This is a genomic window from Gracilibacillus salinarum, from assembly GCF_022919575.1.
Lineage (GTDB): Bacteria > Bacillota > Bacilli > Bacillales > Amphibacillaceae > Gracilibacillus > Gracilibacillus salinarum.
Genome location: NZ_CP095071.1, coordinates 4728442 through 4786112, shown reverse-complemented (window position 1 = coordinate 4786112; position 57671 = coordinate 4728442). Strand labels below are relative to the sequence as shown.

Here is a 57671-nt window from a genome sequence, read left to right as displayed (position 1 = left end):
CGTTCGTCGGAGTAACGGTCCTCGCGGTATTTCCAGCGAGACACGATTGTTTCTTCCATTTGCTCATCACTTATACCGCTCCGCAAAAGATCTTTTAAATTAAACCCTTCCCCTGCAAATAAACAAGTATAGAAGTTGCCGTCTGCTGCAATTCTTGCCCGTGTACAGGAGGAACAAAAAGATTCGGAAACAGATGTGATAAAACCCACTTCTGTGTTAGTACCTTGATAACGATACCTTTTGGCTACTTCGCCAAAATAAGATGGGTTCACTGGTTCTAGTGAATAATGATCACGGAGCATGTCGAATATTTCTTTCTTAGTAAGTACATGCTTAAAATCCCAACCGTTCGTCTGCCCTACATCCATGAATTCGATATATCGCAGGGTAACACCCAAATCTTTAAAAAAAGCAGCCATCGGGATAACCTGGTGATCATTCATCCCTTTTTTGACAACCATGTTGACTTTCACTTCTAATCCGGCTTCTTTCGCTTTGATAATACTATCAATAACTGGCTGGGTCCGGTAATTACTATCATTAATCTGCTTAAATGTTTCATCTTCAATCGCATCCAGACTGACATTGACTCGTTTTAACCCTGCTGCTTTCAGATCCTCAGCCATTTTGCCTAGCAGTACAGCATTTGTCGTTAAACCGATGTCCTGAAGACCATCTAATGCTGCTAATCGTTCAACTAACGAAACAATGCCCTTTCTTAATAACGGTTCTCCACCTGTTAGCCGGATTTTTCGAACACCTAATTTAAGAAAAATTTTTGCTAGACGTTCAATTTCCTCAAAGCTCAACAAATGCTCTTTCGGAAGAAATACAAAGTCTTTGCCAAAGATTTCTCGAGGCATACAATAGCGACAGCGAAAATTGCAACGATCTGTCACTGAGATTCGCAAGTCCTGCAGGGCTCGACCAAATTTATCCGTTATGACTGATTGTTGCATATAGCATCGCTCCATTCCTTTATTTTTCTGCTCGAATGCTTATTTGTGATACATATCACATTTCGGATTAAACGTAAGCATTCTTATCAGAAGAATGCTTACTGCCATTTAATTAATATTGGTAAATGTATTAGCAATCCCCATTTCACTGGCCAAATAGCTGCGAATATGTGTGGTAAATTGCAGTAATACTGGAAGGTTCTCCGTTAACAGTGTGTGAATTTCCTGATGGTCCATTTTTTTATAATCCTGCACCAATTTCTTACGAATGCTTACTATATCTTCATACGCCTTAATATCTTCTTCCGGCAATACATTCTCATCAGCTAGAATATGGACAATATCAAGATAACTTCCTGGATCTCTCATTATAAAACCGTCAATCATCATATTACCTGTATCAATAATCGCTTCGATTAATACATGTGTGATCCGTTCCAAAGCAAAATACTCCAATGAAGTTGAAAATTGCTGTTCTTTTACTATCGTTAACGTTTCATCAAAAAAATTAAGTGTTTCATTCATTTGTCTCATATCAACAAAATACACGATGACTCCCCCTCGTTGACAACTTATTTACATGATACCATATATAATTAGTTGACGTTAAGGATATCTTATGTTTATTTAAGGGTAGTCTAATTATCATACAATTCTGAATCAAGTAAAAAGGAGTGACTAATTATGCCAAACGATCGTCTTTCATTTATTAAGAACGAACAAGAAAACAGTAATCTTCGTTTTGTTAGCTTTAAAGGTGGACTAGATCGCTTTGACCTTGCTATTATTTCTTCTAAAGGCTTGGGTGATGAGTTAATCATCGTAGATTTGAATACCAATAAGTATTCTAAGTTAAACGAATCGAAGCTTGAAAGTACGGAGTTTGTTGAGCATGCTTTTCAGTACAGTCAATTGGAAGCGGACGATTTCCGCACTTATTTAAAGAAGATATTACAGGAAAACTAACACAATAACGGTGTTAGTTTTCCATTTGCTTCACGATAAAGAAACGGCAGCCAAAATTACAGTATTCATATAAATAATCTTCACATGTACTGATTTTTGTATCAAAAGTGGCCTTCGGGTTCTGGTCATCATAAAAACCTTTCAGACGTAACTGCTCATAACCCCAGTCTCCAACAATAAAGTCGTATTTAGTTAAAATATCGGTATATCTGTCCTTAAAGGCTTTCTCTTCAAAGCCATTTCGATAATCTTTAATAATTTGATAGCGGTGACCTTGTACCTCAACCAATCTATTTCACACCTTTTTTTTCATCAAGTTAGTCAAATTAACAAATGTTGCTAGCATGAAATCAATTTTTATAACCAAACTAACGATATGATTGCAATAACAGAAGGAGGTTATTTTTATTGATTCAGCGCTATACAGTTTGTATATTCCTTAGTTTTTTTCTTCTCTCTACTATAGCACATGCAGAAGAAAATGTGGATATCGAACAGCAAAAAATCACATTATATAAGCAAATCGAAGCAATTACACTTATCCCTTGGCATTATTTAGCAGCCATGAACCGATATGAAGCAAATATCGCGGAAGATCCTGCAGAAGATGCGCTGATCCATATGAATATCCCAAAAGAAAAATGGTATGGTGCAGCTCCTGTTGAAGAACCTGCAGATGAGGAAACCCTTTTATTATTTGGCGGAATCGGGAAAGATGGCGACGGAGATGGAATTGCAGATCGAAATAATCAGTATGATGTACTATATACAATCGCCAACTACTTACAACAATATGGAAACACTCCTCAAGATATACGCACTGGACTTTGGAATTATTACAAACGCGAACTAACTGTTTTATCTATTATGAACTATGCCCGATTATTCGAAACATATCAGAAGATTGACCTCGACGAAACAGCGTTCCCCATCCCAAAAGGCTATAATTACAGCTACCGGAATACTTGGGGAGATGCTCGTGGATTCGGTGGTCGTCGTATTCATGAAGGAACCGATATCTTTGCCAATTATGGAACACCAGTAAGAGCAACTACCTATGGGATCATTGAACTTAAAGGCTGGAATAAGTACGGCGGATGGCGCATCGGTATTCGAGATATTTACAATCGATACCATTATTATGCACACTTAAACGGATTTGCTGACGGATTAGAGATTGGTGATATCGTCGAAGCCGGACAAACAATCGGCTCCGTTGGGGCATCAGGCTACGGGCCTCCAGGTACTTCAGGCAAATTCCCGCCTCACTTACATTACGGTTTGTATAAAGACAATGGCAAAACAGAATGGTCCTTTGATCCTTTCCCAAATTTGAAAAGATGGGAAAGAAAAGATCCGTAAAGAGGGCATCCTCTTTACGGATCTTTTATCATTAATTATTGGAAGCATTTTTCGCGTTTAATATACTTACAATTAAACCGCCCCAAATAATAACGCCTCCGATAATCGCCATTACAATTGCACTTCCTGTCATGAAGTAAACCTCCTTTGATTCTTTCATTTAAGCCTCATGATCTTTCTCAGGCCATTTTTTGATCGTCAGTAATGCACCGAAGAACATAGCACCAATCGCCACGACCCAGCCGTACGTGAATAGGTAATCAATCGGATAACCTTCATAAGCTTCTGATAGTTCATTTTTTAAATTCAAAAGCATCATACAGCCAAGAATTACTGGTGTTATAATACTTAAACTAAGTCTCCACCATACCCCTAGTTTGATATCGGATACCGAATCCGCATGAGATTGTAAATTCTTTAGCTCACGGGCAAACCATGCAATGGCTACTACTTCAAATAAACCAGCTAAAGCAACGCCATAATTATTGATAAAGTGATCGACTGTATCTAACAGGTTTAAGCCACCTTGGTTGGCATAAAATAACGATACAATAAACGCTAGTCCTCCACCTATCAGAACGGCAGATCTACGGGAAATAGAGAATTTCTCTTGAATACCTGCAATATACGTTTCCGAAATGGATATCATGGAAGATAGTCCTGCTAAGAATAAAGAAGCAAAGAACAAAAATCCGAAGAAGGCAGACCCTGGCATTTGACTGATAATCTCAGGAAAAACCATAAATGCTAGTCCAACCCCACCCTGTACTACTTCTGAAACGCTGACGCCAGATTGTTGTGCCATAAAACCTAAAGCTGCAAACACCCCAATACCAGCTAACAACTCAAAAGAAGAATTGGCAAAACCGGTAATAAATGCATTATTCGTAATATCCGATTTTTTTGGTAAATAAGATGAATAAGTTATCATAATGGCAAATGCAATCGACAAGCTGAAAAAGATTTGACCATATGCTGCTACCCAGACAGACCCATTCAAGATGCTGCTCCAATCTGGCTCAAAGAAAGCATTTAAACCTTCGACAGCTCCTGGTAAAGTAATGGCACGGATAACAATAATAAAGAAAACAATAAATAATGTCGGAATAAAAATTCTATTTGCAAATTCAATTCCTTTCTTCACTCCTCGTCCTAAAAAGAAGAAAACGAGAATCCAAACGGCAATCAATGGTAATAATACGGAAGGAACAAAAGATCCGAATGTTCCTGCATCAGCAAGGTTTAGATAGTCGCCAACGAAGAAGCCGGTTGGATCGTCTCCCCATTTTGTTCCAAATGAGAAATATGCATACATTAAGGACCAGGCGATAATAATCGGATAATAAGTGGAAATAACAAATGAAATAAATACTTGCCACCATCCTATCCATTCCATCCCTTTACTTATTTTAGCAAAACTTCGTGGTGAAGAACTGCGATATTTGTGACCAATTGTATACTCCATAATCAGCAATGGAATTCCTGCTGTTAATAAGGCAAATAAATATGGTACAAAGAATGCACCTCCGCCGTTTTCAAATGCTGTTGCCGGGAATCGCCAAATGTTTCCTAATCCTACAGCAGAGCCAATTGCTGCAAGCAGGAACCCCATCCGTGTTCCCCATTGTGATCTATTTTCCATCACATAAACCCCTTTCTTCTTTTGACAAATGATTAAAATAATTCTGAAAATTATATATTGCTAATCTTTGAAATTATAACGAACTTTCAAATATTCTGTCAAAGGTAAAATAAGGTATTTATTCCTACTCGATTAAATCCGGCTCAATCGGTACAGAGAGATTAGAAGAACCTTCTCCATCATGATAGTAATCTGGTACATCACCAGGATGAAAAACCTTTGAAACTGGTATGTCTTGTTCGAGTTTAGTAGGTGCAGAAGCAAATGGAATCACTACCCTCATTTCAACTGTAATGTGCACATTAATATCAATCCACGCACCATTAATTCCTGTTTGGGCTAATTCACTCGTTATTTCTGTACCAACTGTACCGATAACTTCTAAGTTAATGGGGATTTTCGGGCCTAAATTAGCTAATATTGGAATACCTAAAGCTTGACCTAAAGGAACTTCTACCAGTAAACCCTTTTCTCTTATTTCATCTAACAACTCTTGTTCTGTAGGATCAAGATCCTTTTCCAATTCTAATGGTACACCCGTTTCTGGCCTTTCCCCTTCTTCTAACAGCTTCAGAAAATTTTCGACTCGATATTGAATGTTTCGCTGCACCCTATTTTCTACTACTGCATTAAACGTATAACTTTCGACTCTGCCTTGTTCATCGACTTGCGTTTGAATTAATTCTTCCGCATCTAAATCTTCTGATATTTTTTTACTAACAGCAATTCCCATCGCCTGATTAGCAATTGCTGTTACCCTAGTTTCCGCATAATCGAGCAAAACCGGTTTAATTCCTGCATTCACCACATATAGACTTGCAATCATTGCCAGTATAAAAAAGAAAAAGGAAATAAACACAACCTGGCTTGGAGGTGTTGCTGCTTTTCTTTTTTTAACCCATCTTTTCTTTGGCATATAAAAACCCCCCAATTCATTCATATGATTGGGGGATTTATTTAGAGATAAATCTATAAAATTTTTATTTATAAGATTGCACCTAGCCACTCACATTAACAAGTGCAAAAATGTAAAACAGAAGATTGGCTGCTTATAATACGGATTATGTCTAGCTTAGTGGTAACTATGAAATTGTTATAAAGACCCCATTTGCATAATCCGTTATATAAATAGCTGCATATCTCGAATTTAGTCAGGACCAAGCTGCGTTCTAACCAGCTATTATTTAACAGGACTGAGTTTGTTTGTGTGAATAATCATAACGTTAAGCACCTTGGCCAGATTCAGATCATAAGGACTGACCTTAACACCGTTCTCTTTCAATATTCGTACGACAGGTCTTTCTAACAGTTGATAATTTTGGCGTGCAACGACCCCTTCGCTGCCATCACTCAATTGAACTGTCATACCATTTGGATAGAGTGCAATGGTTTTCTTAAATGTTTCAACTAATGATTTATCAAAAAGTGTACCAGCACCACTATAAAGTATTTCCAGTCCCTCATGGGGCAACATCGCTTCACGATACACTCGATTACTTGTTACCGCATCAAACACATCTGCAACACCAATCATTCTGGCAAAGGGATGAATCACAGCTTCTGTAATCCCCCTTGGATAACCGGATCCGTCCAATCGTTCATGATGTTGAAAAGCACAATGGGCAACAAGTAATGGAATTCCAGGCACCTTCCTTAACATCTCAAAGCCATAATCGGTATGGGATTGTACTATTTGAAATTCCGCATCTGACAATTTTCCAGGTTTGTTTAATATTTCATCGGGCAGAATTATTTTTCCTATATCATGCAAGATTGCCCCTAATCCAAGCTGTTCTAATTCCGTTCTTTTCATATTCTTCTCTTGTGCCAGTGCCAGAGTATACAAACTAACATTTAAGGAATGAGAAAAAACATAATCATCAATAATCAACAGATCAGATAAATAATGAATCACATCTTCGTTTTTTCCCAATTCCGCTGCGATTTCCGTAACCAGATAATTTAATTTATTTGCAGCTTTTTCTAATAAATAGTTACGCTGATTAGAGATACCCTGCACCTCAACAGATTTGAAAGTCTCTTTGATTTGCTGAATCGCTTCCATTCTTTGCTGGTCTGGAATTGGTGGATGAACATAAATATCCTCCGTATCCTTCTCACGAATGAAAACATACGTTACGCCTAAATTCTGCAATCGATGGACCATAGATTGGGTTAACCTTACTTCTTTTTGAACAAGAATCCTTCCACGCTCATCATAAATAGGCTTCGCTAATTCAAAACCGGGACGGATATTTTTAGTTGGAATTAATTTCATCGACATACACCTATTTTATCATTTTGGTAAAATTTTATCAGATTATGTCTGTTTAATCTAGTATTATTGTCATTAAATTGTGTAATTTTCACATTTTTCCTAGACAAATTTCACACAATCTTCAATAAGGCTTCCTCTATTGGCATCCCTTCGTACCATCCGAATTGCTTGGAATGATTTGTCACTTTGTCTAACGTTGCTTTCTGTAAATCTTCTATTGTTTTTACTCCAACTGCACGGCCAGCAATAATAGGCCGATCTGTCAGCCGGTCATTTAATAAATCTACATCCAATGCACCACACATCACATAGCCTTTTTCGTTCGTAATTACTAATAAATTGGTATATGGTAAGCGAACCGTTACAGCAGTAAATGCATGGCCCCTAATTTCAATTGGTTTCATTTCCATCATAATAAAAACACCCCTCTCCATATAAAATATGAAGATTGGGTGTATGTGTGTATTCAATCCGATAATCTATTTTGCAGAGCCTCCCGCAATAAATCTCTGAGAAATTCTGGTAAATAAAACTGTTTTGTCTTCGATCGGGCAATCTCCGGAAACATCTTGCCAAAGGTAAACATGTCCGCTGTAGCAAAGGTGTATACCCGCTCATGCTCTAATTCCTTATTGTGCAGTAATACTTTCTGAACATGCTCCACACCATCTTCATCAAAAGTCGTTTGCACTTCAATACCACTAAAGACAAAAGCGCCAAGAATCTTACCTCTAAAGCCAAACCCCATCAGTTCTAATTCCACTAACCGCTGATTGTATGCACCACGGACAACCTCCAAAATTTCAATTCCTCTTAGTTCTACCGTACAGGGATTGATCGGGTGAGGACAAATACGGTGTACATCGCCATACGTGACATAGCCAGGTTCGATACTTTCCAGCAGAAGGCCGGCATTTAACATACTGATCTCAGCGTTGGTCCACTTCTTCAATTCATCTGTTAATAATTGAATAACTGGTGTCCGTTTATACCAATCTACTTCTAGCTGGTGCTGTAAATAAGTAACTGGCTGGTTCAACTGGTCTGCTGCCTGTTCACTTTTTAATTGAAGTGAGCGAAGAGTATGTTGGTCTTGCTGCATATGTTCCGTTTCCACAGCAAATGCTTGTTTATCAACGATCTCACCTGACGTTCGATCCCAGTCAATGTGAATTTCGCCAACATATTTGCCATGCTTCCCTGCAGCTGTTAGTAGGGTTTGGTTCACCACTTCCCCATTTTTCAATAAGTGATGTGTATGTCCACCGATAATAATATCAATCTGAGGAAATTTCTCGGCAATCATTTGATCTTCTGAGTAGCCGAGATGGGATAAAAGAATCAAGATATCCGCATCTTCTTTTAACTTATTTATTTCACGTGACAAATAACCAAGCGGAGTTTCTACTTGCCAGCCTAACGGGTTATAGAACGGGTTAAATGGTGCCGTTAAACCAAGGATTTTGACGCGAGTGTTTTCGTTTGTGGTAAATGCAATACTTTTTTTTAACCAAGCTGGCTGCTTGCCATCGATCGACCGCAAATTGGCACAGGTAACTTGGAAATCTGCCTGATCATACAAATGATACAGGTCATTATATTCGAGCGTGATGCCTTCATTATTTCCAAGCGTTGCAAAATCAAAGCCAGCCTCATTTAACAGTTCGACATTTGCCTTCCCTTTGTATGCTTCTGCAATAGGGTGAGATCTGTCGACATGATCTCCAATATCAATCAACCAGGATTCCTGATTATGTCTTTGGTGCTGTATTTTTTTCTGTTTAAAATAATGAACAATCTGTGGCCATTGTTCGAAGTGACTATGTAAATCATTACAATAATAGAAATGAATATGTTCCATCATGACGTGACCCTCCTCTAACTGAACAAACCTTGCCAAATTAAACGAATACCAATAATAAGCAGGATAATTCGCAGCAGGTATTCGACTGCTTTACTCGACATCTTTTGATTTAACTTTGCCCCAAGAACGCCTCCAAGCCATGCGCCAGGGATAAATGCCCAGACATAGTTCCATTCAATATGCCCCAAAGCAATGTGAGTTACAGAACTGACCATACTTAAGGCCAATATCATAAACATCGAAGTTGCCGTCGCTATATGCGGTGGAAAATGAAAAAATAAAATCATAGCAGGCACCATTAGTGAGCCTCCACCAATGCCAAAGAAACCAGATAAGTTTCCAACTAAAAAGGCAATCCCGCAGGCAAACAATGGTGAAAAGGAGTAATAATAACTTCGGGAACCTATTTGCACTTCACGGATCACCTTGCGTGAATGGTGCATCTTTTCAGTAGCAACAGGTGACGGCTCTGATTTTTTGAATAAAAAAATCAGAAATATCAATAACATAAATATCCCTAAATAGACGGAAAACAAATCTGTTTGCACAAATTGGTTCATCCATGATCCAAGGATACCACCAGGAACACTACCCGCGATAAAATAAATTCCACTCGTATAATCAATTCGATGACTTTTGGCATAGGCATATGTAGATGACATTGCCGTAAAAATCATAACAATTAGCGATATACCAACGATTGTACTTGCATCCGCCCACTGAAACAGTTGTGTCGTTGTATGAAGGATGAGTAGCGCTGGTACTAATATTACACCGCCACCTAATCCGACGATACTCCCTATCATTGCCGATAACAGGCCGATAACCAGGCAAATTATGATAACCACTATTATCCCTACTATCTTATGTAAAGTTTTATGTTGAAGGTACTCACTCTATTATATAGGTTAACGATTTATTTATCCAATCAAGCAAATTTGCAAAAAGGCAGTCAGTTCTTTTAAAAATGTAAAATTAGCTGTTATTCTTTATATACTGAGAACAAAGGCGCAAGCGCCCGTTTAGAGACGTAGCGAGTGGAGCGAATCAACTGAGATAAAGGAATCACGGTGAGCTTGCGAATCGATGATGACTTATCGTAGAGCGATTTCGCGAAGTCGCCTAGTCTCTGCGCGCTGGAGCCGGACGTGGACGTTTCTGTCAGCGAACATCATATAGCCCAAAATTTATACTTTCTTGACGTACAAGAAAACCGGGCATAATCCGCCCGGTCCTAGTTGATTTAACTTTTATATAACTACCTATAATATGGATTATGTTAACTAAGCTACTAGCCAAGTATCCATATTGAGATTTTTTATGTAATAGAATACCGCTCCGTCCAACCACTTCGCGTCCTGCGGGGCACGGCTAAAGCTAGGCTACTACCCGAAATACTTCTTTGCTGCCTTGCACCGAGGAAGCCTACTTCGAAGCTTTACTAGAAGACACAGGTGCAGACGTTGTGGATCTTCAGCGCCTGCATAATCCCGCGGGAGTCTCCGTGGTTGGCCTACGCTAGAATTGGGACTCTACAATTTTTGTAAGAGCTAGCATAGTGATCGTATGCATATATAATAGCTATTGAAAAATGTCTAGATCCACTGCTTTTAGCTGTTCCATATGATGTAGCACTTCCCTAAAGCGTAGGAAATAGGCGAAGACTCCTCATGCCTCAGCGCGAGCTGAAGATCCACTTAGTTTGTGCCTGCGTCTGAAAGTATCGCTTCGAAGTGAGCTTCCTCGGCACAAGGCAGCAAGGAAGTAATTCAAGTAGTAGCCTAGGTCAAGCCGTGCCCCACAGGACGCGGAGCCTATTTCCGGAGCTTTGCTAAGCAGATTTTAACTATCAAAATTACTATTTAACAATACAGCCTTACCCTAACATAATCCATCTTATAAGGATTCAGCTTCATGTTCATTTGATTAATGCTGTGACTGCACTTTCTTTCTTGACTGATTAGAAAGGACCAGCGTAAAAGCTGCTCCCTTACGATTTATTATTCTTTTTTCTCTTTCCGATGATCACAACAGTTATTAATACAATAAGTAATAGAAAAAAACCTTCAGCCATGTAATCCCTCCACAACTTTACTGTATTTTTATAACAACTATATTGAAATTTTTATCTCTCATTATTTACGAATAAAATAATAATTGGTTTCAATTTTGGAACATGAAGGCAATTATCTTAAAAGAGCATTCATTTTGTTCTAGCTGACAAGTGTCTCTTGTTTGTTATAATTTTTATCTACCGTTTGTAAATAATGTATTTGTTCATTCTTAGTGTTATAGTATACATGTTAGGAGGAATAATGTTGAAAAGAATCTTTACATCTGTAATTGCCCCATGTATTCTTTATGTTTCTTTTTTAGTATCTGATATCATAACCGGTTCAAGCTATACTTACTTAACAGGAACACCATTTCTCATTACATTCTTAATAATTTATTCGTATTCATTCCCTTTTTTCTTACTTCTTGGAGTACCTGCATCAATACTAATTGATAAAATCGATAAAGGAGTGCGACTGGTCAATTATGTAATTGCCGGTTTTATCGTTGGTTTAATCATGAAAATTATAAATGTAATGGAAGGTAATCCACTTTTATATGACTTAGGTATTTTAATTTTCTGTACAATCGCAAGTATGATTTTTTATTTCACACTAAAAAGTTTGGAATTTATTTTTACAAAAGCGTTCGGCAAGCATGTATCTAAAACTATTTATTAGTTACTACTTTGCAGAAATTAAAAAACCAGACATAACCCACTTTAAAGAATTCCACTTCATGTTCATATGTTTACTGCTGTGACTGCACTTATATGCTTTCTTAAATGATCAAAAAAACCTTGCCACAGGTGGGCAAGGTTTTTTCTGTATTAACCGATGGAACCTTCCATTTCGAACTTAATAAGACGGTTCATTTCGACTGCATATTCCATTGGAAGTTCTTTTGTAAATGGCTCGATGAAGCCCATTACGATCATTTCTGTAGCCTCTTCTTCTGAAATACCACGGCTCATTAAATAGAATAATTGTTCTTCTGATACTTTAGATACTTTTGCTTCGTGCTCTAACGAAATGTTTTCATTTAAAATTTCGTTATACGGAATAGTATCTGAAGTTGATTTATTATCCATAATTAACGTATCGCACTCAATATTGGAACGAGCATTATCTGCTTTACGGCCAAAATGTACCATACCAAGGTATGTTACTTTACCGCCTTGCTTCGAAATCGATTTTGATACGATTGTTGAAGAAGTATTTGGTGCCAAGTGATGCATTTTTGCACCAGCGTGCTGGTGCTGCCCTTTACCTGCAAGCGCGATAGAAAGCGTGTTACCACGTGCACCTTCTCCTTTAAGGATGATCGCTGGGTACTTCATGGTAAGTTTGGAACCAATATTACCATCGATCCACTCCATTGTTGCATTCGCATCACATGTTGCACGTTTCGTAACAAGGTTATATACATTGTTCGCCCAGTTCTGAATGGTTGTATAACGGCAATACGCATCTTTTTTAACAAAAATTTCTACAACTGCACTGTGTAGGGAGTTCGTTGTATACGTTGGTGCTGTACAACCCTCTACATAGTGTACAGATGCACCTTCATCGACAATGATCAATGTACGTTCAAATTGTCCCATGTTTTCAGAGTTAATACGGAAATACGCTTGTAAAGGTGTTTCTGCTTTTACTCCTTTAGGGACATAGATAAACGATCCACCAGACCATACAGCCGAGTTTAGCGCAGCAAATTTATTATCTGAAGATGGAATTACTTTACCAAAGTATTCTTTGAATAATTCCTCATTTTCTTTCAATGCAGTATCAGTATCTTTAAATACGATACCTAAATTCTCCAGATCTTCTTTCAGGTTATGATACACAACTTCTGATTCATATTGTGCAGATACACCAGCAAGATATTTTTGTTCTGCTTCTGGAATTCCTAACTTATCAAAAGTTTGTTTGATTTCATCAGGTACTTCATCCCAAGAACGCTCAGAACGCTCTGATGGTTTTACGTAATACGTAATTTCATCAAAATCTAATTCAGACAGATCTCCGCCCCACTGTGGCATCGGTTTTTTATAGAATTGTTCCAATGCTTTCAAGCGATACTCTAACATCCATTCTGGTTCTTCTTTCATACGAGAAATTTCTTCTACAACTGCACGTGTAAGACCTTTTTCAGTACGAAAAATGGAAACGTCTCTGTCATGAAAGCCATATTTATATTCGCCTATTTCAGGTGCTTTTTTAGCCATTTTATTACCTCCTATTTTAGGATTTCTAACTTATTGTTGTTCATCAGCGTCAACTGCTTTTTCCATTGCCTTCCACGCCAACGTCGCACATTTGATTCTTGCTGGGAATTTAGTAACACCCTGAAGTGCTGCAATATCCCCTAAATCGAAATCCACTTCTTCTACATCTTCACCTAACATCATTTTCGAGAAAATGGAAGACATCTGTAATGCGTCTTCCTTCTTTTTCCCTTTGATCGCTTGTGTCATCATGGAAGCAGATGACATGCTGATGGAACATCCTTCTCCTTCAAATTTAGCATCTGTAACAATGTCATTTTCTATTTGAAGATGCAGTTCTATTCGATCACCGCATGTAGGATTGTTCATGTCTATTGTAACAGATTCCTGCTCCAAAGTTCCACGGTTACGAGGATTTTTATAATGATCCATAATCACTTGTCTGTACAATGTATCCAAATTATCAAAAGACATCGCCGAAATACTCCTTCGCTCGCTGAATTCCTTCTGCTAACCGGTCAATATCACTTTCATCATTATATAAATAGAAGCTTGCTCTTGCGGTTGCTGTCGCATTTAACCATTTCATTAATGGTTGTGCACAGTGGTGACCAGCTCGAACGGCAATTCCTTCCGCATCCAGTACAGTAGCTGTATCATGTGGGTGAACGCCTTCTATATTAAATGTTACCAAGCCTGCCCGGTGCTCTGGTCCGTAGATGTTTATGCCTTCAATTTGGGACAATTTGTCCTGAGCATAGCTGGCAATTTGCTGCTCATGCTCAATGATGTTGTTCATACCAACTTCACTTAGGAAATCGATAGCTGCTCCTAGACCGATCGCACCAGCAATTATAGGTGTACCACCTTCGAATTTCCAAGGTAACTCTTTCCACGTTGAATCATATAAATCAACGAAATCAATCATTTCTCCACCAAATTCAACTGGTTCCATCTTCTCCAATAATGCTTTCTTACCGTATAGAACACCGATTCCGGTCGGTGCACACATTTTATGACCGGAAAAGGCATAGAAATCACAATCGAGTTCCTGCATATCTACCTGCATGTGCGGAACGCTCTGGGCACCATCCACAACGATAATCGCACCCTTTTCGTGAGCAATTTGTGCAATTTCTTTAATAGGGTTGATTGTGCCAAGTACATTTGATACATGTGTCACAGCTACCATTTTGGTTTTGTCTGTCACAGTTGCGCGAACAGCGTCTAACGTGATGGTTCCATCTTCTTCCATCGGAATATATTTAAGCTTAGCACCAGTATACTTAGCTGCCTGTTGCCATGGAATAATATTACTATGATGTTCCATTTGCGTTAAGACAATCTCATCATTTTCTTTAAGAAAATGACGAGCATATCCGTAAGCAACCATGTTTAATGATGTAGTGGTACCACGAGTGAAGATAACTTCCTGTGTGGAGCTTGCATTGATAAAGTTTTTGACCTTTTCTCTTGCTCCTTCGTATTGATCTGTCGCTCTCGTACCTAGCGTGTGTACGCCGCGATGCACATTAGAGTTATGTTGACGATAATATGCCTCTAACGACTGAATCACGGGTAACGGCTTCTGTGAAGTAGCGGCAGAATCTAAATACACTAGTGGGTGACCATTTACTTCTTGATTTAAAATTGGAAACTGCTCACGAATAGCTTGAACATTCATTAATATACTTTCCTTTCGATTACCTCTGTTAATTGCTCACGTACTGCTGTAATCGGAATTTCTTTAACAACTGGTGCTAAGAAACCATGAATAATTAAACGCTCTGCTTCTTGTTGTGAAATACCACGGCTCATTAAATAATACAATTGAACCGGGTCAACACGTCCTACAGATGCCGCGTGACCTGCTGTTACATCATCTTCATCAATTAAAAGAATTGGGTTTGCATCTCCACGCGCATCTTTACTTAACATTAATACTCTTGATTCCTGTTCAGCATTAGCTTTAGTAGCACCATATTCAATTTTGCCAATTCCATTGAAGATGGTAGAAGCTTTTTCCTTCATTACACCGTGCTGTAAAATTAAGCCTTCACTTTGCTTACCGAAGTTTACAATTTTAGCAGTGTAATTTTGCGCTTGAGTGCCACGTCCAACCGAAACTGTCTTGGCATACGAATAGGAATTATCTCCAATCAGATGTGTAATATTTTCTGATACTGTATTACCATCATTCATTTGTCCAAGATTCCATTCTATTTTCGCATCGCGGTAAGCAATACCACGACGATTGACGTAAACCGTGGTGCCAGCTGCAAAATTATCAACGGAACCAAAGTTAATATTTGCATTATCATGTGCAATAACTTCCGTTACGATATTTGCTACTGCATGCTCTTCTTTATTTTGTGAAATATAATTCTCCACATATGTTAAAGAACTGTTTGCCTCTGCAACAACGATAACATGGTTAAACGTTGCGGCATTTAGATCTTCTTGCCAGAAAATGGCTTGCAGCGGTTCTTCAACTTGTACGTTCTTCGGTACGTAGACAAACAAGCCGCCATTCATTAAAGCAGTATGCAATGCTGTCAGCTTATGTTCATCAATTTGTACCGCGTCTTTCATATAGTAACGTTGTACAAGATCGCTGTGCTCTTTCAATGCAGTTTGAATATCCGTTAAAATGACACCTTTTTCTTCAAGATCAGCTGTTAACGTTTTGAAAGCAACGGATTGATTACGCTGAATCACCAAATTTTGGTTTTGGTTTTCCATATCAAGAAATACTTGAATGTCTTCAGGTAATTCATTAAGTGATGAAATGGCGTCCCCATCTACATCATGTTTATAATCTTCGAAGTTCCAGCGCTTAATACTTGTTTTATCAGGCTTAGGCATTTCTAAACCTTCTGCTAATTCAAGTGCCTGTAAACGCAAGTTTTTCATCCATTCTGGTTCATTTCTATTTTCTGAGAATGACCGGACATAGTCCTGATCATATGGCAGTTTAGTTTCCACAGTCATACGATACCTCCTACTTACGCTTTTTGTCCTACAGTTTCATCTTCGATACCTAATTCTTGCTTAATCCAGTCATAACCTTCCGCTTCTAAGCGTTGAGCTAGTTCAGGTCCTCCAGATTTCACAACACGTCCTTGCATCATTACGTGAACTTTATCTGGAGTAATGTAGTCTAATAGACGTTGATAGTGAGTAATAATTAAGCAACCGAAGTCTTCACCTCGCAATTTGTTAATTCCTTTTGATACAACTTTCAATGCATCGATATCAAGACCAGAGTCAATCTCGTCTAAGATAGCAATTTGTGGTTGAATCATCATTAACTGAAGAATTTCGTTACGTTTTTTCTCACCGCCAGAGAAACCTTCATTTAAATAACGTTGTGCCATGTTTTTGTCCATTTCAAGATAATCCATTGCTTCGTCCATTTCTTTAATGAATTTCATTAAAGGAATTTCATCGCCTTCTTCACGTTGTGCATTGATAGAAGAACGTAAGAAATCAGATGTAGTAACACCGCTAATTTCACTTGGGTACTGCATTGCTAAGAATAGACCTGCTTTTGCACGCTCATCTACTTCCATTTCCAGAACATCTTCTCCATCAAGAAGAATCTGCCCTTGTGTTACTTCATATTTTGGGTGGCCCATGATAGCAGAAGCTAGAGTAGATTTACCTGTACCATTTGGACCCATTACTGCGTGGAATTCTCCACCAGTGATTGTAAGATTAACACCTTTTAATATTTCCTGACCTTCAATTTCAACATGAAGATCCTTAATTTCTAGAGTAGAACTTGCCATAACTACATACCTCCAAAACTTATAAATGTAATTGATATGAAGTGGAATTAAATTCATTCTCACTTTATTCTCATTATAATCTTATACTATTTCGAATCTATAATCAACCATTTCACTACATCTAAAAATGACTGACCTATTCCCTACCGTCTGTTATTATACCACATATCAGCGGATATTATCGATTCATGTATTTTTTTAGAAAAAGGAAAGCTATATTGCTTAAATTTAACAAACTTAAAATATTAATAACATTCATATTAAATTTTATAATCATACAAAAAAAGATCTCCTTTGATTGTGATGATTATACTACTACCTATAACACAGATTATGTCAACATTGCTACCATTTTGGTATATTGTATGTGCTGGGAAACCACTTCGCTCAACCATTTTGCGTCTGCAGGACGCGAAGTGGTTGGCCGGAGCGATCTCCCAACACAAGAATCATTTCAAAATAAACACTGCGCTGCTAGAAGTCAAGCTACTTCAGTTGCAAAATGTTATAATTTCCAAACGCATAAGAAAAAACAGCTGCGCGCATGCAGCTGTTTTTTTATGTCTATTTTCATTTATTCATCTTTGCCTCTAACTTCAGCTATTACTTATCTGTGCACTTGTCGTTCAATATCTTTTACAACATTCAAGCTTTTCTTGTAACTGTTTTCTCTTCGCTTTTCTACATTGAGTATTTTTGAAAGCTTACGACCGTATTCTGCATAGCCAACGCCATGAGATTGGTGCATTGCCTTCTCCATTTCTGGTGTATACTGTAGATTTGCAAGTTGGTCACTAATAATGAACCCATCCTTTCTTTATTTGGACAGTTTATATTGTAACATTTTCTCACAGTGTAACCAACAAGCAAATAACGCTATTTACTTTTACACAGCAGCTCGTGCTTTTATTTCTCACAAACAGGTTACCAATGATATTCTTTTTGTCGTTTTTACTAACTTATATTAAGAAATGCTCTGTTTTTGCTTCCAGTCCTCCATTACACCATGTAATTTAGTAACAGATTCGAAAGCATACAACTGATCGATAACTTGACCATCACGGATCAATAACAAAGCAGGAACACTATGAATTTTATTAAACTCCATAAATGTCGGAAAAAAAGAAGCGTTCAAACGGTAATATGCAATGCTAGGATCTGTCTGTTCCATTACTGTGATCATTTTTTCAGCTAACTGACATGTTGCACAAAAAGGTGTATGCACAAACATAACGAAGGTCTTTTTTTCTTGCAAGATTTCAGCAAAGTTTTCGGTTGTCATTTCCATCATGGCGATCACCTTCTATAAAAAATTGGGATTAATCCGAATATGTGAAGAAACAAGCGCAACAGCCAGCTCCGATTCAGGAGTTGCTGCTACTTCGCGATAAGATTTATCAATATTAATATGGATAGCATGTGGCAATTCTTTCGATAATTGCTTTCTTAATTTTTTGCCTGCGTTATCCTCGTCCACTAAAATAAACACATCTCGATGGTCCATATCAAACATTTCGATTAAATCTTCTAACCGTTCTACATTTATCGTTCCATTTGTGCAGACGATTTCTACGTCTTCATTCACAACTTTCAATACCTTTTCTTTATCTGTTCTACCCTCCACAATGATTACTTTTACGTTTTGTCTTGTCAAATGGCTCACCTACTTCATCAAAGTTCAAATACACATGACACCCTTGTTAACTTATTTTATGGATATATGCTAATATCTTATGACAAACTAGCGAATCTTGCGCAGATAAAATTTGGTTTTATTTAACATGAACAAAAAATAAGACTGTATTAATACATAATGTAAGTGAATCATCGTGAATTATTCCATTTTTTTATCACTGCAACTCTTTTTCATTTAATTCCGGCTAAAAAGATAGCATTCGCTCATCGCGAATGCTACTTCTTACGCTTCATTTATCAACTGGTGATAATCCTCATCAGTTAATAATTGTTCTAAATCAGCAGAATCAGCTGGTTCAACGACGATCATCCAAGCTTTCTCATATGGTGACTCATTTACTAATTCCGGACTATCTTCTAAATTATCATTTACTTCCACTACTTTACCAGAAACAGGGGCATATAGTTCAGAAACTGTCTTAACTGATTCTGCACTGCCAAACGGCTGATCTAATTTAATCTCATCGCCTACTTCCGGAAGTTCTATAAAGACAATATCCCCCAATTCATCTTGAGCATGATCGGTAATGCCGATGCGTACATTATTTCCTTCTTTCTTAACCCACTCGTGCTCTTTTGAATATAAATAGTCTTTTGGTAATGTCATATCTAATTCCTCCTATTTAATGTATGATTATTTCCATGTATTTTCAAACATATCTTCCTTAAATCCTACCGTTGCCTGGTTACCATCGTATGTAAGTGGCCGTTTAATTAACATACCGTCGGAGGCTAGATAGGCAAGCATGTCCTCTTCTGTTGCATCTTTTAGTTTATCTTTTAAGCCCAATTCACGATACTTCTTTCCACTGGTATTAAAGAATTTCTTATATGGCAATCCACTTGCTTCAATTATTTCCTTCAATTCTGACTCAGTCGGTGGCTGATCGACAATGTGTATGGCTTCATAATTGATCTCATGATTGTCCAGCCATTTTTTCGCTTTTTGGCAAGTGCCACATTTAGGATACCAGTAAAATTTCAACGTCATGTTAATTCCTCCCATTATTCGTTGCTATTATTTTAACGAAAACGTGTATTAAAAACAAATGATCTAATTTCAGCATGAATTTCCTAGTATTACATCATAATAGGTTAGAAACAAACATTTTACAAAACGTAATCATTACGATATAATAAATGAAGATTTTTGAGCGAAGGTGATAATTATGAACAAGACAATTGTTGAGATGCAAGATGTCAGTTTCTACTATGGGGATCGACAAGCGCTGTCTCACATCAACTTTTCCATTGAACAAGGTGATTTCATTGGATTGGTAGGACCAAATGGCGGTGGAAAAACTACTTTGATCAAACTATTGTTAGGTCTAGTGAAACCTACAAATGGTATGATTGAATTATTTGATCAGCCCATACGGAAATTTAAAGATAAAAATAAAATTGGTTATGTATCGCAAAAAGCGAACAGCTTCAACAGAGGTTTCCCTGCAACAGTTGAAGAGGTTGTTACTGCAGGGTTGACGTCAAAACTCGGATATTTCAAACGGCCAAATGCTAAAGATAGGGAAAAGGTGTACCAAGCAGTTGATAAAGTTGGTATGTCGAGCTATTTCAAAGAAAACATCGGCAACCTGTCAGGCGGTCAACAACAGCGCATCTTTATCGCACGTGCCCTTGTCAGTGACCCGCAGCTATTAATATTAGATGAACCAACTGTCGGTGTTGATGCCGAAAATGTAGACAAATTCTTTGACTTATTACATGAATTAAATCAACAGCAAATTTCATTACTACTTGTTACTCATGATATTGGAACGATGACGCATCATGCCTCTAAGGTAGCCTGTTTAAATAAGTCATTGCATTTCCACGGAAATCCGAAAGAATTCAATGACATGTCTAAAGATCAACTATCTGATTTCTATGGACACCCACTACATTTAGTTACACACGAGCATTAATGGAGGAAATGGTATGCTAGCGAATTTATTAGAATATGAGTTTTTAAGAAATACATTCCTGACGGGAATTATCATAGGTATTATTGCGCCATTACTAGGTGCCTTTATTGTCGTCAGGAGATTATCCCTGATCGCAGATGCCTTGTCCCATGTGACACTAGCCGGCATTGCATTTGGATTATTTTTAGAAAAAAAGACAGGCGCTATGCTGATAACACCTTTTTATTCAGGATTAGGTTTTTCAGTGCTAGGATCGATAATTGTAGAACGGCTTCGCCGAGTGTACACAGCATTTCAGGAATTAGCGATTCCGATTATTCTCTCGGGCGGTGTCGGTTTGAGCGTCATTTTTATCTCACTAGCTAATGGTTTTAACACGGATTTGTATAATTATTTATTTGGATCGGTATCGGCCGTGAGCAGGCAAGATCTATTTATGATTATAGGGATAGCTATCATTGTCTGTTCCGTGATTTTTCTATTATATAAAGAGCTGTTTCTTCTGTCATTTGATGAGGAGCAAGCAGTTGTCACAGGCATACATGCCAAGCGAATTCATTTCATCTTTATTGTGTTAACAGCATTGGTCATCGCGGCCTCGATTCGAATCGTAGGTGTTTTGCTCGTTTCTTCTCTTATGACACTACCTGTTGCATCCAGTATCCGAATTGCAAAAGGATTTAAACAAACGATCATTTATGCGATAATATATGGAGAAGCTGCGGTTATTGTTGGTTTAATAGCCGGTTATTACTTAGAAATACCACCTGGCGGAACAATTGTCATGTTGCTTATTCTGTTATTAATTGCAACGATGCTGATAAAAAATGTGGTATCTAAAGTGAGGAGCCGCAAGTATCGGATCAAGAACGGGGTGATCGAATGAATACTAATGAAGCTTTAACTATTTTGAAAGAGAAAGGTTACAAATATACCGATAAGCGAAAACATATGATTGATTTTTTCGAGAAAGAGAACCGCTATCGGACTGCAAAAGATTTACTGGAAAACATGGAGCCAAATTACGAAGGAATCAGTTTCGATACGATATACCGAAATCTCCATCTGTTTGATCAATTAGAAATTTTAGAATCAACCGAGCTTAATGGAGAAAAGCATTTCCGGTTAAAATGTGATCATCATCACCACCACCACTTTATTTGCAAAAAGTGTGGTGTCACTAAAGAAATTCATCAATGCCCAATGGATCAATTATCCGAAGAATTAAAGCAATATATGATCGACGATCACAAATTTGAAATTTACGGATTTTGTCCAACTTGTCAATAAAGATATAGTTAAAGCAACTTATTGATTAACAAACTGCCTATAATCTAGTTTATGTAAACAAAAACAGTATTGCAAAATGATCATTTTGATATCAATTATCTGCTTAGCAAAGGATCGGGAGTTCATCCGGTCCTTTGTTTGTATGTACACGTTATTCTTCTAAATCTTTCCTCCTGTGGGTCTGCTCCCAAATCTATCCCGACACTACAATTCCCGTGTGTAATTTTTTATTTACAAATATTTTACATATACCTGTTGTTCTTTACATGTTTTCGACATATGTTTGTAGTAAGTAAAAGATTTAAGGGGGGAAACAATTTGAAAATTGCGATCTTTACAGATACTTTTCTACCTGATGTGAATGGTGTGGCCAAAACATTAGGTCGACTGACCAAGTATCTAGATAAAAGTCACCATTCGTACATTGTTATTTCGCCTAAACTTACCAAAAACGAAATGAATGCGGGGCAAATTTACCGACAATCGAGCTTTCCTTTTCCACTTTATAAGGATTGTCGTATATCAGTGCCAAATACCCTTCATCTGAAAGAAATTATCAAAAAGTTTCAACCAGATATTATTCATGTAGCAACACCCTTCTCAATCGGATTGGCTGGACTACGCCTCGCCAAAAAATATGGCATACCAGTTGTTGGCTCTTATCACACTGATTTTGATCACTATTTAAAATATTACCACCTCACACTTTTATCAAAAGCATTATGGCGTTATATGGAATGGTTCCACCAACCATTACTGCGAATTTTTGTACCTTCAATGGTTACAAGAGACCAATTGCACAAAAAAGGATTTCAGCGATTGCAAATATGGCAGCGTGGCGTTGATATGAATGTATTTCACCCTGATTATGACTACTCTGTTATCCGTCAAAAATATCAAATTAAACAAAAATACATCCTCAGCTATGTGGGGAGATTGGCGCCCGAGAAAAACGTCGATTTGTTACCTGAAATTGCTAAACAACTGCCGCCCGAATGGAGAAACAACATTCATTGGTTAATTGTTGGTGATGGACCTTCAAAAGCTGATTTAACGAATAACTGGCAAGATAAAGTAACCTTTACAGGCTTTTTACCCCAAAAAGAAGTTGCGCATATTGTCGCTGCGAGTGATTTATTTATTTTTCCTTCCGAAACAGAAACGTTTGGAAATGTTGTACTAGAAGCATTAGCAACAGGTACTCCTGTAGTAGCAGCGAACGCTGGTGGTGTGAAAAATATTATCCAGGAAGGTTTTACCGGGAAATTATGCAATAGCAATCATATTGATTCTTATACTAACTCAATTCAAACAATTTTAGAAGACGCTGAATGGCGAAAACAATTGAAGCAGAACGCCATTCGCTATGCTCAAAAACAAAAATGGGAAGAACGCTTTGAGGAACTATTATACAGTTATCACCAGGTTATAGAAGAAATAAAAACAAAACAAAAGCATGCTTAAGGGCATGCTTTTGTTCTAAGAAAATGCGTTTTTCGCAAGTAATGAGAGAACCATATCATCCATTGGCGGATTATGGAGCCCGGCTCTTACATCCCGATAATACTGCTCAAATGGCATGTTCTTTGATAGACCACGACCTCCTGCGATCCGCATTACCAGATCGACAATTTCGTTTGCGTTGTTTGTTGCTACTAACTTTACAGCTCCCAACTCTTTGATAAGCTGAGCTCTCTTGTCCGGATAATGGTCCCATTTCTCGGCGACACTGTACATAAAGTAACGAGCTTGTAACAACTTCAAGTCAATCTCCCCTACTTTATTTCTGACATGCTCTACCTCTGAAATTGGGGTATTGAGACTGTTTGGCTGAAAATTTTTCGCAAACTCTATAATATCATTTCGTGCTGCGATAGCTATACCTAAATAACATGCAGGAATATGCAGAAGCCAACCTTTAGGACCTGGTTTTTTCGGTTTGTCGTTCAATTCTACCAAATTTGCTTTCGGCACACGAACATTTTTCAGAATTAAATCGTGACTGCCAGTACCTCTCATCCCTAATGTATTCCATGTATGTTCTATGTGGATACCTTCCGTTCCCTTAGGTATTAATAGTGAACCGACTGCGTCCTTTTCTTTCACATGTGCGGTGACAATGTAATAATCTAATACTTCCGCCATAGTTGTAAAGCTTTTCCGTCCATCGATCACGTATTCATTGCCATCTAACACAGCTTTTGTCTCTGGTATACCACCACGTGTCGGGCTTCCTGTCGCTGGCTCCGTTGCACATCGATTAATCAATGTTTGCTTTTCCGCTATCTCTTTTGCGATATGTGTAAACATGGACGGCTCCCAAAGATTTTCTTCACTTAATTCTTTGACTACTCCTAAGTGCCAGCCTACAGATAACGCTGTTGCGCCGTCCCCTTCCGCTAATTTCTCTTGAACTAATAACATTTCATATAATGAAAGGGCTTCTCCCCCATATTGTTCTGGTAATGTTAAAGATAAATATTTCTCTTTTCGCAATGCATCAAGATTTTCAACAGGTAGACTTGCCTGCTGATCAGCTTGTTGTCTTCTATCCTTTAATTTTTCTGCCAAACGAGCAGCTTTCTGGTACAACTGTTCCTGTCTGTCAGTTTGAATAAAGTTATTGGATACGTTCATATAATACCTCCTTCTACGACTATTTACTATTGATCATAGCGAACTAACACTAAGATTTCCAACAATCTACTCATTTGAAAGTGGATTTATAATATGTATATTTCATGTTCACAACCACATACTAACATTAATTATTCGCATGAAAGGAAGTTTCTAATGATTCGCAAAAGATTAAACTCATCCGCAAAGAGATCACAATCATCAGAAGAAACTAAAACCTTTCATCAATTAATGCAAGTCATGCACGAAAGTGATGATTTTTTTGAATTTCATTTAGGAAACATGAAAAATATATCGATTTACTATTTTGAATCTTTAACGAATACAGAAAAAATTGAAGCAAATTTGTTGGATACGTTAAAAGATGCTGAGATTCAGGATATTGATGTCTTAAAAAATATAGTGCCATTTACACAATCTTACGTAACCTCTGATATACGACAAATTGAAGAGAAACTTCTAGTAGGATTTATTGCACTTTGTTTAAATGATAATACACAAGAGATTTTACTAATTCCATCCAAATTTAATACAGACCGGCAGATATCTCAACCAGAAATTGAGTTTAGTGTAATTGGTCCAAAGCTAGCTTTTATTGAGGACATGCAAACGAATATTAGTTTAATAAGAAAAAGAGTTAGTCTGCCCCAGCTTCACGTAAAAAAATTAAACGCTGGAAAGATTACGAAGACAGATGTTGCAATCATATATATAGACGGAATTGCTAATCAGACGAATATCGATACAATTATTCAGCGCATTACCGACATTGAATATGATCAAATTATTGACAGCTCATTTATCAGTCAAATGATTTCTGATAATTCTCAATCACCTTTTCCACAATTTATGGATACGGAACGACCAGATCGTGTGAGCAGCGCATTGGTCGAAGGAAAAATTGCTATTGTTTGTGAAGGATCTCCTCATGTGCTGATTGCTCCTACCACTTTAGTAGAATTTTTTGCTGCTTATGAGGATTATTTCTTATCGTGGCATATTGCTACTGCATTTCGACTTATTCGCATTTTTGCCGTTATTTTCTCAGTGCTTGTAACACCAATGTACGTGGCAGTCTTAACCTATCACTATCACATTATACCTGGTGATTTACTAGGGACACTAATTTCGTCTAGAAAAGACATTCCTTTTCCACCAATTATTGAAGTTTTAATTTTAGAATTAACTATTGAGCTTTTAAGAGAAGCAGGGGCAAGACTCCCTACAAAGATTGGTCAAACAATTGGTATTGTTGGTGGTATCGTTATTGGAACAGCAGCTGTTGAAGCAGGACTAACGAGTAATGTACTTCTCATTGTTGTTGCGTTAGCCGCACTTGCTTCCTTTACTACTCCTATTTATCGTATTGGTAATACCATTCGTTTAATTCGTTTCCCCTTTATCTTCTTTGCACAGCTTTGGGGAATGATAGGTGTTGTAATTGGTATTATGTTTTTCGTTACCCATCTTCTAAGATTAACCTCTCTTGGAAGACCATTTCTTGAACCCATCTATCCATTCAGGTGGAAGGATTTTAAAGACACGATTATTCGTTTACCTTTTGATGTGCAAGGAAAAAGACCTCTTTTAAGTGGAGCAAAAGACAAAAATCGGATTAATACATCACGCACCTTGAAGAAGCATGATAAACGAAAGTAGGGAAAGTATGAAAGACTTTAAACCTGACATTACTCAAATGGTATCACCTTTTCTGCTCGTATTTATTATTCATGCTACCCAATTAGGAGAAGGGATATTAAGTTTTGAACGACAGATAGCAGAGGTAGCAGGCTATGATAGCTGGATGAGTATTCCTATTACTGCTGTGTTAACTTCTATTGTAATTGTGATGATATGGAAAATAATTGGTGATGAGTCTGTTGATTTGATCGATATACATCAAACAACATTCGGAAAAATAATAGGAAATATTCTTTCGTTTATTTTTTGTGTTTACTTTCTTGCTATTTCTATTATCGTTATCCGCTCATATATTGAGATTATTCAAATTTGGTTCTTTCCAGATATTTCAATCACTTTATTCTTAATAGTGCTGTTTTTATTATTCCTTTACATTTGTTTAGGCGGGTTTCGTATTGTAGTAGGATTTGCTTTTTTTAGTATATTTGTAACAGCTTTTTTAGCGATATTTAAATATCAAGCTTTCGTTGATGGACATTTCACGAACCTATTACCTGTATTTATCCATCCATTAACAGATATATTAAAAGCTGTAGAGCCAATGTCTCTTAGTTTTTTGGGAATTGAGCTTATTTTAATCTACGCACCATTTATCCATCGTTTTCAATCCGGGTTGAAATGGGCATTATCGGGTAACCTGCTAACTTCGTCTGTTTATCTTTTCTCTGCGATAGCAATATTTATGTATTATAATGAATTACAGATCCAATATGTGTCCTGGCCAACTCTTCAATTGTGGAAGGTGATCAGCATTGCGTTTATCGAACGATTTGAGTTCATTGGGATCAGCTTACACTTTATCGCGATTATTGCTACTTGTGCTATTTATTTTTGGGCAGGGGTTCAATGTTTTCACCGGCTAACTAATCTGTCATTTAGCGGTATTGGCATTGCAGCTACGATTTTGGGTATTTCAAGCGTCTTTTATATTAAAAATTTTCTCATCATTGAAAAAGCAACCACAATTATCACAAAAGTAGGCGTATATTTAATGTTTGTTTATATTCCCTTGTTATTTATCATCCAAAAGATAGTGGCAGGAGTGAGAAAAAAATATGCTAATAACTAAAAAAGCAATCATTCTGTTCTTTTGTTGCATGTTAATGACCGGCTGTGTGAAGACCAAAGTCATTGATGATGTAGAATTAATTATGACGATGGGCTATGATTGGAATTCAACAACACAAAATTATAAAGGCACTGCCGTTGCTCCTTTGTACGGAAGCAGTGAACAAGCGAATATGCGTGATAATATACGATATACAGGCAGTGCCGATACATTTCAGGATATTAATGCGATGATTCAGACAAAAGCACCTTTCCAAGTGGAGGTTGGAAACTTATTAAGCGTAATTTTTGGAGAAGAACTTGCAAAGAAAGGAATTCAGGATATTGTGATGGGAATAAGTGAGGATCCAGCTATCGGGAGAAACTTGTATCTTGCCATTGCTGATGGTACTGCAGAGGAGATGTTAAATCAGGAATATAAATTGGAGCATACATTACCGAGATTTCTAGAGCAATTAATCGATACAAATACACAATCGATGATACCCAAGATGAACCTTCATCAATTTAATTACCGCCTAATTGGCGAAGGTATGGATCCCTTTCTGCCCATTTTAAAAGCAAGCACACCCTCGATTGATATTGTTGGTATTGGATTTTTAAAAGGGGATAAATTAGTACACCGAATTAATTATGATCAGTTTTTTATATTTCATATGTTATACAAGGATACCAAAGGCAGCGCCTATGAATTTGACCAAGAGACTACAGAAGATTCAATTGCTATAAAATCCATCCGTTCCAACAGAAAGGTAACCTGGAAATCCAAAGATCATGTAGAGATTAGTGAGGATATTATCGGTACTCTAGTAGAATCTGATAAAATGGGTGTCAAAACGTTTGAAGAAAAAAGAAAATTAGAAAAAAATATATCTGATCATTTGGAAAAACAAGGAGATAAATTAGCGGCAACATTTCAAAAGTTAGAAATTGATCCACTGATGATCGGAGCATCTGCAAGATCACAGTTTAGAAATTGGAATCTTGAAGAATGGAAAAAAAGTTACCCTGACATAAAAATCACAACAAAAGTGAAATTCAACTTAGAAATTAATAATATTTCGAGATAATATTTCCTTCTATCTTGTTTTCTGTTATAGTGAATGATGCTAGGAGGAAGGATTTATGCTACAAGTTGTACGTTCTTTTTTTATTTATCTTTTAGGTATAACGGTATTAACATTAGGTATATCCTTAACTATTCAATCTCATTTAGGAACTTCACCATTTGATGCTTTACTCGTTGGATTGTTTCGAACATTTGGGTTATCCGTCGGCAGCTGGGAAATTGTTTTAGGCTTTACCTTTGTACTTATAAACGCGATCACACTTAAAACAAAGCCAGAATTCTCTGCTCTTCTAACCTCATTCATAACAGGAATTGGCATTGATTCATGGTTAATGATTCAGAACTCTTGGTTATCTCCTGATGGCGCAGCTGGACAATGGATATGTCTTTTATCAGGAATAGTATGTACTGGTGTTGGAGTAGCTATCTATCTAGAATCAAGCTTTGCACCTAACCCAATGGACCGCACAATGGTTATCCTTACAGATAAAACCGGGTGGTCATTTACACGTTCTCGTGCGTTGATCAGCATTATATTAGTAATCGTTGCTTTTTTCTTTAATGGGGCCATTGGTATTGGTACATTGCTAAATGCCTTATTTTCAGGACTGATTATTCAATCTGTAAAATCTGTTATTGTGGTCTCCGGACAAAAAAAATTAGCGGCTACAGTAAAAGCAGGGTAACACAGCGGAAGGGAAACTGTAGCTCTTTTATAAGAAAAGTGATCATATTTATTCAAAATAAGATCACTTTTAATGTAGTATTACAATAACTTTTCTAACGTCTCTTTCACTCTATCTTCTGTAAATGGTTTAACGATAAAATCCGAAGCTCCTGCTTTTATCGCATCTAAAACCATTTGCTGCTGTCCCATTGCAGAACACATGATAATTTTAGCATTTGCATCCTTGGCTTTTATTATTTTCGTCGCTTCTACACCGTTCATTTCCGGCATTGTAATATCCATGGAAACAATTTCTGGTTTTAATTCTTCATATAACTGTGCAGCTTCTTGTCCATTTGCTGCTTCCCCTATCACTTCATGACCTAAGTTCGTGAAAATATTTTTCAATTGCATGCGCATAAACGCAGCATCATCTACAATCAATACTTGAGCCAACTTAATTCCCTCCGTTATCTGACCGAAAATTTATTCTGCTGCTACATGTTGAACTTCTTCTAATTCATGTAAACTCAACACATGGTTCAAATCTAATAACAACAACATACCTCTATCCTCTAGTTTTGCAACACCTTTCATATATTGATAATCTACACTTTTGACAAGCTCAGGTGCGTCTTCAATATTATCAGGCTGAATGTCGATAACATCAGTAGCTTCATCAACAATGAGACCTACTCGTAAATCACGGACATTCGCAATTAAAATTCTGGTTTGTTCCGTTGGCCCAGCTTCTACTAAACCTAATCTTGTTCTTAGATCGACAATTGGAATGACGCTTCCACGCAAATTAATGATTCCTTTGATAAAATCAGAGGTTTGTGGCAAAGGTACGATTTCTTCTAACCTCTCAATTGAAATAATCTGCTCAATATTCGCCCCATATTCCTGGTTGTTTAATTTAAAAATAATTGTCTTCGTCATAGTTTGTACCACGATTCAATCACCAACCTGTTTATTGATTTAATAACAGCGACATTTTCATATCACCGATACTCTTATAATGAATGGCTACTTCTAATACTCGCTTAAATCCTGTTAATCTTGCTTCGCCACTGATAATGGTGGGATGAGTTATATCTGTATCGATACCTGCGTCGGCTAAATGAGTAGATAGACCACCAGCAAGCATGTTACCTAATTCACCTGAGAATGAATCAAGCATTTCTTCTGATAATTGCATACCATACAGCGCTTCGCCAATTGAACTAAATACCGAGTGACTTGCCTGGATTAATAAATCACCTTTGAAGGTGCCACTATATCCAATAAGAACACCATACTCCACATTTAATGGATTTGTTGACATTTTAGGAGATTCGAATTCATGCTCAACAGGTACAACACTTTTAATCGACTTCACCGATCCATTATACAATTCCTTTATTATTTCGTTTACATTCACTTCCGTTGATGATGCCATTTTCATGTCTCCTATTCATAACTAGTAAAATATAATTAGTTCTTACTTCTCATAATACCTAATTATATGTCAAGTTACAACATCATCTTGTTGGTTTACTTTATAATTGTGACTTTATGGTATAATTGTAACACAAAAACAGGAAAAATAATAAGCATTTATACCTTCGTAAAAGATAACTTTTCTCAAGGTATAAATGCTTACCTGTTAAATGAATCGAATAATTTACAATATTGACCGCATCTATTGAACCTATCCTATCAACAATAGTGGTGAGTGATCAATATGTTATCTCTTACAAAGGTTGTATAGTACCAATCCTAGCGTAGGACAACCACGTAGGCTTCCTCGGTGCAAGGCAGCAAAGAAGTAACGCAAGTAGTAGTCTAACTTCAGCCGTGCCCCGCAGGACGCGAAGTGGTTGGTAGAAGGTATTCTACCACACATAATATTTCAAAATGACCACTAAGCTGCTAATTTACATAATCCCTATTATAGGAACTCAGCTTACATTCTTGACAGATAAAAACCTACTGAAAATCAGTGTTTACTGACTTTCGGTAGGTTTGATTTGATTTACTCTAACTCCGCAACGATCTCTTCAATTTTTGCAAGTTCTGACTGTAAACCGCCGCCACTCAAGTACCAAAGTGGTCCATCTAAATAAATAATACGATCATTTTTGTACGCTGACGTTTGTTTAACAATATCATTTTCCATATCAGCCTCAATATTGGAATCCCCACCAATTGCTGCAGTACGGTCAATTACAAACAATACTTCCGGGTCAAATTCTAGAATTGCTTCAAATCCAAAATTCGAACCATGTGATGATGATTCAATGTCTTCTGTTACTGGTTGGAAACCGTACACGTCATAAACGTAACCAAAACGAGAATTAGTAGCGAAACCAGATAAACTTCCTTCATTATACATCGTTACTAAGCTTGTCTCAAAATTACCAGCTAGCGAACTAACCTCTTCTAAAGCTGTTTCATATTTTGCAAGGTATTCTTCAGCTTCTGCTTCTTTACCAAAAATTTGTGTTGCGATGTCAACTGATGCCATGAATGTATTCCAGTAGTCTTCTTGTTGCGTACCAACAAAGACAACATTAGGTGTAATTTCTTTTAATTGGTCATAGAATGCAGATTGACGACCTGAGATGAAAATGGCATCCGGCTCTAAAGCTGCAATATCTTCAAGTAATGGCTCTTTAAGTGTACCAATATTCGTATACGCATCACCTGAGTATTCTTCTAGATGTTCTGGTAAAGTTGAACCTTTTGCAACGCCGACAATGCCTTCAACTCCAAGTGAATCTAAAGTATCCAAGAAACCATAATCAAATACAACAATTTTTTCTGGCATTGACTCAAACGTTACGTCTTCAAAATTATATGTGGAACTTCCATCTCTGCTTTCAGATGTAGAAACTGTAGATGAAACCGTCATTGGATATGTAGAACTAGCTTCGTCACTTGATTCTTCCGTAGACTCTTCTGAACCTTCGCTGTTCCCTTCTTCTGTTGTTTGTCCTTCTTGATCAGCAGTCTCTTCTCCACTTGCGGAATTATCTGCTCCTCCGCATGCTGCTAGAACAAAAATTAATGATACTAGAATAAAACACAAAATTTTCCATTTTTTCATCGTGTAACTCCCCCTATTTTATTGTATGCGCCTCGACGATAATGATAATCGTTATCAATGAGAACAGTTATCATTATATGCAAATACTTGACCGATGTCAATTAAAATATGCAAAGTTTTTGAAACATTATTGTAAATATAATTAATCTTAATCGTATCAATGCAAGGATCTTATAAATAATTTATGATAAATTGGAATTCAAATTCGAAAACAAATTGTAACTTCTTTGCAAATTATTAAATGCCTTAATAATTTCGATTAAGGCATTTATTTCTTGCGCGATTAGAAGAACTAATATTTTAAGCAAGGAAGCTGACTGACATTTGATAGATCACAGCATAGGAAGTACTACGGCACACTAAGGACGAGGCTATTGTCAATTTCAAAAAAATTTACGATTGCGCATTAAAATATACACATATACGACAACCATTCTGCTCTTGAACCGGAATATCCATATCATAGATGTCCCGGAGAGCTTCAGAGTTAATAATGTCGTTTGTCGGACCATTTTTCACCAGTTTCCCATCCTTTAAAGCGACAATACGATCCGAATAAACCGATGCGAAGTTAATATCGTGTAATACAATCACAACTGTTTTACCCAATTCATTGACAAGCCTCCGTAAAATTTTCATGATTTGTACAGAATGTTTCATATCCAAATTATTTAAAGGTTCATCCAATAAAATATAATCTGTATCTTGAGCAATTACCATTGCTATAAAGGCACGCTGTCTTTGCCCACCAGACAGCTCATCAATAAATTGATCTTGCAAAGCATGTAAATTCATATAATCCATCGCTTGCTCTACGTATTCTTGGTCATTTTCCGTTAAGCGGCCTTTTGAATATGGATAACGACCAAATGAGATCAGTTCCCGGACGGTTAAACGGACGTTTGTATGGTTCGATTGTTTCAGAATCGATACACGCTTGGCAAACTCATTTGACTTCCATTTTTGTACATTACCTTGATCCAGTAATACTTCTCCAGAATCTGCTTCCAATAATCGACTTACCATTGACAGTAATGTTGATTTACCTGCACCGTTCGGGCCGATAAATGATGTAATAGTACCTGGTTCAATCGTTACCGAAACGTCTTCTACAACATTTTTCTTACCGTAGCGCTTCGTTAATTCCTTTATTTTTATCATCATGCAGCCCTGCTTTCTTTTAATAATAAGTAAATAAAGTAAATTCCACCAATAAAGTTAATAATGACACTTAATGTAGTGCGCAGTTCAAAAATATGCTCTACAAGAAATTGTCCTCCCACTAATGCAATGATACTAATTAAACTTGCCCCTAAAATTAAGATAGAATGCTTATAGGTGACCAAATACTGATACGCTAAGTTTGCAACAATTAATCCTAGAAATGTAATAGGCCCAACTAATGCAGTCGATGTCGCAATCAATACGGATGATAAGATTAAAATATTCATCACCATCCGATCATAGTTAATACCTAGATTCATCGCGTTCTCACGTCCCAGCGACATAACATCAAGTTTATCCATAATACGGTAGCCATAAATAAACGAAACAATTAAAATCCCGATAGCAATGTATAACAATTCGGCTTTCACCTTTGTAAAACTTGCAAATAACATCGTTTGTAAGCTTAAATATTCAACAGGATCTATCAGCACCTGCAAAAATGTAACAAAGCTACCTAACAGTGTCCCTATTATCATTCCAATTAATAATAATAGATAAATAGGGTGCTTATCCGAACGGAATAGAAAACGATATAAAATCAACGCAAATAAAACCATCGCTAAAATTGCGGCTCCAAAATTTAAATATCGATTGACTACCCAGACCGACATTGAACCCGCAAAGAAATAGATTAACGTCTGAACTACCTCATACATGGAACCCATTCCCATTATCGAAGGGGTCAAAATTCGGTTATGGGTTATGGTCTGGAACACGACGGTAGCATAAGAGATTGCTACTCCTGTTACAATCATCGCTAAAATTTTAACGACACGTTTGGGAAAGGCATAATCAAAGCCACCTTTAATATCATAAAATCCATATAAAAGCACAGAAATGATTACCAGTATGACTAAAAAGACTAACTTCGTACTATTTTTTCGCATATGCTCTCCCCCTAAGTAACATAATTAAGAAGATCGCACTTCCGATTACCGCAACCGTTACGTTTACTGGTATCTCATATGGATGAATAATGATACGACCCAAAATGTCACAGATTAATAGAAATACAACCCCAAGAACCATTGTATGTGGAATGGTTTTTCGTAAGTTATCACCAAGATAAAGAGAGACAATATTTGGCACAATCAGTCCTAAGAAAGGTATCATACCAACAGTTAGAACGACGGAAGTAGAGATGATTGCAACTAGAACCAGCCCAATGTTAAGTACGAACTTATAGCTTAATCCAATATTCTTGGCAAAATCCTCCCCCATTCCAGCTACGGTGAACTTGTTTGCATAAAGGTATGCCAATATAACAGCTGGTATACTGACATATAACAATTCATAACGGCCAGCAATAATTAATGTGAAGCTGCCCATCAGCCAAGATGAAATGTTTTGCAGAATGTCTGCTTCATATCCGAAGAACGTTGTGATAGATGATAGGATATTTCCATACATAATCCCGATTAATGGTACAAAAATAACATCTTTAAATTTTATTCGATCTAAAATTTGCATAAAAATAAATGTTCCTGCTAAAGCAAATGCAAAACTAAATATAACTTGCTGTGTATATGTAACGTTCGTTAGAAACAGCATGGAAATCATGATTCCTAATTTAGCTGCATCCAATGTTCCTGCCGTTGTAGGAGAAACAAATTTATTGCGACTCAAACTTTGCATAATTAAGCCTGCAATACTCATTCCGGCCCCTGCCAAAATAATCGCCAGTAATCGAGGTACTCTACTAACTAAGAAGATTTGAAACTTATCAGAATGAAAGTCGAGCAAATCACTTATCTTAATATCTATCGCACCTACAAAAAGCGATATAAATGACAGTATAATGGCAATAATTAATAGCATCCATAATCTCATTTGTAATCCTCATATTCTGTATATTTTTAATTGATAATGATCATCATTATCGTTTTAACAAATTTAATTATAGCTGTATTGTCAAATAATATCAAGTTCATCATTTACTGCCACAGCTCTCATTAAACAGGCGCTTATGAGAAGAAATATGATTAAAAATTAACATTTTGTTCGTAACGAAGGGGCTTATCGGCTATAATAACTAATGGTATATTGATACAGAAAGGAAGAAACCTTTGATTGTCATTATCGATAATTATGATTCATTTACATACAACCTCGCTCAGTACTACAGACAACTAACTAAAACGGTACGAGTTGTTCGAGTCAATGAAACCACGATCGAACAACTCGAAGAGTTGCAACCTAACTTGATTGTTATTTCACCTGGTCCTGGTGCACCCCAACACCAAATAGAATGCCTTAAAATATTAGAACATTTCTATGCTACCGTTCCGATCTTTGGTGTATGTTTAGGTATGCAGATAATCGCACATTATTTCGGTGGTTCTGTGAGCAGAGCAAATGCACCCATGCATGGCAAAACTTCTATGATAAACCATACCGGTACAGGCGTTTTCAAAGGAATTCCTGACCAGATCAACGTGACGAGGTATCATTCATTGGTTACCCATCAGATTCCTGAACAGTTTGCCATAACTGCGCATACAACTACGAATGAAATAATGGGTATCAAACATCGTCAGTTTAAAGTAGAAGGTATTCAATTTCACCCTGAAGCCATTTTAACGGAATTTGGTTTTGACATAATCCGGAATAGTTACATTCAAGCAATGGAGAGATCTAAATGACACTGCCCTTTTTACAATTTAATTTTAATCAAGATATCCAGCAATTTATTGACCCTGTCCAAGTTTGGAAAACAGATAACATCAAGCAGGTACATCGGATTTTTCAAGAGATAGAAGACTATTTAAATAACGGCTATTATATTGCAGGATTTGTCTCGTACGAAGCAGCCCCCGCTTTTGATCCTGCTTATGAAGTGAATACTAATCAGCAACTGCCACTTATCTGGTTTGGAGCGTATGAAAAGATAGTCAACAAGCAAACAGATACCGAACAATCATTGCAGCAGTTGTCAAATTGGCATATTACAACGGATTACCAGCAATATCACAAACATATCCATCATATTAAAAACGCGATAGCTGAGGGTAACACCTATCAGGTCAATTACACAACAAGACTCGAAGCAAACTTCAATGGATCTGCTTATCACTATTATCAGCAGTTGCTCGCTAATCAGCATGCTTCCTACTGTGCCTATTTAGACATAGGTACACAGCAGATTTTATCTGTTTCCCCAGAATTATTTTTTTCTGTGGAAAATAACAGGATTACAACGAAGCCTATGAAAGGGACAATCAAAAGAGGAAAAACGTTCGAGGAAGACGAGCAATTGAAAAAGCGATTAAAACATTCAACGAAAGATCAAGCAGAAAATGTAATGATTGTGGATTTACTTCGAAATGATCTCGGAAGAATAGCCAAGCCAGGATCAGTTCGAGTGAAAAGCTTATTTGATATAGAATCATATCCAACTGTTCACCAAATGACTTCTACTATTACAGCAGAGTTGGAAACAAATACAATTTACGAATGGTTTAGAGCGTTATTTCCTTGTGGTTCCATAACAGGTGCGCCTAAAGTGGAAACAATGAAATATATTGCGACATTAGAGAATACGCCTCGTGAAATATATTGTGGAGCCATTGGCTTTATTAGCCCTGATCGCTCAGCTACATTTAATGTCCCGATTCGAACTGTCCTTATCAACGGAAACAAAGCAACTTACGGAACCGGTGGTGGCATTACATGGGACTCTTCAAGTGAAGGGGAATACCAAGAACTTCAGCAAAAAGCAGAGATCTTGAAACAACAGCATAAAGAAATTTCTTTAATTGAATCACTGCTATTAAAGGATGGCGAATACCCTTTATTAGAGGAACATTTATCGAGATTAGCCAATTCAGCTCAGTATTTTGGCTTTTCTTTTTCAGAACATCCTATTCGTTCTAAATTGCTGTCTTTAGCAGCAAGATCTACATCTGGTTCCTACAAAGTAAAGCTTATTTATCATCGTGATGGTGAAATGGAATTAAATAGTGAAATGGTAACCTCTATAACGCAACCAATCTCTGCGATTATTGCACCGTTTGCGGTTAATAAAGAAGAGATTTATTTATATCATAAGACTACAAACCGATCAACTTATAACAAAATTTCAGAACACCAGCCCGAAGAGGTATTTACCTCATTACTTTGGAATAAAAATCGTTACGTAACAGAATTTACGATTGGAAATATCGTTATCGAGAAAAACGGAGAGTTCTTCACCCCTCCTGTTTCGGACGGATTATTGCCAGGTACGTTCCGACAGCGCTTATTACTGGAAAATAAAATAAAAGAAAAGTCGATTTCACTTAACGAGCTGGACAACTGTGATCAGATCTGGTTTATCAATAGTGTCAGAGGCTGGTTAAAAGTAAATATTTCTGATTCTTTTAAAACAAATAGGTCGTAGTATGCAGCAAGATTTGTTAAAATCAAATTAGTCATGTATTAGAGGAGGTAAACTAATGAACGCTTATGAACAATATATGAGAGAAATTGCACAACCAATGCGAGATGAACTAACGAACGCTGGCTTTAACGAACTAGTTACACCAGATGAAGTCGATGAATTTATGAATACAAATAAAGATTCAGCTCTGATCGTGATTAACTCTGTTTGTGGTTGTGCTGCTGGATTAGCAAGACCTGCAGCTATTGAATCACTTCAAGGAGAAACAAAACCAGTCCAATTAGTGACTGTATTTGCTGGACAGGATCGCGATGCAACAGCGAAAATGCGAGACTATTTCCAAGGTGTGGAACCCTCTTCACCATCAATGGCAGTTGTTAAAGATGGCGAACTAAAACACTTTATTCCTCGTGAACAAATTGAAGGCTATGAAGTAGAAGATATCGTTTCTCAGCTGACAGATGCCTATACAAAATATTGCTAGCAACATGAACAAAGGCGCAAGCGCCCGTTTAGAGACGCAGCGAGTGGAGCGAATCAACTGAGATAAAGGAATCACGGTGAGCTTGCGAATCGATGATGACTTATCGTAGGGTGATTTCGCGAAGTCGCCTAGTCTCTGGGCGCTGGAGCCGGACGTGGCCGTTTCTGTCAGCGAACATCATATAGCCTAAAATTTATACTTTCTTGACTTAGTACAAAGCCGAGCAGCTATCCTGCTCGGCTTTTCCTTATGCTGTATGTGTAGACTGTGAAAAAATTAACACTTTCCATACTCCTTATTATAGGAATTCTTACTTCATTTGAGCATGATTATGCAATTCACCTTTATGACTATACTTATGCTTTCTTTAACCAGAAAAAACGGGCATAAACCACCCGGTCCTAATTGACTTCATTAATAAACAACTTCCTATTCAATATGATTACTGCTGTGACCAGACTTATATACTTTCTTGACTGAGCACAAAAAAACAAGTGAGCTTTGGCTCACTTGTTTTTTTATTATTGTGCAATACGGCGTACATAACCAGAGAATGTAGATTTCCAATAACCGCTGCTCATACTTTCAATTGCTACGCCAGTTGAACTTTGAGATCCGATAAATTTATTGTTTCCTAAATAAATTCCAACATGACCATTTGTTTTGTAAGTATTAAAGAATACTAAATCACCTGGCTGCATGTTACTTGCAGATACTCTTTCGCCAACAGATGATAATGCAGATGTACTTGCAGGAATACTAATACCCGCCTGGCGGAATGCCCAACTTACGAATCCAGAGCAATCAAATCGACCATTTGCCACATCATATGCAGTTCTGCCTCCACCAAAAACATAAACGGAATTACCGATATATTTGTTACCTGCTGTCATTGCAGTTTGAAGTGCACCGCTTCCTGCAGATACTGGTGCAGATGATTCACTTGCATATTGGTCAATCACATTTTTGCTAGAGCTGCTTGATGATGTTGATTGACTACTGCTAGTTGCAGCTGTCTGCTGAGCTTCTGCTTCTTCCAAAGCTTTTTGTTTTTTTGCTAATACTTCTTCTTCAATTTTCAAATCGTCAAGAATATCGCTATTTTCTTCTTCTTTCTGTTGCAATTCTGACTTTAAATCTTCGTTTTGTTCTTTTTGTGCAACAATCTGTTGTTGCATTTCTTCATATTTTGCCTTCATGTCTTCTAATTCTTGTAGTTTTTCATCATGCTCTGCTTTATCTTTTTCAATCTCTAGTTTATCTTGCTCCTGGCTTTCCAGCAGGTTTTTATCTGCTTGGGTAATCTTATGTACTAGTGTAGCTCGGTCAATTAGATCCAGAAAACTTTTAGCACCAAAAATCACTTCAAGATAACTTGATGATCCACCGTTTTCCTGTAAAGAAGCTATTCTTTCTTTTAGAATTTCATTACGCTGATCAATCTTTTCCTGGATGGAATCAATATTAGACTCTAAATCTTGTACTTCCGATTCTACATTGTCCATTTCTTTTTCCGTTTCTTGAATCACTTCTTCATTATCTTCAATTGCTTCATCAAACCGTGTGATTTGTTCATTTAATTCAATCAAATCTGTTTTGATTTCTTGAATCTCTTGCTCTTTCTGATCAATATCAGATTGTACTTCCGAACGCTGTGACGAAATCTCTTCCTTTGTTTCTGCACTTACCGACTGAGCAAAAAACAAGCTGGAGACAACCGTTAAGACAACAACTGAATCTTTCACTAAGACTTTCATTTCTCGCATGAGACTCCCCTACTTTCCACAATAATTAATTATCATCGTTTCTTTGTATTTATGTATCATTCTTGTTTTATGTTGTATGTAATCTTGTATTCTATCTTTAGAACCAGACTCATTGTAACACATGTAGATTGCAGTCATATTATACGAATATTACAATTGTGTTTCAAAACTATCAGTTATTATGTTATTTTGTGTAGAAATCAGGTATAAATCTACCATTAACAGCACCAAAATATGCCAATGAATATGCTTACATCCACAATATTCCTGTTACAATTCTATTTGTATTACAATTGAACATGTCGAAATATAGTAGGACAAGCATAGGACAAAATAGGAAATCATCGGTGTTTTAACCAGAAATTATAATGAAACCAATAACATGCATAAGGTTGACTAAGTAGGCATTTACCCACTGCTCACATTCTAAAATACAGCTCACTATTCTATTAAATCATGATCATGATCTGGTTTTAATAGTATTATAATGCGGACATTAGCGATTTGTGTAGGCTTTTCTCCTCAGACAAGCAAATATCAACAAATGTGGAGTAAATGTTCCTTGAATATCTGCTGCCCACTTTGCTTTTGATCCTTATGGAAACTTAGGATTCAAACTAATGAATGCACCCGTCACTAATCAACTTGTGTATGTACAGCTACCTATAATATGGATTATGTAAAGTAAGCATTACTAACCAAGCATCCATATTGAAATATTTGATGTACTAGAATACCGCTTCGTCCAACCACTCCGCGTCCCGCGGGAGTCTACGTGGTTGGTCTACGCTAGGATTGGTAATCTACAACCTTTGTAAGAGATAGCATATTGATCACTCATCACTATATATCAGGAATTGAAAGAATAACATAATTTCTAGACCACTGCCTCAAGCTGTTCCATACGTTGTAGCACTTTCCTAAGGCGTAGGAAATAGTCGTCGACTCCTCATGCCTCAGCGCCAACTGAAAATCCACTTCATTTGTGCCTGTATCTGCAAGCTTTCCTTCGAAGTAAGCTTCCTCGGCACAAGACAGCAAGGAAGTAATTCAAGTAGTAGCCTAGCTGAGCCCACAGGACGCGGAGACTATTTCCGGAGCTTTGCTAAGCACATATTTCATATCAATTACCACATTTACACACAATTCTACTTTACATAATCCATATTATCGAAACTCAACTTCATCTTCTTTATCGTAGGGTGATGCAGGAAGTCTCCTAGTTTCTGGGCGCACGCGTAGAAACGGCTGTTACTGTCAGAACGTGGACTATGCTTTCTGTATTTATAAAAAAACACCTCCAAATAATAATGAATCATTACCATTTGGAGGTGTTGCTTTTTTATTCTTCGGCTAAGGCATTTTCGTCATAGGTTGCCTTCTTTTCCTTAATTTTTTCAAAAGCTTTTTGAGCAGGAAGCATGATCGCAAGCGAAATCAGGCTCATACTGAAGAAAAGCGCCAATCCTTGGAAATGCCATAGTACAAACATAATACCAAATACGCCCAATGTCATGATTAAAGTCTTTAACGGATTTAAGATCATGATAAAAAAGGCACTCTTGATCACTTCGAAAATACGCATCTGGTAGTGGGAATATACCGGAAACACATACAAAAAGGTTAATCCTGCCAAAATGCTGACGAACAAAAAGGGAACAGTCAGTATCATAACAAAATCATTTGGCGCCACCGTAATAAATACAAAATCCAAATATAACACATAAGCAATTGCAGCAAAGATATATCCTAATATATTTGCCTGCACAAATGATGCTCGAAAAGACTGCCAAAACGTTTTAAAAAGAGGGATATCAGTATAGCCGGTTATCCATTTTCTCATGACAGCAAAAACGGCAGCTGTAGCTGGAAATAATCCTGCAACAAGCAGACCCAGTACGGTAAATCCAATCCATAATACATTTAAATATGCCACTTTGCTTATCCATTCAAAAGCTTTGTTTAACGCGTTCATACTAATATCCTCCTCTGATAAGTATGTTCTGCTTTCTATAAAATACAAAAAAAGTGTTACCCTTTTAAACCACTTGTACTGATTCCTTCTACAACGTAACGTTGGAAAATAAAGAAGATGACAAAGACCGGTATTAACGAGACAACCGACATGGCAAACATTGCACCCCAATTCGATACGGTTTCATTACTTAAGAACATATTCAACGCCATTGAGACCGTATACTTTGATGGACTGTTTAAATATAATACTGGACCAAGCAAGTTATCCCATGTCCAATAGAATGTAAATATAGCAGTTGTTGCTAAAGCAGGCACAATTAAAGGTAAGATAATTCTTCGGTAAATGCCAAACGTATTACATCCATCAATAATCGCCGCTTCATCTAATTCGCGTGGTATAGTACGTATAAACTGCACCAATAAGAAAATAAAGAACGGATGACCAAAGAAGGCTGGAACTACCAATGGTTTCAATGAATTCAACCATTCTAACTTTGCAAAGATAATGTATTGCGGTATCATTACTACTTCATATGGAAGCATTAGTGTCATGATCATAATCGCAAACCAGAAACCACGTCCCGCAAACTTCAAACGTGCAAATCCAAAAGCAATTAACGAACAGGAGATTAGGTGACCGATTAATACTAATGCAACGAACACTGCTGTATTCGTTATAAACGTACCGAATCCATAATCACCGAATCCTTCCCATCCTTGACCATAGTTACTCAATACAAATGGATCAGGCAAAAGAGAATCAGCTGTTACGAAAATGCGCTCACTCTTTTTAAAAGAACTCATCACAAGCCAGGCAACTGGATATAGTAGCAGGATGGCAAAGCCACCGACGATGACATGATAAATTAGTTTTTTTACGTGTTTTGGTTTCATCGATTATTTGCCTCCTTCTGATTCATAGTGCACCCAAAATCTGGATGTCATAAAGATAATAGAAGTTAATATCGCAATAATCACCAGCATTACCCAAGCCATCGCGGATGCGTATCCCATATGGAAAAACTCAAATCCTTGTTTAAATAGATATAACGAGTAAAGAAGCGTTCCATCCAATGGTCCGCCAGTACCTTTGGAAATAATAAAGGCTGGAACAAATGTCATAAATGCTCCAATCGTCTGCATAACTGCATTAAACAAAATGACGGGGCTGAGCATTGGAATCGTAATGCTGAAGAATTTTTGAAAGAAACTGGCACCATCTACACTGGCCGCTTCATAATAACTTTGCGGAATCGACTTTAAACCGGCTAAGAAAATTAACATCGAAGAACCAAATTGCCAAATAGACAGGAAAATAAGCATCCATAAGGCAGCAGTCGGATCCCCAAACCACCTGACAGGATCTATACCAATTGACATTAACGCAATGTTAACAACACCTTCATCACCAAAGATATTCCGCCACATAATGGCAACTGCAACACTTCCCCCGATTAAAGAAGGTAAATAATATAATGTACGATATAAACCTACTGCTCTTGAGGCCGTATTCAACAACATCGCAACGATTAACGCAAATAGTAATCGTAAAGGCACACCAGCAAAAACATAAATAAAGGTAATCTTTAATGAGTGTAAATATCTTGGATCTGCAGTAAACATCTCTTTAAAGTTCTGTAACCCGATCCAACGTGGAGAATTAAATAAATCGTAAGAAGTAAATGAAAAGTAAAAAGAAGCAACAATAGGAATAATAGTAAATGCAAGGAATCCAATAACAAAAGGGCCAATAAATAGATATCCCCAAAGGTTTTGCTTCATATTTGTCTGCATTTTGAAAGCTCCCTTCTATTATCAACGATAGTTGGAAAAACAATAGCTGACCTCTTGTGGATCAGCTACTGTTCTTCACAACTTGCTTAATTGCCTAAAATACTTTCAGCTTGTGTTCTGAATTGTGTGGCTGCATCCTCTGGCGAAATTTCACCATATGCAATTTGCTCTTGCAGTCCATCAATTAATTCGATTACTTCACCTGCGCCAGCTGGATCTGGAGCACCCATTGCAGTACTGTTTTCTTCCGCCCATGCAACATATTCGAAGACTTTTGCCTGTGCTTCAGAAACTTCACTCAATAAAGCATCTTTTACTTCTGATGAAACTGGTACACCACGATCACCTAGAATTAATTTATTTGCTTCTACATCATTGATAAAGAAGTTAAGAAAATCAGCTGCTGCTTCTTTTTGTTCTGAGTTCTCTGATACAGAGAAGAACATACTAGGTTTTAAGAACAACCCTTGGTCTACATTCGGACCTGGCGTAGGAGCAAACTCAAAGCTAGACTCTGAAATATCTTCCAACCCGACAAACTGGTTAGACCATTGGAAGATACCTACCCCTTCTCCTTTGACGACTGGGTCATCTTCCGGACCAGCTAATTGTGCTAAGAAATCAGGTGTTGGAGTTGCTTCTGATTCCACTTGTTCCTGGACCATTTTAAAGAAATCTACGAATAATTGATCATCTTCATAGCCTAAACCGCTTCCATCTTCAGCGTATAAGCGTTTTCCATTCTGACGTAAGTAATAATTAAAGAATACATCTGCTTTCAAGCCATTATCGAAATAATAGCCTGCATCTACCGCTTTCTGAGAAATTTCCTGATATTCTTCCCAAGTCCATTCTTCAGGGAATTCGTCATATCCTAATTCTGACATAATTTCTGGATTATAATGAAAACTTAAAGCGTTTACACCAAGGTTAAAACCATAAACTCCATCGCCGACTTTACCGCCGTCAATCGCATTTTGTGAAATATTAGTATCGTCGATATTACTTCCAATAAAAGGTGATAAATCCGCTAATTGATTATTTTCTGCATATTGTGAAAGATAAGATAAGTCCATTTGCACGATGTCAGGTAATTCATTTGCTGCTGCTTGTGGAGCTAATTTTTGCCAGTAATCATCCCAACTTGCATATTCTGGTTCAATTGTGACATTCGGATGCTGTTCCTCATACATTTTAATTACTTCTAAAGTATAATCATGTCGTGGTTGAGAACCCCACCAGGCAATCCGTAAGGTTACTTCTTCATCACCAGATTCAGCACCTTCAGAGTCTCCATTGTCTGCCGTTTCTTCAGATGCATTATCGTCACTGGAAGCTTCTTCACTTCCCCCGTCGCCGCTACATGCAGCAAGCCATAAAATCATCATCATTCCTAACAGTACTAACAAAGATTTTTTCATTTCTTATCCTCCCCTTTTTAAAAACACTGTAAGCGATTACACTTATATATTATCAAAATATTTGAAAAAATAGGATATAATTATCAGTGCTAAATGTTCAAAAATCAGTGTTAAATCACTAAATTGCAGATATTCCTTCTTTTAACCTGATTTAATCCGTTCTGAAGGAGAATATCCCTTTATTTTCTTAAAGATTTGGCTGAAATATTGAGGATTATTACCAAAACCTAACCGCTCTGCTAATTCAAAAACTTTAATGTCTCTTTCCTTTTCAATCATTTCAATCGCTTTATTTATCCTGGTGTTGGTAAGGAATGCAGAGAAACCTTTTCCTGTTTCCTTCTTGAAAGTTTTACCAAGATAATCGGCATTCATAAACAAACGATGATTCGCTATCCATTGTAAGGAAAGTTCCGGATTGGCAATTTCCTCTTCGATAAATCCGAGCATCATCTTAACTGTTTTAGAATAGTTACCTTCCTGACCGGACAGTTGAATTAGCCGGTCAAATAACTGTTCAAAGAATATCGTAAAATCCGTTACGTGATGATAATCCTCCATTTCGTTAATCACTTGAATATGATCCTCTGTCGAACGATGACTTAAGCGTTGTACGATAAACAAATAGATTTGAATAAAATATCCCCGCGCTCTTTTGGGCATAACATCATGTTGTCTTAAATCTTCTTCTAATCGTTGAAAAAGAGCGACCATTTCAGTCTTATTGCCTTCTTTTATACAATTCAAAATCTTTTCAAATGAAAAATCAATACTATGAACAGATTTACTTAAGTGTGATGAGCAATGATTCATATCAATGAAGAGCTGATTTGGCCGATAAAATACATGGAAATTCATTTCTTCTAAACTCGGTACGCCACCCATATCCTGATGACTGCATAATCCAGTCATCACTATTGTATGGGAATAATGTTGAAGCTTCTCTTCATATTGCAGAAGTTGCTTAAGGTATTTGGTGTCATTAGAACGCAGAAGTAATAGAATGCTATTATCTATAATGTTAGCAAGGACTGTTTCTTGAAGAAAGCTGCTTTTTATGGAATGTTTTAACGTGACTAACTGATCATAGGCCAACCTATCTTTGATGTATATCATAGCAAATAGGCACGACTGTTCTCCATACAGTTCTTCCATGATTGATTTAACCTTTGTTTCTGCATTATCGGTTTGTTGTGGATGAACAAATAGTTCTTTTAGTGCTTCCTCGTATTCATTTATCATTATTTTAGCATTTTCTTCTTCCATTTCTTTCACATACGCTGAGGAGTGGTCCTCTTGTTGTTTTTCTTTCACAACTTCAGCAAGTGCTTCACCAATATTTTCTTCATTACACGGCTTTAGTAAATAATGTTTCACCCCAAATCGCATCGCTTGTCTGGCGTACTCAAATTCATTGTATCCAGAGATGAATATCCATTTGATCCCTGGATACTCTATTTGTGCTTTTTTGACTAATTGCAGCCCATCTAATCCAGGCATTGTAATATCTGTAATCACAATATCCGGTTTATTTTTGCTAATAAATTCATACGCTTCAAGACCATTAAATGCTTTTCCAATTAACTGTGTCTCATATTTGTTCCAATCGACAATTACTGATATACCATCTAAGATCATTCGTTCATCATCTACTAATAACACTTTGTACATTTTCTTTAATATCCCCCTTCGGCAAAATAATGGCAACTTCAGTTCCTTTTCCCCATGTACTCTCTATATGCAAACCATACGCCTCACCAAACAGCAATTGAACTCTTTCATTTATATTGCGCAATCCTATACCGGTTCCTTTAGAGCGATAATTTCCCTGCTTAATCTGTTCGACATAGGACGGAGACATGCCAGGTCCATTATCTATTAATCTAATAACTAAGGTTTCATCTACATGCAATATAGATAAATGTATGCTGCACACACCAACCATCTCCTGTAACCCATAGCGTATAGCATTTTCAATAATTGGCTGAATAATAAATTTGGGAATTTGAACGTCTAATAACTCATCTGGTATGTCTTTAGAAAATAATAACCTATCTTCAAATCTATATTTTTGAATCGTTAAATAATGATCCACGACTAATAACTCGTCACGTAATGAGATTAAGTCATCTTTCATATTGATCGAAGCCCTTAATATATAACCTAATGATTCTGCCATTTGAGAAATTCTTTTTTCGCCAACTACCTTGGCAGACCAGTTAATCGAATCAAGCGTATTATATAAAAAATGCGGGTTCACTTGTGCCTGCAGTGTTTTAAACTCAGACTCCTTTATTAATAGTTGCTTTTTATAGTTTTCTCCGATTAAATAATTAATCTGAATCATCATCGTTTTGAAGTTTTCATGCATTTGGCCTGCTTCATCTTTATTCAGGTTCTGATCAATACCAACATCATAATAATCAAGGTCTCCTGTTTGTACTTTTTTCATTTTCTGATTTAAACTTTCGATAGGATTAACGATTGTACCAGTGAATTTACTTCCCAAAAAGATCATAATAATAAAAAGAATCAGATACGTGATAAATACAGCAGTACGCGCATTATTGATGACAGAAAACAGGTTACTGTATGGCGTTACGATCATATACGTCCAATCAAGATGACTCGCTTCTGCATATGTCAAAAAATACTTATTTCCATTAATATCGATTATTTGATAACCCGATTTCCCCTCATTGAAATCCCCCGGCTTTATGGAATTGATAGCATCCTCATTTGTAAAAATTTGATTTCCGTTATTATCATATATTAGAAAGGAAGTTTCTTGATCTTTGAGATTATTAGTTAAATCATCCATTATTCCTTCGATGTTTACTCGGACAGCAACTGATCCTAGTCTGGCAAAAGAAAATTCAACAAAATCTCGTAAATCTCTAACTGCCATAATGGTATTATCATTATCTGAAGGCGAAACCCAGTTCACTCCGCCTTCTTTTTCCTCTGCCAATTGTTTCAAATTGTCCAATCGCTCTTGTGAAAGTGTTATTGGGGCTGTTCCACTCGCGTATTCTTTGTCAGCAATATCATAAACCTGAATGGATTTCACATATTTATTTAAACTGCCAATATTTAATACACGCTGTCGCAGATTCATTCCAATGATGAACTGGTTATAGCTGTTGTCTGTATCTTTTATTTCTTTTAAGTATGATTGCACATACACATCGGTAGAAATCTGATACGATAACCGTTCCATTTTTTTCAATTCTGCTTCCACTGAATTTGCTGATACTTGTAAGGATTGTGCTGACTGAAGATAAATTTCCTTGTTATATAAATGAAATGCATATTGAAGAATTGATAGTCCGCCAACACTAAATGCTAGTAAAACAAGAGAAGTTAATAAGACCATCTTATATTTCAAGCGCAAATCCATATAATACTGAACGACCTTTTTAACCATAACCCCACCCCCCTTGACTGTTACCGCTTTCATTTTTTTAATTATATGATTAAATGAATTGTTCGTCAATTTAGCATTCTTTATAAGGAAATGATGCTTAACCATCGCAATTATCAAGACTGATGGATAATTAATAAAAACCTAACATCCTTCGACTGCTCCTAACTTATACAACTAGTACCTATAATATGGATTATGTTAAGTAAGGCTGTAATGCTAATTGGTAATTTTGATAGTTATAATCTGCTTAGCAAAGCTCCGGAAATAGGCTCCGCGTCCTGTGGGGGCGGGTTCAGCCTCCTCGCGAGCAAAAACCGCTCACTGCGGGATCTTCACACACGACTGATCCCACGCCTATTTCCTACGCTTATGGGAAGTGCTACAACGTATGGAACAGGTAAAAGCAGTAGTTCTATTCATTAGACTCTTCGAATTGTTAAGGATTTATTGTAAATCGTTCAAAATGCTAGCTTTTACATAAGATGTAGAGCATATTCACTAGCGTAGGCCAACCAGGTAGACTGCTGTGACTGCACATTCTTTCTAGACTGACAAAAAAGTCTCTAAGAATAATTCTCAGAGACTTTTTTCACTATTGATAAACATTTTTGTTCTTTAAATAATTCTTTTTTCCATTAATATTGGAGAATGCCCTCAATGCCGGGAACATGGAGGCAATAGCGAGTAGACTCATACTAAAAAATAAAGCCAACCCCTGGAATTTCCAGATACCTGCTATAATTCCAAACACTCCCAGTGTCATCATTATTGTTTTTCCTGGATTCAAAACCATGATGAAAAATGCGCTTTTAATCACATCTCTTATATTCATTTCAAAATGCACATACACAGGAAAAACATAAAGAAAAGTTAAACCAAGTAAAATCGATACAAACAGGAACGGTATGGTCAATACTAATACATAATCATTAGGAGCAACGTTAATAAAAAGGAAGTCCAAATATAAGATATAGGCAACCACTACAAACAAATACCCTAGAACATTTGCACCTAAGAAGGATTGTCGATACGTCTGCCAAAAGGTTTTAGTAATGGAAATATCACTGTAACCTGTTAACCATTTCCTCACTACTGCAAATGTAGCTGCAGTAGCAGGAAACAGACCAGCTATAATCAATCCTGACATCGACAAACCTACCCAAAGCAAATTCAGATATGCTACTTTTGCGATCCATTCACATGCTTTATTCAATGCGCTCACTTAGAGATCATCCCCCTTCACTTGCTCTAAGTTGTAATACTTAACCTTTCAGACCACTTGTACTGATGCCTTCCACCACATACCGCTGAAAAATAAAGAAGATAATAAATACCGGGATCAATGACACAACAGACATTGCGAACATCGCGCCCCAATTCGAAACCGTCTCATTACTCAAGAACATATTTAATGCCATCGATACCGTATATTTAGATGGACTGTTCAAATATAATACCGGCCCGAGTAAATTATCCCAAGTCCAATAAAAAGTAAATATAGCTGTAGTTGCTAATGCTGGAACGAGTAATGGTAATATAATCCTCCGGTAAATTCCAAAAGTATTACACCCATCAATGATCGCTGCCTCATCTAATTCACGAGGTATCGTACGGATAAACTGAACGAGTAAAAAGATAAAGAATGGATGCCCAAAATAGGCAGGTATAACTAAAGGTTTTAAAGAATCTAACCATCCTAATTTTGCAAAAATAATATACTGCGGAATCATTACTACTTCAGCTGGTAACATGAGCGTCAGTATCATAATCGCAAACCAGAATCCGCGACCCGCAAACTTCAACCTTGCAAAACCAAAAGCAATTAAAGTACAAGATATTAAGTGGCCAATTAATACCAACACAACAAATATTGCGGTATTGGTCATAAATGTTCCAAAACCATAATCACCAAAACCCTGCCAGCCTTGTCCGTAATTACTTAATACAAATGGATTCGGTATTAAAGAATCTGCTGTGAGGAAAATACGCTCACTCTGCTTAAATGAACTCATGATCAACCATGCAACTGGATATAGTAATAGAACAGCAAATCCACCGACAATAATATGATAAATGAACTTGTTAATATATTTTGCTTTCATCAATTATTTGCCTCCTTCTGACTCATAGTGAACCCAAAATCTTGATGACATGAAGATGATGGATGTAAAAATGGCAATAATGATTAGCATAATCCAAGCCATAGCAGACGCATAACCCATAGAGAAAAATTCAAAACCTTGTTTAAATAAGTACAATGAATAGAGCAATGTTCCATCTAGCGGTCCACCAGTACCTTTGGAAATAATATATGCTGGAACAAACGTCATAAAAGCAGAAATCGTTTGCATTATTGCATTAAATAGAATTACCGGGCTTAGCATGGGAACTGTAATCTTGAAAAATTTCTGGAAATAATTCGCCCCATCTACACTTGCCGCTTCATAATAGCTTTGTGGAATAGACTTCAAACCAGCGAGAAAAATTAACATGGATGAACCAAATTGCCAGATGGATAAGAAAATCAGCATCCATAATGCAGCAGTAGGATCGCCAAACCATCTGACTGGATCAATTCCCATCGACATTAAAGCCAGGTTGACTACTCCCTCATCACCAAAAATATTACGCCACATAATGGCAACAGCAACACTTCCACCGATTAATGAAGGTAAATAGTAGAGAGTGCGGTATAACCCTACTGCTCTTGAGGCTGTATTAAGCAGCATCGCTACAACCAATGCAAATAGTAATCGTAACGGTACACCAGCAAATACATAAATAATGGTTATTTTTAATGAATGTAAATATCGCGGATCATCTGTAAACATTTCCTTAAAGTTATCAAACCCTATCCATTGTGGTGCAGAAAATAAATCATAGGAGGTAAATGATAAATAAAACGATGTAATTATCGGAATAATGGTAAATGCTAGGAAACCAATAATAAATGGTCCAATAAACAGATATCCCCATAAGTTTTGTTTCGTGTTTGATTGCATTGAAGCAACTCCTTTCTTTATCGTTGTTATTTTTCGAAAGTCACTTTCCATTGCTCTGTATCACGGCATGCTACTCTTTGCTACTAAATCATCCAGGAAAATGCTTTCTTTAATCGCAATTAACACTGGTTCTATTCCATGACAATCGCAACTAGAAAGCGATTACATATATAATATCATTGTTTCTAATGCAGGCATGATAGAAAAATCAGAGATTAACCACTAAAAAGTAGACTCGTTATTTCCATTGCAAAGCGGCAGCCCTTCCAAAACGTAAAAAGAACCGCGAAAGTTCACCCGTTTCTAACTAACCAAATACTAAACAACTTCCAATAATATATGTCTAGCCATTGCTAGCCAAGCATCCATATCGAGATATTTTATGTGCTAGGATACCGCTTCGGCCAACCACTCCGCGTCCTGTGGGGCCTATTTCCGAAGCTTTTCTAAGCAGATTATAACTATCAAAATTACCCTTTGACAATACAGGCCAATACAGGCTTAGTTAACATAATCCATATTATAAGAACCCTTCTTCATGTTCCGCATGATCACTTCTATGACTGTACTTATATACTTCTGCGCATACAAAAAGGCAAGTGTTATTTGATTAACACTTGCCTGGTGGACTAACGTAGTACTTTCGATGGCGTGTATCCTTTTATTTTCTTAAATAATTGACTGAAGTATTGTGGATTACTTCCAAACCCTAATCGTTCCGCTAGTTCAAACACTTTAATATTTTCTTCATTTTCAATGATTTCAACGGCTTTATTAATTCGTGCATTGGTTAGATAGGAAGAAAAACGTTGGCCAACTTCTTTTTTAAATAATTTGCCTAAGTAATCCGGATTCATGTATATCCGTTCCTGTCCTAACCATTGAATCGTTAACTCCGGATTTTCGATTTCTTGATCGATACAATCCAGCATATCTCTTACCACTTTCGAGAATTGCACTTCTTTCTGTTTATTATCCATAATACTTTGAAATAAATCATGGAAGAAAGACCGATATTGATGAAGATGCTGAAATGATTCCAGGCGGTTGATGATCTCAATCTTGTTTTCATCCAAGTTAGAATTATTTCTTGTCATTAATAGTAAATATACTTGTATAAAATACCCCTTAGTTAAATGAGGGTCTATTTTATCTTCCTTTAAATAATTTGCGAACAATTCAATCATGCTATTGGCTTGTTTCAGTTCACCCTTTTTAACAGACAGAGCAAGTTTATCTACATCAACTAAATTCCTGGTACAAATCTCCGTCTCAAAATCTATCCAATTATTCGTTGAAATAATTTGTGATTCATCGTAATAAAATGTCTGATTTTTAAAGTCCTGTATAGTTATTTTTTCTTGCATGAAACGTTCCACATCGAACTCGGAAGAAATAACAAAGCTGTCAATATTCGCATGTTGTAACGCTGTAAACCGCTCTGATAAATGATTCCGTGACTCTGGTTCTCCTTCTAAAATAATCACGCTATCTTCTATAATAATACCCAGACTAGTTGTTTTACTAGCATCAGAAAGATAGACAGATAATATTTTCTCTAAGCACGAGTAATTTAGCTTTGATAGCGGCTGAAAAACAATCAGATTAATCATTTGGTTACCAAATCGTTCTTTCAACACGCTTTTTATTTGATCTTGTAATTCTCCTGGTAATGCTTGATAACTAAAATATTTTTTCATTATTTCCTGGTGTTCATAATCATAAATCTTTAACGCTTCATCTTGTATATTCTGCAAATACTCATTTGCTTTAAGTTCTTCATCTATTTCTGACACTACTTGAACTAATGAATCGGATATTTGACTTTCGTTACAGGGCTTTAATAAATAATGTCGCACACCAAAGCGCATTGCCTGCTGCGCATATTTAAAATCACTATAACCAGATAGAAAAATCCACTTTATATGGGGATATTTTTCAACGGCTTTTTCTACTAAGCCTATCCCGTCCAAGCCCGGCATTCTAATATCTGTTATCACAATATCTGGCGTTTCTTCTTCTATTAATTGAAAAGCTTCTACCCCATTCATTGCTTTCCCAATTAATTGCACATTGTGTTGCGACCAATTTATTAACATCGAAATCCCATCTAGAATTGTCCGTTCGTCATCTACTAACAACACTTTGTACATCGTCTTTCTCCTCTCCACAAGGAACTTTCACTGTTACAATCGTTCCTTTTTCTTTTTCACTCTCTATTTTAATACCATACTCATCTCCAAATAATATTTTTACTCGTTCATTAATATTATTGAGACCGATACCAGTACCTTTAGGCTCATGCACACCTTGTTTTACCTTCATTAAGTAATCGGGGTCCATTCCAGCGCCGTTATCTTCGACAGATATATAGAGATCATTGTCCTTTTCAGTAACAGTTATTTTTATTTTGCATACACCCATGATCTCTTCCAAACCATATCGAATGGAATTCTCTACTAATGGTTGTATGATAGATTTGGGTATTAACAGTTGTAAATAATGAGCTGGAATATTTTTTTCAAAATGCAGCCTTTCTTCAAAACGGTAGCTTTGAATGGTGATAAGATTATCTACAATTTCCAGTTCTTCTTTTAATGGAATGAATTTGTCTGCATTGTTAATCGATGCCCTTAAAATAAACGCTAGGGCTTCAGCCATTTGTGATATTTTGGTCTCTCCTTTTATTTTTGCCGTCCAATTAATCGATTCTAACGTATTATAGAGAAAATGAGGATTAACTTGAGCTTGTAGTGTCTGGAACTCAGCTTCTTGAATCAGTAGTTGCTTTTTGTAATTTTCTGCAATTAAATGATTAATCCGCTTCATCATCTCTTCAAAGTTTTGGTGCATTTCTCCTGCTTCATCTTTTAAATGCATCGTGGAACTATCGAAATCGTAATTTTCTATGTTTCCTGTTTGCACTATTTTCATTTTCTTATTTAAACTTTCAATCGGATTAGTGATTGTACCGGTGAATTTCAACCCGAGAATTAACACAATAATAAATAAACATAAATACGTAATGAATACAGCAGTTTTTGCATTAGAAATAGCTGTAAACAAGTTGTTATACGGAATAAGGATCATGTACTTCCACCCCAAGTAATTTGCATCCGAGTAGGTTAAAAAGTACCGTTCATTCTTATATTTAACTATCTTGTATCCGTCTTGATTTAATTGATACCGTGATGGCATTATATTTTCTACATCTGCATTATTAGAGAAAATCATTTCTTCATTCTTATCAAATATTAAAAAATTAGTATTCTCTTCTTCTAAATTTTGCGTCAAGTTCTGAACAATTTCCTGTATGTCGACTCGTATCCCGACAGTTCCCATTCGTTCAAATGAAAAATCCAAGTAATTTCGAATCTCGCGCGTAGTTAGTACCGTTTGATCAGACTCCACAGGTGGAAGCCAAGTAGGTCTCCCATCTTCTTCATTTGCAAGCTCTTTCATTTCTGCTAACCGTTGATTAGTCAACGTCATGATCGCTTTACCACTTGCATATTCATTGTCATACAAATCAAAAATATGAACAGAATCTACATACTTGCTAACAGAGCCAATATCCACCAGACGTAGCCTTAGTTGATTTCCTAAGTTAAACTTATCATAATTTGCATTTGTTTCATTAAGCTTTAATAAATAAGATTGCACATAGGAGTCTGTTGCAAACTGAAATGATAGCTGTTCCATTTTTTTTAGTTCCGCTTCTACTGAGTTAGATGAAACTTGTAAAGATTGAGCTGATTGCCGGTAAATCTCTTTATTATAAATATGAAACGCATATTGCAAAATGGAGATTCCACCCAAGCTAAATGCTAACAAAACCAGCGAAGTCAAGACTACCATTTTATATTTTAGTCGTAAATTTAAATACATATCCTTTATTCTCCGGAACATATCATGCACCAATCCTACATTACAATATTTATACTAACTTCTATTTTTTAACCTTCTGTACAGATAATCATTCGAAACTTACTGCTGAGCATAAAAATTATTACTACTCTTCCAATTTACCACAATTCCGGAAGAGATGTTACAGTATTTTTATCTAGGCCTTTCTATTTCAATAGACAATTTTTTTAAGCACCGAAATGCGAAAGTTAACCAGATTGGTCGACTCCCGCATTTTCGATCTTTTCTTATTTACCAAAGATGCTCTCTGCTTCTTCTCTAAATTTAGCTGCTCCCTCTTCAACAGATGTCTGGCCATAAACAATTTGCTCGGCAATTCCTTGAAGTGCTTCAATTACCTCACTTGCCACATCTGGATCCGGTCCGCCCATTGGCTGGCTATTTTGTTCTACCCATTCAATATAATCAAATACTTTTGCTTTTTCTTCCGGTACTTCCTCTTTCAATGCTTCTTTTATTTCAGAGGATACTGGGATTCCACGATCAGCCAGAATTAATTTATTAGCTTCTACATTGTTCACGAAGAAATTAATAAATTCAGCAGCTATTTCTTTATGTTCTGAATTCTCTGATACCGAGAAGAACATACTTGGCTTCAAATACAGTCCCGTATTACCCTCACTTGAAGCAGGCGGTGAATGAATATCTAACGGTTCCTGTGCAATTTGTTGTACGCTAGGAAATTGTGTTGCCCAGCCTACTCCACCTAACGCTTCACCTTTTGCTAATGGATCATCTTCAGGACCTGTTCTTTGTGCGACCTCATCTGGAGTTGGTGCTGCACCTGCATCTACAAGTTGTTTTTCCAATGAAAAATAGTCAATAAATAATTGATCATCATCATAACCTAATCCACTTCCATCAGCTGCAAATAATTTCTTGTCTTGTGAACGCAGGTAGTAGTCAAAGAGTACTTGCGATTCCGTTACACCACCGCTCGCAGAATAGCCTGCTTCGCCTGCTTTAATTGCAATCTCTTTATATTCTTCCCAACTCCACTTCTCAGGTATGCTATCCACACCGATCTCTTCCAGGATGGCAGGATTATAGAAATAGCTTGTTGCTGTTGAACCAAGGTTAAAGCCATATACGCCTCCATTTATTTCTCCACCTGCTACCGCGTTGTCCGAAATGTTATCTACGTTAATCTGTTCACCAATATATGGCGTTAAATCCGTGATTTGATTATTCTTAGAATATTGTGAAAGGTACGATAGGTCCATTTGAATAATATCTGGTAATTGGTTCGCTGCCGCTTGCGGGGCTAACTTCCTCCAATAATCATCCCACCCTGCATATTCTGGTTCTATCGTTACTCCTGGATGTTCTTCCTCAAACATTTCAATAACTTTTAGTGTATAATCAGTTCGATTCTGCTCCCCCCACCAAGCTATTCTTAAAGTAACATTCTCATCTCCGCTTTCTTCTCCAGAGTTTTCCGATGCTCCTGAATTAGAATCTTGACTGCATGTAGCTAACCAAAAAACTAATCCGATACTAAATAAAACAAATAATATCTTTTTCATTTTCTTTCCTCCCCTTTTGATAATGAAAACGATTACGTAATTAATCATATCAGATAGTATGCTTAAGTAATGATAGACAAATCAGATATTTATAACTAAAAACTAGACATTATGTAAACGTTTTATTTTAGTTAGAATTACTATCGTTACATTAATTTATAGAGCGAAAAAAACACCTCCGCGTGACATCGACTAAAATATAGCATATTATCGAAGGTTTTTTTGTCCATTACAGTTATCCTTCGTACGATAACTTAAATTTTTCCTGTAAGAGCTCTGTAAGCTTATCATCTGACAAAGGTTCACGATGCGTATTCTCAAGATAAATGTATTTTTCAGTCTCAGGCATAATGTACTCTTTATACCAGAGAAAAAAGTCTGGATTATCCCCATGCATTCTGATAAAACGACGGAGAGTATCCACATTGTAAAGTGTATTTTCAACATTTGTCAGCCAG

At 36.8% G+C, this 57671-nt stretch carries 56 protein-coding genes (2 of these 56 only partly in view); 14 read left to right on the top strand and 42 right to left on the bottom strand.

The features are described 5' to 3' along the window. Window positions 1-959 carry the 5' portion of a GTP 3',8-cyclase MoaA gene (gene moaA / locus MUN87_RS22175; RefSeq protein ID WP_244744032.1) on the bottom strand. It extends 58 nt beyond the left edge of the window, so 959 of the gene's 1017 nt are visible here — the first part of the coding sequence; it begins with the start codon at window positions 957-959; its stop codon lies off the left edge, out of view. Between the two features lie 108 nt (window positions 960-1067). Beyond that, complete coding sequence (locus MUN87_RS22170; protein WP_244744030.1) at window positions 1068-1508, bottom strand: DUF86 domain-containing protein; 441 nt, start codon at window positions 1506-1508, stop codon at window positions 1068-1070. 135 nt (window positions 1509-1643) lie between these two features. Here MUN87_RS22170 and MUN87_RS22165 point away from each other — a divergent pair, with 135 nt between their 5' ends. Then, window positions 1644-1925: an SAV0927 family protein gene (locus MUN87_RS22165; RefSeq protein WP_244744028.1), complete on the top strand. Its 282-nt coding sequence runs from the start codon at window positions 1644-1646 to the stop codon at window positions 1923-1925. A gap of 13 nt (window positions 1926-1938) precedes the next feature. Here the strand turns inward: MUN87_RS22165 and MUN87_RS22160 are convergent, their stop codons facing one another. Further along, window positions 1939-2214 (bottom strand): YutD family protein, encoded by a 276-nt coding sequence (locus MUN87_RS22160; RefSeq protein ID WP_244744026.1) that lies wholly within the window; start codon window positions 2212-2214, stop codon window positions 1939-1941. Window positions 2215-2336: 122 nt separating this feature from the next. Here MUN87_RS22160 and MUN87_RS22155 point away from each other — a divergent pair, with 122 nt between their 5' ends. After that, window positions 2337-3287 (top strand): M23 family metallopeptidase, encoded by a 951-nt coding sequence (locus MUN87_RS22155; RefSeq protein WP_439649677.1) that lies wholly within the window; start codon window positions 2337-2339, stop codon window positions 3285-3287. 31 nt (window positions 3288-3318) lie between these two features. Here the strand turns inward: MUN87_RS22155 and MUN87_RS22150 are convergent, their stop codons facing one another. The 7 genes from MUN87_RS22150 to MUN87_RS22120 form a co-directional block, all read right to left on the bottom strand. Further along, window positions 3319-3420, bottom strand: coding sequence for a MetS family NSS transporter small subunit (locus MUN87_RS22150; protein ID WP_244744024.1), 102 nt, complete (start codon window positions 3418-3420; stop codon window positions 3319-3321). Window positions 3421-3447: 27 nt separating this feature from the next. Continuing rightward, window positions 3448-4929, bottom strand: a complete 1482-nt coding sequence (locus MUN87_RS22145) for a sodium-dependent transporter (protein ID WP_244744022.1) — start codon at window positions 4927-4929, stop codon at window positions 3448-3450. Window positions 4930-5053: 124 nt separating this feature from the next. Beyond that, window positions 5054-5845: a sporulation protein YunB gene (yunB, locus tag MUN87_RS22140; protein ID WP_244744020.1), complete on the bottom strand. Its 792-nt coding sequence runs from the start codon at window positions 5843-5845 to the stop codon at window positions 5054-5056. 264 nt (window positions 5846-6109) lie between these two features. Beyond that, entirely contained in the window at window positions 6110-7207 is a 1098-nt protein-coding gene (locus MUN87_RS22135) for an HD-GYP domain-containing protein (RefSeq protein WP_244744010.1), read from the bottom strand. 110 nt (window positions 7208-7317) lie between these two features. After that, window positions 7318-7620 carry a YunC family protein gene (locus MUN87_RS22130; protein ID WP_244744008.1) on the bottom strand — a complete coding sequence of 101 codons (303 nt, stop codon included), beginning with the start codon at window positions 7618-7620 and terminating at the stop codon, window positions 7318-7320. A gap of 53 nt (window positions 7621-7673) precedes the next feature. After that, window positions 7674-9071, bottom strand: coding sequence for a bifunctional metallophosphatase/5'-nucleotidase (locus MUN87_RS22125; RefSeq protein ID WP_244744006.1), 1398 nt, complete (start codon window positions 9069-9071; stop codon window positions 7674-7676). A 14-nt stretch (window positions 9072-9085) separates the two neighbouring features. Next, the gene (locus MUN87_RS22120) at window positions 9086-9919 is read right to left on the bottom strand and encodes a sulfite exporter TauE/SafE family protein (RefSeq protein WP_244744004.1); all 834 of its coding nucleotides are present in this window, start codon (window positions 9917-9919) and stop codon (window positions 9086-9088) included. A 1467-nt stretch (window positions 9920-11386) separates the two neighbouring features. Here MUN87_RS22120 and MUN87_RS22115 point away from each other — a divergent pair. Then, window positions 11387-11806: a hypothetical protein gene (locus MUN87_RS22115; RefSeq protein ID WP_244744003.1), complete on the top strand. Its 420-nt coding sequence runs from the start codon at window positions 11387-11389 to the stop codon at window positions 11804-11806. Between the two features lie 149 nt (window positions 11807-11955). Here MUN87_RS22115 and sufB read toward each other — a convergent pair whose 3' ends face one another. From sufB to MUN87_RS22065, 10 genes are all read right to left on the bottom strand, one after another. Continuing rightward, the gene (gene sufB / locus MUN87_RS22110) at window positions 11956-13353 is read right to left on the bottom strand and encodes a Fe-S cluster assembly protein SufB (RefSeq protein ID WP_244744002.1); all 1398 of its coding nucleotides are present in this window, start codon (window positions 13351-13353) and stop codon (window positions 11956-11958) included. A 30-nt stretch (window positions 13354-13383) separates the two neighbouring features. After that, window positions 13384-13827, bottom strand: coding sequence for a Fe-S cluster assembly sulfur transfer protein SufU (gene sufU / locus MUN87_RS22105; RefSeq protein WP_244744001.1), 444 nt, complete (start codon window positions 13825-13827; stop codon window positions 13384-13386). Next, window positions 13817-15037, bottom strand: coding sequence for a cysteine desulfurase (locus MUN87_RS22100; RefSeq protein WP_244744000.1), 1221 nt, complete (start codon window positions 15035-15037; stop codon window positions 13817-13819). Before MUN87_RS22100 ends, sufU begins: the two co-directional genes overlap by 11 nt. Beyond that, complete coding sequence (sufD, locus tag MUN87_RS22095) at window positions 15037-16344, bottom strand: Fe-S cluster assembly protein SufD (protein ID WP_244743999.1); 1308 nt, start codon at window positions 16342-16344, stop codon at window positions 15037-15039. The genes MUN87_RS22100 and sufD overlap by 1 nt, the downstream gene beginning before the upstream one ends. Window positions 16345-16358: 14 nt before the next feature. Next, window positions 16359-17144 carry a Fe-S cluster assembly ATPase SufC gene (gene sufC, locus MUN87_RS22090; protein WP_244743998.1) on the bottom strand — a complete coding sequence of 262 codons (786 nt, stop codon included), beginning with the start codon at window positions 17142-17144 and terminating at the stop codon, window positions 16359-16361. Between the two features lie 607 nt (window positions 17145-17751). Continuing rightward, the gene (locus tag MUN87_RS22085; protein ID WP_244743997.1) at window positions 17752-17892 is read right to left on the bottom strand and encodes a YuzK family famiily protein; all 141 of its coding nucleotides are present in this window, start codon (window positions 17890-17892) and stop codon (window positions 17752-17754) included. Between the two features lie 216 nt (window positions 17893-18108). Continuing rightward, window positions 18109-18435 carry a thioredoxin family protein gene (locus MUN87_RS22080; RefSeq protein WP_244743996.1) on the bottom strand — a complete coding sequence of 109 codons (327 nt, stop codon included), beginning with the start codon at window positions 18433-18435 and terminating at the stop codon, window positions 18109-18111. A gap of 12 nt (window positions 18436-18447) precedes the next feature. Next, window positions 18448-18807 (bottom strand): toprim domain-containing protein, encoded by a 360-nt coding sequence (locus MUN87_RS22075; RefSeq protein WP_439649638.1) that lies wholly within the window; start codon window positions 18805-18807, stop codon window positions 18448-18450. A gap of 255 nt (window positions 18808-19062) precedes the next feature. Beyond that, on the bottom strand, window positions 19063-19446 hold the full coding sequence (gcvH, locus tag MUN87_RS22070) for a glycine cleavage system protein GcvH (protein WP_244743994.1): 384 nt from the start codon (window positions 19444-19446) through the stop codon (window positions 19063-19065). Between the two features lie 27 nt (window positions 19447-19473). After that, the gene (locus MUN87_RS22065) at window positions 19474-19830 is read right to left on the bottom strand and encodes an arsenate reductase family protein (protein ID WP_244743993.1); all 357 of its coding nucleotides are present in this window, start codon (window positions 19828-19830) and stop codon (window positions 19474-19476) included. Window positions 19831-20008: 178 nt separating this feature from the next. On the opposite strand from MUN87_RS22065, the gene MUN87_RS22060 reads away from it, so the two are divergent. From MUN87_RS22060 to MUN87_RS22045, 4 genes are all read left to right on the top strand, one after another. Then, the gene (locus MUN87_RS22060) at window positions 20009-20761 is read left to right on the top strand and encodes a metal ABC transporter ATP-binding protein (protein WP_244743992.1); all 753 of its coding nucleotides are present in this window, start codon (window positions 20009-20011) and stop codon (window positions 20759-20761) included. A gap of 13 nt (window positions 20762-20774) precedes the next feature. Then, window positions 20775-21647, top strand: a complete 873-nt coding sequence (locus MUN87_RS22055) for a metal ABC transporter permease (RefSeq protein ID WP_244743991.1) — start codon at window positions 20775-20777, stop codon at window positions 21645-21647. Next, a complete protein-coding gene (locus tag MUN87_RS22050; RefSeq protein ID WP_244743990.1) occupies window positions 21644-22051 on the top strand; it encodes a Fur family transcriptional regulator in 408 nt (135 codons plus the stop codon). The genes MUN87_RS22055 and MUN87_RS22050 overlap by 4 nt, the downstream gene beginning before the upstream one ends. A gap of 318 nt (window positions 22052-22369) precedes the next feature. After that, on the top strand, window positions 22370-23515 hold the full coding sequence (locus MUN87_RS22045) for a glycosyltransferase family 4 protein (protein ID WP_244743989.1): 1146 nt from the start codon (window positions 22370-22372) through the stop codon (window positions 23513-23515). 15 nt (window positions 23516-23530) lie between these two features. Here MUN87_RS22045 and MUN87_RS22040 read toward each other — a convergent pair whose 3' ends face one another. Beyond that, window positions 23531-24688, bottom strand: coding sequence for an acyl-CoA dehydrogenase family protein (locus MUN87_RS22040; RefSeq protein ID WP_244743988.1), 1158 nt, complete (start codon window positions 24686-24688; stop codon window positions 23531-23533). Window positions 24689-24844: 156 nt separating this feature from the next. On the opposite strand from MUN87_RS22040, the gene MUN87_RS22035 reads away from it, so the two are divergent. Genes MUN87_RS22035 through MUN87_RS22020 form a run of 4 tightly spaced genes read left to right on the top strand, consistent with a single transcriptional unit; the run spans window position 24845 to window position 29212 of the window. Continuing rightward, window positions 24845-26347 (top strand): spore germination protein, encoded by a 1503-nt coding sequence (locus tag MUN87_RS22035; protein WP_244743987.1) that lies wholly within the window; start codon window positions 24845-24847, stop codon window positions 26345-26347. A 7-nt stretch (window positions 26348-26354) separates the two neighbouring features. Beyond that, window positions 26355-27458 (top strand): GerAB/ArcD/ProY family transporter, encoded by a 1104-nt coding sequence (locus MUN87_RS22030; protein WP_244743986.1) that lies wholly within the window; start codon window positions 26355-26357, stop codon window positions 27456-27458. Next, the gene (locus tag MUN87_RS22025; protein ID WP_244743985.1) at window positions 27445-28527 is read left to right on the top strand and encodes a Ger(x)C family spore germination protein; all 1083 of its coding nucleotides are present in this window, start codon (window positions 27445-27447) and stop codon (window positions 28525-28527) included. The genes MUN87_RS22030 and MUN87_RS22025 overlap by 14 nt, the downstream gene beginning before the upstream one ends. A 55-nt stretch (window positions 28528-28582) precedes the next feature. Further along, the gene (locus tag MUN87_RS22020) at window positions 28583-29212 is read left to right on the top strand and encodes a YczE/YyaS/YitT family protein (protein ID WP_244743984.1); all 630 of its coding nucleotides are present in this window, start codon (window positions 28583-28585) and stop codon (window positions 29210-29212) included. Window positions 29213-29292: 80 nt separating this feature from the next. Here the strand turns inward: MUN87_RS22020 and MUN87_RS22015 are convergent, their stop codons facing one another. The 7 genes from MUN87_RS22015 to MUN87_RS21985 form a co-directional block, all read right to left on the bottom strand. Continuing rightward, window positions 29293-29649, bottom strand: coding sequence for a response regulator (locus tag MUN87_RS22015; protein ID WP_305037420.1), 357 nt, complete (start codon window positions 29647-29649; stop codon window positions 29293-29295). Between the two features lie 30 nt (window positions 29650-29679). Beyond that, window positions 29680-30147 (bottom strand): chemotaxis protein CheW, encoded by a 468-nt coding sequence (locus tag MUN87_RS22010; RefSeq protein ID WP_244743983.1) that lies wholly within the window; start codon window positions 30145-30147, stop codon window positions 29680-29682. A gap of 19 nt (window positions 30148-30166) precedes the next feature. Then, complete coding sequence (locus MUN87_RS22005) at window positions 30167-30634, bottom strand: chemotaxis protein CheX (RefSeq protein WP_244743982.1); 468 nt, start codon at window positions 30632-30634, stop codon at window positions 30167-30169. 576 nt (window positions 30635-31210) lie between these two features. Continuing rightward, complete coding sequence (locus MUN87_RS22000) at window positions 31211-32284, bottom strand: siderophore ABC transporter substrate-binding protein (protein ID WP_244743981.1); 1074 nt, start codon at window positions 32282-32284, stop codon at window positions 31211-31213. 393 nt (window positions 32285-32677) lie between these two features. Continuing rightward, entirely contained in the window at window positions 32678-33445 is a 768-nt protein-coding gene (locus MUN87_RS21995; protein WP_244748049.1) for an iron ABC transporter ATP-binding protein, read from the bottom strand. After that, complete coding sequence (locus MUN87_RS21990; protein ID WP_244743980.1) at window positions 33445-34398, bottom strand: iron chelate uptake ABC transporter family permease subunit; 954 nt, start codon at window positions 34396-34398, stop codon at window positions 33445-33447. The genes MUN87_RS21995 and MUN87_RS21990 overlap by 1 nt, the downstream gene beginning before the upstream one ends. After that, entirely contained in the window at window positions 34385-35341 is a 957-nt protein-coding gene (locus tag MUN87_RS21985; RefSeq protein ID WP_244743979.1) for an ABC transporter permease, read from the bottom strand. The genes MUN87_RS21990 and MUN87_RS21985 overlap by 14 nt, the downstream gene beginning before the upstream one ends. A 236-nt stretch (window positions 35342-35577) precedes the next feature. On the opposite strand from MUN87_RS21985, the gene MUN87_RS21980 reads away from it, so the two are divergent. Genes MUN87_RS21980 through MUN87_RS21970 form a run of 3 tightly spaced genes read left to right on the top strand, consistent with a single transcriptional unit; the run spans window position 35578 to window position 38373 of the window. Beyond that, on the top strand, window positions 35578-36153 hold the full coding sequence (locus MUN87_RS21980) for an anthranilate synthase component II (protein ID WP_244743978.1): 576 nt from the start codon (window positions 35578-35580) through the stop codon (window positions 36151-36153). Then, a complete protein-coding gene (gene pabB, locus MUN87_RS21975; protein ID WP_244743977.1) occupies window positions 36150-37889 on the top strand; it encodes an aminodeoxychorismate synthase component I in 1740 nt (579 codons plus the stop codon). The genes MUN87_RS21980 and pabB overlap by 4 nt, the downstream gene beginning before the upstream one ends. Before the next feature lie 55 nt (window positions 37890-37944). Continuing rightward, window positions 37945-38373, top strand: coding sequence for a BrxA/BrxB family bacilliredoxin (locus tag MUN87_RS21970; protein WP_244743976.1), 429 nt, complete (start codon window positions 37945-37947; stop codon window positions 38371-38373). Window positions 38374-38894: 521 nt separating this feature from the next. Here MUN87_RS21970 and MUN87_RS21965 read toward each other — a convergent pair. From MUN87_RS21965 to MUN87_RS21900, 14 genes are all read right to left on the bottom strand, one after another. After that, window positions 38895-40139, bottom strand: a complete 1245-nt coding sequence (locus MUN87_RS21965; protein WP_244743975.1) for a C40 family peptidase — start codon at window positions 40137-40139, stop codon at window positions 38895-38897. A gap of 1342 nt (window positions 40140-41481) precedes the next feature. Beyond that, window positions 41482-42114, bottom strand: a complete 633-nt coding sequence (locus tag MUN87_RS21960) for a YesL family protein (protein ID WP_244743974.1) — start codon at window positions 42112-42114, stop codon at window positions 41482-41484. 56 nt (window positions 42115-42170) lie between these two features. Further along, a complete protein-coding gene (locus tag MUN87_RS21955) occupies window positions 42171-43010 on the bottom strand; it encodes a carbohydrate ABC transporter permease (RefSeq protein WP_244743973.1) in 840 nt (279 codons plus the stop codon). Window positions 43011-43013: 3 nt separating this feature from the next. Further along, the gene (locus tag MUN87_RS21950; RefSeq protein WP_244743972.1) at window positions 43014-43910 is read right to left on the bottom strand and encodes a carbohydrate ABC transporter permease; all 897 of its coding nucleotides are present in this window, start codon (window positions 43908-43910) and stop codon (window positions 43014-43016) included. A gap of 86 nt (window positions 43911-43996) precedes the next feature. Continuing rightward, window positions 43997-45331: an extracellular solute-binding protein gene (locus MUN87_RS21945; protein WP_244743971.1), complete on the bottom strand. Its 1335-nt coding sequence runs from the start codon at window positions 45329-45331 to the stop codon at window positions 43997-43999. Window positions 45332-45472: 141 nt separating this feature from the next. After that, window positions 45473-47002 (bottom strand): response regulator, encoded by a 1530-nt coding sequence (locus tag MUN87_RS21940; RefSeq protein ID WP_244743970.1) that lies wholly within the window; start codon window positions 47000-47002, stop codon window positions 45473-45475. Continuing rightward, window positions 46977-48758 carry a cache domain-containing sensor histidine kinase gene (locus MUN87_RS21935; RefSeq protein ID WP_244743969.1) on the bottom strand — a complete coding sequence of 594 codons (1782 nt, stop codon included), beginning with the start codon at window positions 48756-48758 and terminating at the stop codon, window positions 46977-46979. Before MUN87_RS21935 ends, MUN87_RS21940 begins: the two co-directional genes overlap by 26 nt. 592 nt (window positions 48759-49350) lie before the next feature. Then, window positions 49351-49980 (bottom strand): YesL family protein, encoded by a 630-nt coding sequence (locus tag MUN87_RS21930; protein ID WP_244743968.1) that lies wholly within the window; start codon window positions 49978-49980, stop codon window positions 49351-49353. 40 nt (window positions 49981-50020) lie between these two features. Beyond that, window positions 50021-50860: a carbohydrate ABC transporter permease gene (locus tag MUN87_RS21925; protein WP_244748048.1), complete on the bottom strand. Its 840-nt coding sequence runs from the start codon at window positions 50858-50860 to the stop codon at window positions 50021-50023. Window positions 50861-50863: 3 nt separating this feature from the next. Then, window positions 50864-51760: a carbohydrate ABC transporter permease gene (locus MUN87_RS21920; RefSeq protein WP_244743967.1), complete on the bottom strand. Its 897-nt coding sequence runs from the start codon at window positions 51758-51760 to the stop codon at window positions 50864-50866. A gap of 629 nt (window positions 51761-52389) precedes the next feature. Next, window positions 52390-53913 carry a response regulator gene (locus tag MUN87_RS21915; RefSeq protein ID WP_244743966.1) on the bottom strand — a complete coding sequence of 508 codons (1524 nt, stop codon included), beginning with the start codon at window positions 53911-53913 and terminating at the stop codon, window positions 52390-52392. Beyond that, window positions 53888-55648, bottom strand: coding sequence for a cache domain-containing sensor histidine kinase (locus MUN87_RS21910; RefSeq protein ID WP_244743965.1), 1761 nt, complete (start codon window positions 55646-55648; stop codon window positions 53888-53890). The genes MUN87_RS21915 and MUN87_RS21910 overlap by 26 nt, the downstream gene beginning before the upstream one ends. A gap of 266 nt (window positions 55649-55914) precedes the next feature. Beyond that, a complete protein-coding gene (locus tag MUN87_RS21905; protein WP_244743964.1) occupies window positions 55915-57213 on the bottom strand; it encodes an ABC transporter substrate-binding protein in 1299 nt (432 codons plus the stop codon). Between the two features lie 235 nt (window positions 57214-57448). Then, window positions 57449-57671, bottom strand: the final stretch of a protein-coding gene (locus MUN87_RS21900; RefSeq protein WP_244743963.1) for a glycosyl hydrolase 115 family protein. Its footprint extends 1319 nt past the window's final position; the window shows 223 of its 1542 coding nt (coding positions 1320-1542); its start codon lies off the right edge, out of view; the stop codon is at window positions 57449-57451.

Excerpts from the sequence above, each read along its gene's own strand:
- MUN87_RS22165 (WP_244744028.1), top strand. The coding sequence starts at position 1,644 with ATGCCAAACGATCGTCTTTCATTTATTAAGAACGAACAAGAAAACAGT.
- MUN87_RS22150 (WP_244744024.1), bottom strand. The coding sequence starts at position 3,420 with ATGACAGGAAGTGCAATTGTAATGGCGATTATCGGAGGCGTTATTATT.
- MUN87_RS22145 (WP_244744022.1), bottom strand. The coding sequence starts at position 4,929 with ATGGAAAATAGATCACAATGGGGAACACGGATGGGGTTCCTGCTTGCA.
- yunB (WP_244744020.1), bottom strand. The coding sequence starts at position 5,845 with ATGCCAAAGAAAAGATGGGTTAAAAAAAGAAAAGCAGCAACACCTCCA.
- MUN87_RS22135 (WP_244744010.1), bottom strand. The coding sequence starts at position 7,207 with ATGAAATTAATTCCAACTAAAAATATCCGTCCCGGTTTTGAATTAGCG.
- MUN87_RS22130 (WP_244744008.1), bottom strand. The coding sequence starts at position 7,620 with ATGATGGAAATGAAACCAATTGAAATTAGGGGCCATGCATTTACTGCT.
- MUN87_RS22125 (WP_244744006.1), bottom strand. The coding sequence starts at position 9,071 with ATGATGGAACATATTCATTTCTATTATTGTAATGATTTACATAGTCAC.
- MUN87_RS22115 (WP_244744003.1), top strand. The coding sequence starts at position 11,387 with ATGTTGAAAAGAATCTTTACATCTGTAATTGCCCCATGTATTCTTTAT.
- sufB (WP_244744002.1), bottom strand. The coding sequence starts at position 13,353 with ATGGCTAAAAAAGCACCTGAAATAGGCGAATATAAATATGGCTTTCAT.
- sufU (WP_244744001.1), bottom strand. The coding sequence starts at position 13,827 with ATGTCTTTTGATAATTTGGATACATTGTACAGACAAGTGATTATGGAT.
- MUN87_RS22100 (WP_244744000.1), bottom strand. The coding sequence starts at position 15,037 with ATGAATGTTCAAGCTATTCGTGAGCAGTTTCCAATTTTAAATCAAGAA.
- sufD (WP_244743999.1), bottom strand. The coding sequence starts at position 16,344 with ATGACTGTGGAAACTAAACTGCCATATGATCAGGACTATGTCCGGTCA.
- sufC (WP_244743998.1), bottom strand. The coding sequence starts at position 17,144 with ATGGCAAGTTCTACTCTAGAAATTAAGGATCTTCATGTTGAAATTGAA.
- MUN87_RS22085 (WP_244743997.1), bottom strand. The coding sequence starts at position 17,892 with ATGCACCAATCTCATGGCGTTGGCTATGCAGAATACGGTCGTAAGCTT.
- MUN87_RS22080 (WP_244743996.1), bottom strand. The coding sequence starts at position 18,435 with ATGATGGAAATGACAACCGAAAACTTTGCTGAAATCTTGCAAGAAAAA.
- gcvH (WP_244743994.1), bottom strand. The coding sequence starts at position 19,446 with ATGACATTACCAAAAGACTATTTATATTCAAAAGAGCACGAGTGGGTT.
- MUN87_RS22065 (WP_244743993.1), bottom strand. The coding sequence starts at position 19,830 with ATGACGTTGAAATTTTACTGGTATCCTAAATGTGGCACTTGCCAAAAA.
- MUN87_RS22060 (WP_244743992.1), top strand. The coding sequence starts at position 20,009 with ATGAACAAGACAATTGTTGAGATGCAAGATGTCAGTTTCTACTATGGG.
- MUN87_RS22055 (WP_244743991.1), top strand. The coding sequence starts at position 20,775 with ATGCTAGCGAATTTATTAGAATATGAGTTTTTAAGAAATACATTCCTG.
- MUN87_RS22050 (WP_244743990.1), top strand. The coding sequence starts at position 21,644 with ATGAATACTAATGAAGCTTTAACTATTTTGAAAGAGAAAGGTTACAAA.
- MUN87_RS22040 (WP_244743988.1), bottom strand. The coding sequence starts at position 24,688 with ATGAACGTATCCAATAACTTTATTCAAACTGACAGACAGGAACAGTTG.
- MUN87_RS22035 (WP_244743987.1), top strand. The coding sequence starts at position 24,845 with ATGATTCGCAAAAGATTAAACTCATCCGCAAAGAGATCACAATCATCA.
- MUN87_RS22030 (WP_244743986.1), top strand. The coding sequence starts at position 26,355 with ATGAAAGACTTTAAACCTGACATTACTCAAATGGTATCACCTTTTCTG.
- MUN87_RS22025 (WP_244743985.1), top strand. The coding sequence starts at position 27,445 with ATGCTAATAACTAAAAAAGCAATCATTCTGTTCTTTTGTTGCATGTTA.
- MUN87_RS22020 (WP_244743984.1), top strand. The coding sequence starts at position 28,583 with ATGCTACAAGTTGTACGTTCTTTTTTTATTTATCTTTTAGGTATAACG.
- MUN87_RS22005 (WP_244743982.1), bottom strand. The coding sequence starts at position 30,634 with ATGGCATCATCAACGGAAGTGAATGTAAACGAAATAATAAAGGAATTG.
- MUN87_RS22000 (WP_244743981.1), bottom strand. The coding sequence starts at position 32,284 with ATGAAAAAATGGAAAATTTTGTGTTTTATTCTAGTATCATTAATTTTT.
- MUN87_RS21995 (WP_244748049.1), bottom strand. The coding sequence starts at position 33,445 with ATGATAAAAATAAAGGAATTAACGAAGCGCTACGGTAAGAAAAATGTT.
- MUN87_RS21990 (WP_244743980.1), bottom strand. The coding sequence starts at position 34,398 with ATGCGAAAAAATAGTACGAAGTTAGTCTTTTTAGTCATACTGGTAATC.
- MUN87_RS21985 (WP_244743979.1), bottom strand. The coding sequence starts at position 35,341 with ATGAGATTATGGATGCTATTAATTATTGCCATTATACTGTCATTTATA.
- pabB (WP_244743977.1), top strand. The coding sequence starts at position 36,150 with ATGACACTGCCCTTTTTACAATTTAATTTTAATCAAGATATCCAGCAA.
- MUN87_RS21970 (WP_244743976.1), top strand. The coding sequence starts at position 37,945 with ATGAACGCTTATGAACAATATATGAGAGAAATTGCACAACCAATGCGA.
- MUN87_RS21965 (WP_244743975.1), bottom strand. The coding sequence starts at position 40,139 with ATGCGAGAAATGAAAGTCTTAGTGAAAGATTCAGTTGTTGTCTTAACG.
- MUN87_RS21960 (WP_244743974.1), bottom strand. The coding sequence starts at position 42,114 with ATGAACGCGTTAAACAAAGCTTTTGAATGGATAAGCAAAGTGGCATAT.
- MUN87_RS21955 (WP_244743973.1), bottom strand. The coding sequence starts at position 43,010 with ATGAAACCAAAACACGTAAAAAAACTAATTTATCATGTCATCGTCGGT.
- MUN87_RS21950 (WP_244743972.1), bottom strand. The coding sequence starts at position 43,910 with ATGCAGACAAATATGAAGCAAAACCTTTGGGGATATCTATTTATTGGC.
- MUN87_RS21945 (WP_244743971.1), bottom strand. The coding sequence starts at position 45,331 with ATGAAAAAATCTTTGTTAGTACTGTTAGGAATGATGATGATTTTATGG.
- MUN87_RS21940 (WP_244743970.1), bottom strand. The coding sequence starts at position 47,002 with ATGTACAAAGTGTTATTAGTAGATGATGAACGAATGATCTTAGATGGT.
- MUN87_RS21935 (WP_244743969.1), bottom strand. The coding sequence starts at position 48,758 with ATGGTTAAAAAGGTCGTTCAGTATTATATGGATTTGCGCTTGAAATAT.
- MUN87_RS21925 (WP_244748048.1), bottom strand. The coding sequence starts at position 50,860 with ATGAAAGCAAAATATATTAACAAGTTCATTTATCATATTATTGTCGGT.
- MUN87_RS21920 (WP_244743967.1), bottom strand. The coding sequence starts at position 51,760 with ATGCAATCAAACACGAAACAAAACTTATGGGGATATCTGTTTATTGGA.
- MUN87_RS21915 (WP_244743966.1), bottom strand. The coding sequence starts at position 53,913 with ATGTACAAAGTGTTGTTAGTAGATGACGAACGGACAATTCTAGATGGG.
- MUN87_RS21910 (WP_244743965.1), bottom strand. The coding sequence starts at position 55,648 with ATGTATTTAAATTTACGACTAAAATATAAAATGGTAGTCTTGACTTCG.
- MUN87_RS21905 (WP_244743964.1), bottom strand. The coding sequence starts at position 57,213 with ATGAAAAAGATATTATTTGTTTTATTTAGTATCGGATTAGTTTTTTGG.